The sequence below is a fragment of the Amycolatopsis coloradensis genome, assembly GCF_001953865.1.
GTDB lineage: Bacteria > Actinomycetota > Actinomycetes > Mycobacteriales > Pseudonocardiaceae > Amycolatopsis > Amycolatopsis coloradensis.
Genome location: NZ_MQUQ01000018.1, coordinates 113,892 through 171,562, shown reverse-complemented (window position 1 = coordinate 171,562; position 57,671 = coordinate 113,892). Strand labels below are relative to the sequence as shown.

The following is a 57,671-nucleotide window of genomic DNA, read 5'->3' as shown; positions in this document are numbered from 1 at the left end:
CGCCCGCCAGTCCGAGCGCGGCGCCGAACACCAGCCCGGCCAGTACCCGGGGCAGGCGCCATTCCCGGATGACCACCCCGGGGCCGCCACCGGAACCGGTGAGCGCGGCGAACACGCGGGCAGGACTCGCCCACGCCGCGCCGTGACAGAGCCCGAGCAGCGCCAGTCCGGCCATGACCACGGTCATCACCACGAGGAACCAGAGGGTGCGGCGTTCGAGCCGGGCGGAGAACCGCCCGCGCCGCAGGACGAATGCGGTGGTCGGGGTTGTCGTGTTCACAGCGGCGCCGCCCCGTATCTGCGGACGGCCCAGATCAGCACCGGGCCGCCGAGGAACGCGGTCACGATGGCGACCGGTACCTCCCCGGTCGGCAGCAGGACCCTGGATCCGACGTCCGCGGCCAGCATCAGGACCGGGCCGAGCAACGCGGCGAACGCGATCAGCCACGGGATCGACGCACCAGCCACCCGCCGCGCCAGATGCGGCACGATCAGCCCGACGAACAGGATCGGCCCGGCCAGCGCGGTGGCCGCGCCCGCCATCAGCGTGATCAGCAGCAGGGTGGTCATCCGGACCCTGGCGACGTTCGCGCCGAGGGTGTGCGCGACCGTCTCGCCGAGCGCGATGGCGTTCAGCTGACGGCTCACCGCGAACGCGCCCAGCAGGGACAGGCCGATGATGACCAGCGGCACCGTGGTCGGCGCCTGTTCGCGGCCCGCCAGCGAACCCACCGACCAGAACCGGTAGACGTCGAAGGTGTCCGGGAACAGCAGCCGCAGGCCGAGGGTCAGGCCAAGCAGCACGGCGCTCAACGCGGTCCCGGCGAGCACCAGCCGCAGCGGCGACCGGCTGCCGACCGCGTACACCAGCGCCGAAGCGCCGAACGCGCCCACCACCGCCAGGCCCAGTTCGACGGGCGCCGACGCGGCGAGGCCGAACGAGGACCCCACCGCGATGGCGAACCCGGCCCCGGCGGTCACGCCGAGCACGCCGGGTTCGGCCAAAGCGTTGCGCGACAAGGCCTGCACGAGCACGCCGCCGACGGCGAGTGCCGCGCCGACACCGACCGCGAGCACCGCCCTCGGCATCCGGATGTCCAGGACGATCGCCCGGTCACTCGGATTCCCGTCGCCGAGCAGGGCGCGCACGACCTCGCCGGGGGCGATGGCGTGCGCGCCGATGCCGACGCTCAGCACGGCGACCACGACGAGCCCGAGCAGTGCGGCGCCGAGCAGCGCGGACCGCCCGGTGGTGGTCACTTCTTGAGCAGCGGCGCGAACGCCTGGTCGACGGCGTCCAAAGTGGACGTCGCGGCCCGGTAGGTGGCGGCCTCGGTGTACCGGAACGCGTAGATCTTGCCCGCCTTCACCGCCGGGAGTTCCTTCCACAGCGGCGAATCGAGGACGTACTTGACCGGCGCCGGCACGGCACCGTCCGGGCCGACCGAGTAGCTGATCGCGTCGGCCTCGGCGAACGCCGTCGGCAGCTCTTCGATCGACGGGTACTCGCTGACGTCCTTGGAGCCGCCGCCCTTGACCTTGACCTGGCCGTAGTAGGTGGCGCCGAGGTCCTGTGCGGCGTTGGTGCCCCACGAACCGTTGAACTCGCGCTGGAAGTTGCCCTTGGCGACCTCGCCGTACGCGCCGACGTGACCCAGCTTGAGCTGCGGCAGCACGGCCTTGTACTTCTCGGCCAGTCCCTTGGCCTTGGTCTCGTACGCGGTCTTGACGGCATCGAACCCGGCGGCCGCGCCCGCGGCATCGGCCTGCTTACGGGACAGCTCACGCCACATCGACGGCACCGACGGGCCGATCGCCACGACCGGGGCGATGGCTTCGAGGCGCTTGACGTCGATGTCGGCGAGTACCGGCTTCGGCACGCCGATGACGATGAGGTCGGGATCGGCCTGCGCGATCGCCTCGTAGTTCGTCTCCGCCGCCGTCTCACCGGCGACCTTCGCCAGTTCGTCGTACTTCTTGCGCTCCTGCTCGTTGAACAGCGGGACACCGCGCTTCCAGCTGGACACCCCGACCAGCGGCGCATTCGCTTCGAGCAGCGCGGGCACGGCGTAGCCGGTGGCGATGACCCGCTTCGGCGAGACCGGGATGGTGATCTGGCCGTTGTCGGCGGCGAACACCCGCGTCTGGCCGCCGTCGGCCGCCTTGCCGTCGTCGCCGGAACCGCAGGCGGTGGCCGCGGTCGCGACCGTCAACGCGAGCGCGATCGTTCCGGCAAAACGGCGGGTTCTGGTGGTGCGCATGGGATTTCCTCGTTATTTCAGTGGGGTGGGGATCAGTGGTCGTGGTCGTCGTCGAAGTCGGCGACGCCGAGTTTCCAGTAGCCGGTGACGTCGTGGTCGGCCTTGCCGAGCCCGAGGTCGTTCTTGAGCCAGCGGCGCAGCGGTTTGATCTGCCCGGCTTCACCGGCGACCCAGGCGTAGAGCCGCTCGCCGGCCGGAACCTCGATCGTCTGTACCGCGCGGGCGAGCATGTCGGTGGTGCCCGGCGCGGCGTCGCCCCGGTGCAGCCAGTGCACTTCGACGTCTTCGGGCGCGGACAGCTCGATCTCCTCGCCCGCGTCCGCGACCTCGATGAACGCCCAGCCCGCGGCGGTGCGCGGCAGTTCCTCCAGCCAGCGCGCGATCGCGGGCAGCGCGGTGAGGTCGCCGGCGAGCAGGTACCGGTCGTAGTTGTGGGGCACGATCAGCCCGCCGGGCGGCCCCGCGACGTGCACCGCGGTTCCAGGAGTCACCTTCTCTGCCCATCCGGAACCGAGTCCACCTTCGTGCAGCGCGAAATCCAGATCGAGTTCGCCGGTGACCGGGTCATACCGGCGGACCGTGTACTCCCGCGTCGTCGGGGACGGCTTCGGCCAGCGCAGCATGTCGCCGTTCGGCTCCGGCAGCCTCGGCTCCTGGTCGAACTCCGGGAAGATCAGCTTCACGTGCTCGTCGGGCGAATGCGCCTCGAACCCGGCAGTGCCAGGTCCGCCGAGGGTCACGCGAACCAGTCCGGCGCCGATCATCTCGGTGCGCACGACTTCGGCCTGCCGGACGCGGATCGGGTAGCCCACCTTCTCCGCGTGCTCGCCCCCGCGGACCTCGGCGATGCGTTCGAGGTGTCGGTGACGGTGGTCGGCGCGGCTCACGCGGCGTTCCCGGTGAGGATCTTCGTCCAGTGGCCGAGGTTCGGCTGCTCGGCGAGATCGGCGAATTCGAGGGTGTCCGCGCCGTCCGCTCGCCACTGCTCGACCAGGCCCATGATCCGCATCGAATCGAGGCCGAGGTCGGTGAGATCGGTCTCCGGCTTCAGTTCGGCCACGTCGCAGCCGAGTAGTTCGGCGACGTCGGCGTGGATCTTTTCGACGGTGAGGCTCATCGGGGTACTCCGGCGTGGATCGGGGCCAGCGCGGCGAGCGCGGCGGCGGTGGTGGTCAGGGCGCCGCAGCGCTGGGCGACGTATTCGCAGGCCTGGTCGTGGCGTTCCCGGGAGAAGTCCGCGACCGCGTCTCCGACCAGGAACGGCCGGACGTCACGCATGAACGCCTCGACGGCGGTGGCCTGGCAGCCGATGTGGGCGTAGACGCCGGTGATCAGCAGCTGATCGCGGCCCGCTTCGGCGAGCTGCTCGGTGAACGTGCTGCGCTGGAACGCGCTGTAGCGCCACTTCGTCAGCACGGTGTCGCCGGGCTGGGGGGCGAGTTCGTCGACGACGTCGGCGGCACTCGGGTCGTCGTCGATGACCGCGCCGATGCCGTCGCCCCAGAACTCGGTGAGCAGGCCACGGTCCTCGGCGGCCTGGTGGCCGGGCTGCGCGGTGTAGAACACCGGGACCCCGGCCGCGCGAGCGGCTCCGGCGAGCGCGGCGATGTTCGCGACCATCTCCGGGACCGGGGATCCTTCGTACGGCGCGAGGAAGTACCGCTGCGCGTCGTGCACCAGCAGCGCGGCACGGGCGGAGTCGGGTTTCCAGCCGACCCGTCCGGCGGGCAACTCGGCCTCCGTCGGCAGCGAGTAGGGCCGGATCTTGGGCAGTGACACGACTTTCATCCCTCCTTCGCCAGGGCGGCCAGCGCCGCCCGCAGCTCGCGTTTGCTGGTCTTGCCGACCCCGGTCACCGGGAACTCCGGCACCACCTGGACCAGATCGGGCACCTTGAACGCCGCCACCCCGCGCTCGCGCACGAACCGGCGCAGCTCCGCCGCGCCCGGTTCGGCCCCGGCCGCGGGGACGACGTAGGCGCAGGTGCGCTCGCCCAGGTACGGGTCCGGCACCGCGACGACGGCGGCGTCGAGGACACCGGGGTGGGCCATCAGGTGGTTCTCGACCTCTTCCGCGGCCACTTTTTCGCCGCCGCGGTTGATCTGTTCCTTGGCCCTGCCGACCACTTCGAGATGCCCGGACGGATGCTGCCGGACCAGGTCACCGGTGCGGTAGAAACCGTCTTCGGTGAACGCCGTCTTGTTGTGCTCCGCGGCCCGGTAGTAGCCGCGGATCGTGTACGGCCCCCGGGTCAGCAGCGCGCCGACCTCCCCTGGCGCGACGACGTCGTCCGAAGTAGACAGTGGGTCGTCCGGGTTCACCACGCGGATCTCGTCGTCCGGCGAGATCGGCCGTCCCTGCGTGGCGAGGACGTATTCGTCCGGATCGTCGAGCCGGGTGTAGCAGACCAGGCCCTCGGCCATCCCGAACACCTGCTGCAGGCGGCAGCCCAGCGCGGGCCCGATCTTCTCGGCCAGCTCACGGGCGCATTTGGCGCCGCCGACCAGCAGGACGTCCAAAGAGGACAGATCACGGGTGGTCCTCGCGGCCGCCTGTGCCCACGCGGCGGCCAGCGGCGGCACGAGCCCGGTGATCGTCACGCCCTCGGCCTCGATCAGGCGGAACGCGGTGTCGGCGTCCGGGCGCGGCGCGAACACCGTGGCGGCGCCCGCGTGCAGTGCCCCGAGCAGGCCGGGTGAGCTGAGCGGGAAGTTGTGCGCGGCGGGCAGCGCGGCCAGGTACACGCTTTCCGGGCGCAGGCCGCAGATCCGGGCGCTTTCGCGGACGCTGTAGAGGTAGTCGTCGTGCGTGCGCGGGATCAGCTTGGGGAGTCCGGTGCTGCCGCCGGAAAGCTGGAGGAACGCGACACCGGCGGGATCCGGGTCGGGCAGCGCGCGCGGCTTGGCCGCCTCGAGCGCGGCGAACTCCTCGGTGCCGACGACGAAAACCTCCCGTACCGACGGGATTTCGGCCGCGACCGAACGTGCCATGGCCGCGTGGTCGAAGCGTTCGTGTTCGCCGACTGTCACGATCGCCGCGGCCTCGCACTGCGCGGCGAAGTGCCGCAGTTCGCTGGCCCGGTGCGCGGGCAGCGCGAACACGGGCAGCGCGCCCGCCCGCCAGAGTCCGAACACGACGGACGCGAACTCCGGTACGTTCGGCAGTTGCACGACGACCCGGTCGCCCGCCTGGATCCCGGCTCCGGCGAACCCGGCGGCGAGCCGGTGCGCCCGCTCGTCGAGTTCGGCGAAGGTCCAGCGGGCGGACTCGCCGATCACGGCGAGACGTTCGGCGTAGGCCTCGGCGAGCCTGGTCAGCAGCGCACCGAAGGTCTGACCCCGCCAGTGTCCCGAAGCCCGGTAGCGCGCGGCGGTCTCCGGCGGCCATGGCACATGGTCCGGGTTCACGCGACGCCCTCCAGGCCGAGTGCCCGCAGCATGGTGCCGAACTTCGCGCCGGTCTCGGCGAGTTCGGCTTCCGGGTCGGAACCCGCCACCACGCCCGCGCCCGCGAACAGCCGCACGGTCCGGTCGCGGACCTCGGCGCAGCGGATGGTGACGACCCATTCGCCGTCACCGTCCTGATCGGTCCAGCCGACGAGACCCGCGTAATAGCCGCGATCCTCGGGTTCGAGCGCCGCGATGGTGTCGCGGGCGAGGCCGGTCGGGACGCCGCAGACGGCGGGCGTCGGATGCAGTGCTTCGGCCAGCGCGAGCGCGGACGAACCGGCGTCGCCCGCGTCGGCGAGCCGTCCGCTGATCCGGGTCGAGAGGTGCCACATCGTGGGGGTGCCGATCACCTCGGGTTCGCCCGCGACATCGAGGTCCACACAGAACCGGCCGAGCACCTCGGCCACCTGCGCGGCGACGTGGGCGTGTTCGGCACGGTCTTTTCCGGACGCCAGCAGATCGCTGATACGGCGGGCGTTTTCGGCTTCGTCGGTGACGCGCGGACGCGACCCGGCCAGTGGGTTGGCCGTGACGATCCGGCCGCGGCGGGAGACCAGCAGCTCCGGGCTCGCGCCGATGAGCGTGCGCGGCGCGGGATCCCCCGGCGCGCTGACGTCGACGGCGAAGGCGTGGGCCGCCGGGTCGGCGTGGACGAGACGGGCCAGCAGCCGCGGCACGGCGATGGGGTCGCCACCGGTGACGTCGAGGCAGCGGGCCAGCACGATCTTGCGCAGGTCGCCGTCGCGGATCTCGGCCAGCGCCCTGGTGACGGCAGTGGTGTAGACCTCGGGCGCGGGCCGCGGCGACACCGACCAGTTCCCGCCACCGAACGGGGCCACCGGCATAACGGCGCCCGGCGCGCCCGCCCGGCGCACCACGGCGGGGACCACCAGGCTGCTCGGGGCATCCGGCCGGAATCCGATCGCCCCGGCCACCACGGGCTCGGTCACTCCCGCCACGAGGGCCGCGTCGAGAACCTCGGCCGCGGCACGGGCCCGCTCGCCCGGCGCCGCGTGCACCGGGGAGTACACACCGTCGGCGAGCAGCGATCCTCGAGCCGACGAGTAGTAGAACGATCCGGGCAGGTACGCCGCCAGCAGATCGGCCGCCTGGTGGACCGGCCTCGGTCGAGCCGGTGCGGGTGAGGACACGACAGGATTCCCTTTCGCAAATACCACTGATCAGGCAGGTCCCGGCACGGAACACGGCCCCCCGGACGCGCCGAACACGCCTTTTCGGTAAGCCTAACCTAATAATACGAAGCCGAAAAGTCTTCGTTGCCTCATCGAGATCACGCGCGGAGCGTGGCGCCGCCGTCGACATAGAGGTTCTGCATGGTGATGTGCCGCGCACGATCGGAGGCCAAAAACAGTACTGCGTCGGCGATGTCGGCAGGTTCGGCTATCCGGCCCAGTGGTATGCCGACACGGTATTGCTCCGAATTTCCCGCAATGACAAGGTCCGCGCCGTTTTCGTCCGTCCACAGTAGACGCTGCATATCGGTGTCGGTCGAACCGGGCGAGACGATGTTGCAGCGGATGCCGGAGCCCGCCAGTTCGAGGCCGAGACAGCGGGTCAGCATCGTCGCGGCGGCCTTCGACGCGGCGTACGCGGCCATCCCGGTCCTCGGGACACCCGCGGCGTTGGACCCCACCGTCACCAGCACGCCACTCCGGCGGGGCAGCATCCGGCGGGAGATCTCACGGAGCACGGTGAAGACACCGGTGGAGTTGACCGCGAAGGTCGCCGCCCAGTCCTCGTCGCTCGTCTCGCAGACGGACCCCGGCTTCAGCACCCCCGCGACGGAAGTCCCGATCCCGATCGGTCCGAGTTCGCGTTCGACCTCGTCGACCACCCGCGCCACGGCGGCGGGATCCCCGACGTCCGCGACGAACGAGGTCACCCCGTGCCGGGAAGGCACTTCCGTCAGATCCACCGCCGCCACGATCGCGCCTGCCGCGGCGAGTCCGTCCACGACGGCCGCCCCGATCCCGCGCGCGCCTCCGGTGACGAGCGCGACCTTGCCCTCGATCCCTTCCACGCCACAACCACCCCACGTCCATTTACTTAGCCTTGCCTAAGCTAGCTGGCGAATCAGGACAAAGCGAGGGACCGACACCGGTGATTCGGGACACTTCTCACGAAACACGGGACAGGACAACGGGCCGGCACGATCAGGGGCAGCGCGAGGCTGCCGCACCCCGGCCGGCGGACGGGGGTCACCCGGTGACGGTGACGTGGGGAGCCAGCGCCGCCAGGAAGTGCCGCCCACGAAGCGGGTGCGCGGGTCGCGTCCCTCTGCACGGGCGCGTTCGTGCTGGCCGCCGCCGGTCTCCTCGACGGCCGCCGCGCGACGACCCACTGGGCGCACACCGACCTGCTCGCCGCTCGTCATCCCCTGGTGGAGGTCGATCCGGACGTCCTCTACGTCGACAACGGCACCGTGCTCACTTCGGCGGGCAAGGCCGCCGCGATGGACCTGTGCCTGCATCTGGTCCGCTCCGACCACGGCTCGGCGGTCGCGAACACCGTCGCGCGCCGCCTGGTCGTCCCGCCGCACCGCGCGGGCGGGCAGGCCCAGTTCGTCACCGCGCCGGTGCCCGAACAGGACGACCATCCGCTCGGCGGCCTGCTCCCCTGGGTGACCGAACGCCTGGACCAGCCGCTGACCGTGGAGGATCTAGCGCGGCACGCCGCCATGAGTTCGCGCAACCTTGCCCGGCATTTCCGGTCCGCGACCGGGACGACCCCGTTGCGCTGGCTGCTGATCCAGCGCATCCGCCGCGCGCAGGAACTCCTGGAGCGCACCGACGACAGCGTCGACCTCATCGCGGAGGCCACCGGGATGGGTACCGCCACGACACTGCGACGGCATTTCAATCGGACGGTCGGCGTCCCGCCTGACAGCTACCGCCGTACCTTCCGCGCCCAGACGGCTGACGAAGCCGCTCAGTGACGAGAGATCACGCAGGCGACCGTCGTGCTGGAGGTGCAGGAACTGCTCGGATCCCGAATCGCTGCGCCAGCCCGGCGGGCCGTCGCGTTCACTGGCGTGTCGCGGGCGCCCTACCCCTCACGAGGCCAGCGCCTTACCGAGCCGCCGAAGCCCTTCCGCGATCTTCTCGGGCGCGTGGGCGGCGAACGAGAGCCGCAACGCCGACCGGTCCGGCTCCCCCACCTGGAACGCCGAGCCGGGCACGTAGGCGACGTCGTGGCGCAACGCCTCGGGAAGCAGCAGATCGGTGTCGATGCCATCGGGAAGGGTGACCCAGACGAACATTCCGCCGTCCGGATCGGTCCAGGTCGTTCCGGGCGGAGTGATTGCGGGCAGTTCGGCCAGCATGGCGTCGCGGCGCACGCGGTAGGTCTCGCACAGCCTCCGCACGTGCGCGTCGAGATCGGCGGTGGCCAGATATCCGGCCGCGGCCGCCTGGTCGATGGTCGAGGTGTGCAGATCGCTCGCCTGCTTGAGAATCGCGACCCGGCGCAGAAGTTCCCTCGGCGCACGGAGCCAGCCCAGCCGCATTCCCGGGGCGATCACCTTCGAGAAACTGCCGAGGTAGATCGCGCGCTCGGCGAGTTCCGGGCGGGCGGACAGCGGTTCCTCGCGTTCACCGCGATACCGCAGCTCGTGGTACGGGTCGTCCTCGACGAGCCAGAACCCGTGCCGCGCGATCACTTCCGCCAGCGCGCGGCGCCGGGCGGGGCCGACCGTGCGACCGGACGGATTCGAGAACGTCGGGACGAGGTACAGCAGCGAAGGCCGTTCCCTGGCCGCGATCTCGTCCAGCGCGGCCGGATCGATCCCTTCCGAGTCGCCGGGAACGGGCACGATGCGTGCCTCCGCGAGCTGGAAGCACTGGAGCGCGGACAGGTACACCGGTTCTTCCACCAGGACGGTGGCGCCGGGATCGAGCAACGCGGTGCTCAGCAACTGCAAACCCTGCTGGGAACCCGTCGTGATCAGCAGATCGTCCACAGTGGCCGGAAGCTTGCGACCGGCCAGCCGGGCCGCGAGCAGCTCCCGCAGGCGTGGATTTCCTTCGGTGGGCGAGTACTGCAACGCACGGCGGGCGGGCTCGTCGGCGAGCGCGCGATCGAAGGCGGCGCGGAGGCCGTCCACATCGAACAGTTCCGGCGCGGGCATTCCGCCGGCGAAGGAGATCACGCCCGGGCGGGCGGTGAGCGCGAGCAGGTCGCGCACGGGGGAACTGGTGACGCCGTCCATACGACGGGCGAGCGGAAGAGACAAGGGAGCTCCTCGGGGAGAACGTGCGGCTCAGTGTGCAGCCACCGGGGATCGTCCCGTGCGCAAGCAACCGCCGTCAGGATATCAGTCGACGCCTGCCTTTCGCGGTGAAATGTCCCGAGGAGCCCTACGACGGCGATCTGCGACCGGGCGACGTCGGCGTGTACCTCTCAACGCCCGTCGCCGCGTGGTCGCGATCGGACTAACGCTCCCCGAACACCTGCCGCCGGACGAACGGACTCCGGAACTTGCCGTCCGGATCCAGTTCGGCGGCCAGCGCCCGGAAATCGGCCAGCCTCGGGTAGTCCCCCGTCCGCTGGAAGAGCTTCCCCCAGTGTGACCGGACGCCGAAAGGCGCCAAGCGCTCTTCCATGACGGGAAGCAGCGCGCGGACCGCTTCCCCGTCCGGCTGCCACGTGAAGTGCAGTGCCAGCCGGTCGCCACCGTGGAACGGGCTGAGCCACAGCTCGTCCCCCGCCACCGTGCGGATCTCGGAGGTGAGCAGGACGGGTGCCAGCCGGTGCGCGATGCCGCGCAGCGCCTCCATCGCGGCGACGGCGTGCCGGACGGGCACGAAGTACTCGGTCTGCAGTTCGTTCCCGATGCTGGGCGTGAAGTCCAGGCGGAAATGCGGGATCCGTTCGTGCCACGGCCCCGGCACCCCGAGTTGCCGTGTGCAGTTGTCCGCCGGGATCCCCGCCGCGTGCGCCGGATGCCTCGGCCCGTCGGCCGCCGTCGCGCCGAAGAAGTCCGCGCCCGGCCGTCCCGGTCCCTTGACCCAGACCTGGTCGATCTCGTCGCGAGCCCAGTTCGTGAACATGCTGACGCTGTACCCCGCGTCCTGGATCTCTTCGAAGTGCTCGTACGCCGACTCCCAGGGCAGGCCGTCGAAGACGTCCTGGCGGAGTTCGAAGGACGGCACCAGGTCCAGCGTCAGCCGGGTCACCACGCCCAGCGCGCCGAGGCCGACGACCACGCCGTCATGGTGCGAATACGTCTTCAGTTCGCCGTCGGCGGTGACCAGGTCCAGGCCGGACACGGCCGACGCGAGACTCTGGTTGCGCCACCCGGAGCCGTGGGTCGCCGTCGCGACGGTGCCCGCCACCGTGCAATGCGGCAGCGAAGCGAGGTTGACCAGCGCGAACCCGGCCGCGTGCGCCTGAACGGCGACGTCGCCATAACGGGTGGCCGCAGGCACCGAGATCGTCGCGGATTCCGCGTCGAGTACGGCCTCGGTGTCGAGCGCGGTCAGGTCGAGCTGGACACCATCCGGACAGTCCGCGATGTCGTTGAAGCAGTGCCTGCTGCCGAGCGCCTTGACCGCGATCGCTCCGGCGACGGCCTCCTGGACCTGTTCGACCGTGCGCGGGCGCAGGATCCGTTCCGCGGTGAAGGTCTGATTTCCCGCCCAGTTCGTCTCACGCACCCTGTCCAGCCTACGCAGGCAAGATCGCCGAGGTGGGCCTTGATTCCACTCAGTGAGAGAATGACCGGATGGCCGGGAACCTCTCCACGCCGGGCGCCAGCGTCACTTCGCGGGCGTTCGCGCTGCTCGGCGCGTTCGACGTCGATCACCGTGAGCTGTCACTGACCGAACTCGCGAACCGCGCCGTCCTGCCGTTGCCCACCGCGCACCGGCTCGCCCGCGAACTCGTGGGTCTGGGCGCGCTGGAGCGACGCGAGGATCGCTACGCCGTCGGCAGGCTGCTTTGGGACCTCGGTCTCCTCGCCCCCGTCCAGTTCGAACTGCGCCAGGTGGCCGCGCCTTTCCTGCAAGATCTCTACGGCGCGACCGGTGCCACCGTGCACCTCGGCGAGCGAGACGGCGGCCAGGTGCTCTACCTCGACCGGCTTTCCGGGAACGCGTCCGTGCCGGTGGTCAGCCGGATCGGCGGACGGCTGCCGCTGCACGCCACCGGGGTCGGGAAGGTCCTGCTGGCCTGGGCTCCGGAGGACGTCCAGCGGCAGGTGCTCGCCTCGCTGACCCGCGTCACCCCATACACCGTCACGCAGCCCGGACGGCTGCGTGAGCAGTTACGGCGCGTCCGCCGCGAGGGTTACGCGCAGACCGTCGAGGAGATGAGCCAGGGCGCCTGTTCGGTCGCCGTCCCGATCCGGCCGTCCGACGGCGGCGAGGTCGTCGCGGCACTCGGCCTGGTCGTCCCGGATCTGAGTCGTGGCAAGGCCCGGCTGGTCTCCGCGCTCCAGGTGGCGGCCGCCGGAATCGGCCGGAGCCTGCGAGTTTCACTGAGTGGAAGCGAACGCTAGGAGTTCGCCTGCCGCGCGACCAGACTCCGGTCATGCGAACCCCAATCGCCATCGTCGGTGCCGGCCCGGCCGGACTGCTCCTGTCACATCTGCTCGATCTGGCGGGCATCGAATCGGTGATCGTGGAGACCCGCTCGCGCGAGTACGTGGAGGCGCGGATCCGGGCGGGCATCCTCGAACAGTCCACAGTGGACCTCCTGCGTGCGGCCGGGCTCGCCGACCGGCTCGACCGCGAGGGCGACGAGCATCGCGGCATCTACTTGCAATGGCCGGAGGAGCGGCACCATCTCGACTTCGTCGACCTGGTCGGGCGGAGCGTGACCGTGTACGGCCAGACCGAGGTGACCAAGGATCTCGGCAAGGCGCGAGCGGCGGCAGGACAGCAGATCCACTACGAGGTCAGCGACACCGCCGTACACGACATCGAGACCGACAAGCCCTACGTCACCTTCGCAGCCCTTGACGGCACGCCTCAGCGACTGGACGCCGACGTCGTTGTCGGCTGCGACGGTTCCTTCGGGCCCTGCCGCACCGCGATTCCCGACGCCGCGAAGCAGACCTGGGAGCGCACCTACCCGTACTCGTGGCTCGGTGTCCTCGCCGACGTCGCCCCGTCGACCGACGAGCTCATCTACGCCTGGCATCCCGACGGGTTCGCCATGCATTCGATGCGTTCGGCCACTGTCAGCAGGCTGTATCTCCAGGTGCCCAACGGCACCGACATCGGCATGTGGTCCGACGAGCGGATCTGGGAAGCGCTCGCGGCCCGCCTCGGCCACGGCCAGGACGGCTGGACGCTCACCCCCGGGCCGATCACCGACAAGAGCGTGCTGCCCATGCGCAGTTTCGTGCAACAACCGATGCGGCACGGCCGACTGTTCCTCGCCGGCGACGCCGCCCATATCGTGCCGCCGACCGGCGCCAAAGGCCTCAACCTCGCCGTCGCCGACGTCGCACTCCTCGCCCCCGCGTTGGCCGCTTTGGTGCGGGACAAGAACTCCGCGCTCGCCGACGCCTACTCCGACGCCGCACTGCGCCGGGTTTGGCGGTGTACGCATTTCTCGTGGTGGATGACGACGATGCTGCACCAATCGGGTGATCCGTTCGACCGGCAGTTGCAGCTGTCGCAGTTGCGCTGGTTGGCGCGGAGCGAGGCGGGCCGGGCGGGGCTGGCGGAGAACTACGCGGGGCTGCCCATCGGGTTCTGACTCGTCTGGTCCGGTTTTCGAGGGCCGCTGGCTAGCCTCGGACGATGGATGAATCCTCGATACTGGATCTGGCGGGCCTGGCCACTCCGATGGCCATCCGCGTCGCCGCGACCCTCGGCCTGGTCGAGCGAACGGGAACGGCCGAGCACCTCGCTTCCGAAACCGGGACCGCGGTCGGCCCTCTGGCATGCCTGCTCGACCATCTGGTCTCGGTGGGCGTCTTCACCGTCGACGCGGAAACCGGTCACTACCGTCCCACAAGCCTCGGCGCCCAGATCCGCGAAGTCGGGCCCCTGCTCGACATCAACGCCGCCGGAGGGCGCGCCGAACTCGCTTTCGTGGAGCTGCTCGGCACGATCACCACCGGAAGGCCCGCCTATGCCGAACGATACGGGCGCGACTTCTGGTCCGACGTCGAAGCCGATCCGGAGCTGCGGCGCTCGTTCGACCACCTGATGACCTGGCGCATCGAACGAGAGGCCCCGCAAGTGGCCGAACGGTTCGACTGGAGCCGTTTCCAGGACATCGTCGACGTCGGCGGCGGCGATGGAACCATCCTCGAGGCAATCCTACGAGCGAATTCCCAGGCCCGCGGCCGCGTCCTGGACCTCGCCCCCGCGACGGCCGCCGCCACCGCCAGATTCGCCGACGCGGGCCTCGGTGACCGCGCCGGCACCGTCACCGGCAGCTTCTTCGACCCACTGCCCGCGGGCTCCGACGCCTACCTCCTGTCCGACATCCTGCACGATTGGGATGACGACCACGCCCGCGAAATCCTGACCGCCTGCCGCCGGGCCGCCGCACCGAACGGCATCGTCGTGGTGATCGAACTGGTGCGGGAACGCGGTGCCGACACGGCGACGGACCTGTTCATGCTGATGTGCTACGGCGGCCGCGAACGGACGATCGGCGAACTGGCGGCCTTGGGCGCCGAATGCGGCCTGGTCGTGGGTGGTTCGCGGCAGGTTTCGGATGAACGGACGGCGGTGGAGTTCCGGGTCGCCCCGGGGGCGGGCTAGTGGGGGGTTGGGCTGGGTGTCGCCGGTTCGCGGCAACGTCACATCGCGAGTACCGGGCAGCCGGGTGGCTGTGGTGCCGTTCCGCGGCGACGATCGGGAGTGAGCCTGTGATCGGCGGGCGGCAAGCTTTGACCTGATGGCCAGGCGGAGGCTTCGCCATTTCGCGGCAACACCTCAGGCGACCCAGCGACCGACGAACGGCCTAGCTTCGGACAGGCCACTCGCCGCGGTGGTTGCCAATTCGCGGCAACGACCTCAGCAGCCGAAAATCATCGGACACCAATCCGGGGGGACGCGCGAGCGAATCCTCAGCTGCCGGAGCGAGCCCTGCATACACGTTGCCGTTATGCGGCGACGATCAGGGCGAACAGCGATCGCCAAGACAATGGCCGGCCGTATGGCGGAAGTTGCTCAACGAGGCGGTTTCGCCGGTTCGCGGCAACACCACATCACGAGCGCGGACAGCCAGGTGCCCGTGTCGCCTTCCGCGGCGACCAGCGAACGGCCACGGTTCGGACAGGCCATCAGCCGCAGTGGCCGCCATTTCACGGCAACATCACGCCACCAAACGCGGAACAGCCACGTGCCCGGTGTTGCCGTTCCGCGGCAACGACCGGAAAGTCGGGGACAACCGTCCGAAAGGCCCATGAGATCTCATCAGCCAGAGCGAACCCTGCACAACGTTGCCATCCTGCGGCAAGATCCGGCGCGAACAGCGAACAGCGAGCGACGGGCGACGGGCGACGGGCGACGGGCGACGGACAGCGAACACCATGCGGCAAGCGCCAACCAGATCGCCAGCCCGCCGTCGCCGCCAAGCGGCATTCGCGCCACCCGGCCCCCGCACACTCGTCGCCGTTTCGCGGCAGTGAATCAGAACGGCGGTCCTTCCGGCCGTGGGTCATGCAACGGCGGTGGCACGCTGGTGTGGACCTGCCCGGTAGGAGTGGTGATCTTCAAGCCGCCATCGGGTTCGAGGTGATAGATCCAGCCGGGTTCGTCTTTCAACCGGTGGTCGCGAGTGCAGTAGGTGACCAGGTCGGCCACGTTCGTCTCGCCCTGGAACTGCCACGGAATCAAATGGTCGAGTTCGCAGGCATGGGCGGCCCGGGCGCAGCCGGGTCTTCGGCACTCACTGTCCCGCACGCGGACGAATTCGGCTGTCGCCGCGTCGGGGCGGTACCGGGTTCTGCCCAGGTCTTGGATCTGGCCGCTGAGCGGGTCGGTGATGATGCGCCGGAGCACGGTGTTCGGTCCGGCGGCGATCTGGCTTGCCAGCGAGGCGGGGATGTGGCCGTGCCCGGCCATCTTCACGGGGTCGTGGTTCAAACCCAGGTACGTGCCGAGGTCCATGTACAAAAACACCTCGGTGCGCTCGGAGACGCCGCCTTGTCCACTCAGGAGCAGGTCCAGGGCGATGTCGGCCCGGAGTTGATCCATCGTCCTTATGTCACCCTGCTTCCGCAGTGCCCGGGCCTCCCGATTGATCCGCTGGTAGGCGGCGGTGACCTTCTCCACCGGGCCGTCCACCACCTCGATCGAAGCGACACCGGCCTCACCTTGCGCCATGGACAATCGACGACCTTCCCTGCGCTCGGTCGCTTTCCTGTCGGCACCGGCTAGATCAGCCCTCATCGCCGCGTAGGTGGCGGCTTTGCGGACCTGCTCGCTGTTCTTCTCCGGCAACCTCGACTCCAGCGCAGCGTCGGCGACGAGTGAGTCCTCATTGGACAACCAGGCGGTCGCCTCGGCCACCTTGGTGGCGGAGCATCCGTTCAGCTTGCCCTTGTCCATCAACGACAACGTCCGCGGCAACCGCGACGTCAACGCAACGCCGGTCGCCACGAGAGAGCCGGCGAAACCGTCCACAAGGTACAGGCCCATCGCCACCTCCTGCACCACGCTCCGCGTCCCGCCGCGCACCTCGCTCAGCCGCGACAAAGCACGAAACCGCACTGCCTCGAGACGCGCGAGAGCGACACTGATCTCCTTCGCGACAAGCATGGAGTCCTTGTCGTCCAAGGAACCCACCAGAACATTGATCTCCTCCAAAAGATTCGGATCGGTCATTTCTTCGAGAACGGCCGAGAGTTCGGCACCGGAAGTAGCCACGACAAGAACCTACAACCGGCCACCGACAAAACGTCAGCGTGCGAGACTCAGCCGTCGTTTCTGATACGGGGTCCTGTACACCGGTGTGTTGACGATCCCGTATCCGCGATAGCCGCCGTGCTCGTCCCGTTCATACAGCATTGAGTTCTCTCGCGACAGAGCCGCGAACGGCAAGTCGAACCGCCCAGGGCACTGTCCAACGTCAGCCGGAGATCCAGATCGTCGGCGGCCCGGCTGCGCATCAATCCGAACGGCGTCGCGAACTCCGAGACCGCGTCGGGCCGCAGGCCCAGCGCCGAACGAGAGAACAGCGTCGCCTCATCGAAGTGATCGAAGGGTTGTGTCAAGGCGACGTGGTCGATGCCGGTGATACCCGGCCCGGCAGGCGCTGTCCCGGTAGGAACGAAGCCACTCGTCGTTGCCACAGAGGAAGATCGCGGATCCGTCCGGCGCGGCGACGGCCGAGAAGTTCGCCTCGCCGGGGCCGTGCTCGCGGGGCAGCACGGGCGCGAGCAACGTCTCCGCCCGGCGCGCTGATCGTGTCGTCCGCGGTGTCGTTCACCAGACCCCTGTTGCCACAGGTGAACCGGCTTCGAGCGATGTGTTCCGGTGTGCACGAACACGAGAGCTCCGCGAAGGCGTGTCCATCCAGCCGAGGCGCACCAGGGCGGCCCTCGATAGCCCGCCGCCGGCACGTGACCGGTGAACGCGGCCAGGTCGAACGCACCCTGGCCGGGGAAGAGCCGGTGGCGCCTGCTCCAGTGCAGCACGTCCATGTCCAGCGAGGGCGCGTCGGCCAGTTGCAGGAAGAAGATCTTCTCCCCCGGAATCGTCCGGATCGCTGCGTCGCGACAGAAACCCGCGGCGGCCGTCACCTCGCCGATCGGCATCCTCAGCACGTCGAGGTCGAGCCGCCGGTAAAGAGAGGTAGCTGGTCGACCGAGGATCCGGGAGATCAGAACCCCGGCCAGCCCCGCCGCAGGAAGACGAACGCGGCGTCCAGCGCGGCGGCGGGATCGGGCTCGACACCGGCCAGGTCCGGGATCTCCAAGACGTAGCGGGCCAGCAGCCGCACGGAGAAATCGTCCTGACCGGACTGCTCGGCGATGACCTCCGTGAGAGCGTCCTCGCAACCGGTCCAGAGTGCTCTGGCGTAGGCGCGCAGTGCCGGGGTGGCGACCACGAGGTCCGCGACACGGCGTGACAGCGGATCGGGATCCGGGTCGAACGGACCGCGGGTCGCGAGGAAGTCCCGCAACGCCTGCAAGATCGAGACGTCCTCGGCGCGGTCGCGCACCGCGGCGGCCAGCGCCTCTTCGCGGGCGCGCCCGTGGCCGAGGATCAGTGCCTCCTTGCCACCGGGGAAATGCGCGAACAGCGTGGACACCGCCGTGTCCGCGGCGTCCGCGATCTCCGCGACGGTGACGTTGTCGAAACCCCGTTCCAGGAACAGGGTTCGCGCCGCCTCCGACAGGGCCTGGCGGGTCGCCGCCTTCTTGCGCTCACGCCTGCCCGGCTCGGTCCTTGTCATGCGGCCCACAATACATCGGATGCCCTCCGAAATCGAAACGCATGTATATTCGAAGTGACTTCGACTTTGAGCGGGAGCCCGTCATGACCCCTTGGAACGTCCACCATCTTCCGCGCGCCGACGGCAAGACCTTCCTGGTCACCGGTGGCAACGCGGGTATCGGCTACTTCGCCGCCGAACAGCTCGCGGGCACCGGCGCCACCGTGCTCCTCGGCAGCCGGGACGCCGCCAAGGCCGACGCCGCGATGGCGTCGATCCGGACCCGGGTCCCGGACGCGAGCCTCGGGCATCTGCGGCTGGACCTTTCCGACCTCCCGTCCCTCAAGTCCTCTGTGGACACTCTGAAGATCGGGCGGCTCGACGCCGTCGTCTGCAACGCGGGTGTGCTCCTGGACGACCAGCCGAGGCGCGAGACCGCCGATGGCCACGAACTGACGTTCGCCACCAACCATCTCGGGCATTTCGTCCTGGTGCACCACCTGATGCCGCTGCTCGAAGCGGCGGACGCCGGTCGCGTCGTCACCACGGGCAGCTTCGTGGGCAAGTCCGCGGAACTCGACCTGGACGACCTCCAGAGCAAGCGGGACTACCAGCCCAAACGCACCTACGCGCGCTCGAAGCTGGCGCAGATGCTGTTCGCCTTCGAACTCGACCGGCGGCTGCGCGCGGCAGGGAGCACGGTGCTGAGCGTCGTCGACCATCCCGGCGGCGCGCTCGACTCGTTGACGCCGCCGAGGCCGGTGCACCCGGCGCCGAATGGCCGACAGTTCCCCGCCGGACTTCTGTTGCACGGCAAGGAAGCCGGGGCCTGGCCCGCCGTCCGCGCGGTCCTCGACCCGGCCGTGCGCGGCGGTGAGATGTTCGGCCCGCGGGTGTTCGGCCTGCGTGGGGAACCCCGGCGGGAACCGGTGCGCGGAAAGCTCGCCGACACCGCGCTCGCCGCCCGGTTGTGGGCGGCGAGCGCCGGTCTCACCGGCGTCGAGGTCACACGGTGACGTCGGCGGCGTCCGGTTTGGACCGGCGGCCGGGTCGCAGGCCCAGCAGCAGGTCGATCACCAGGAACACCAGCAGGCTGATGCCGAACAGCGGCACGAACCAGCCGATCGCGGCGGCGAGGACCACGAGACCCGCCACCAGGGCGGGCGGCGCCTTCCGCCACTGCCCGCGCGGGATGGGCCGTCCGAAAGTCAGGCCGGTGGCCATGGTCGGCCTGCGCCGCCACCACATCCGGTAGCCGAGCACGACCAGCGTGACCAGGCCGCCGCCGAGCAGGAGCAGCACGATCTGGTTGGGCCAGCCGAAGAGCACGCCCATATGCGCGTCGATCCCCCATCGGGCCAGCATCGCGATCAGCGGATAGTCGGCGAACCGCACCTCGCCCAGGATCTGGCCGGTGGTCCCGTCGACGGCGACGGCGTCGACCTGTGTCGGCCAGCCGCGTTCGACTTCCGCCACCTGCCAAGGAGATCCGGGTTTGGCGGGCAGCCCGATCTCGACCGAAGCCGCGTCGATCCCGGCGGCGCGGGCCGAGGCGAGCATCGCGTCCACACTTTCGGGCCGGACGGGGGCAGTCGCGGCGGGCGCTTCCCCGTGCCCGGAATGACCGGCGTGCTCATCGGTGCCCGTCACCTTCAACACCGGGGTCGCCCAGCCGAGAGATTCACGCAACGCGGAGACGTTCTCCCCCGCGTACGTCGACCACGTCAGCCCTGTCGCGGACAGGAACAGCGCGCCGAGCAGCACCCACAGGCCGACAGATCCGTGTCTGCGAACGGATTTCCCACGGGAGGACTCCGTTTTCGCGGCCTTTTCGGCCCGGCGGGCGCGGCGGCGGCTCACCCACAGCACGAGGCCGCCCAGCGCGACCACCCACAGCCAGGACGCGGCGAGTTCGCCGTAGAGCCGGCCCGGTTCACCGAGCAGCAGGTTGCGGTGCAACTGGTCGAGCGTGGTCCGAAGCGGCAAAGCGCCACTCGAGCCGTACGCGACGAGGTCCCCGCGCACCTGCGCGGTGGCGGGGTCGACGAAGACCGCGCGTCGTTCGGACTCGCCGAGTCCTTCCTCGGCGAACAGCACCCGGGTCGTGTCACCCGGTTCCGGGGCGGGCCGGATCGCGACCAGGTCGCCGCCGGGGTTGGCCGCTTGCGCCGCCTTGACCTGGTCGGCGAGCGAGACCTGGCTCAGCCCGACGGGGGCCCGCAACTGGTCGGAGTAGACCCAGGACTCCAGTTGCGGAGTCGCCGCGTACAGAACGCCGGTGAGCGCCGCGATGAGGACGAAGGGACCGACGAGGACGCCGGCGTAGAAGTGGAGCCGGAGGAACAAGCCGCGCCAGGCGGACGTGCGCGGTGGACTGGTGGTCGGTTCGGTCTGTGTTGCCATGGGGGAACTCCTGAGGCGTCGGTGGGGAGGCGTGCGCCTGCGCCGCACGCCGGAAGTCGTCACGGCGTGCGTGCTGAGCCCTGCCGCGACACGGGTCCCGGCAGGGTTTCGGGGATCAGGCGAACGACACCGGCGGACCGCGCCGGGAGAGCACGTCGCGCAGGAGCGCCTCGGTCGCGGGGTGCTTCACCGCGAGCGGGACGTGGACCCGCAGCGGCGCCGTCGCGGGCCGCGGTGTCAGACGGCGCGGGAGCACCGAAGCGATCAGCGTCACGAGGGCGAACAGCACGCGCTCGGCGCCGGCCAGCACCGCGACCACGACGAGGGTCGCGGCGGCGTGCCCGGCGGTCATGAGCAGGCCGTTGCCCGCGGTTTCGGGGTGATGGGAGTGCGATTCCCAGGCCAGGAAGGTGAGGGAAGCGTGCATCGCCAACTGCCCGCCGCCGACGAGGCAGAGGATGGCGAGCGGACCTTGTCGACGCCCCGCCAGCGCGTACGCCACCCAGCTGAGCAGAGCGACGAGCAGCACGACCACGCCGAGGTCGGGGACGCGTCCGCCGGCGCCCAGGTGGGCACCGGTCGCCAGAAGGCCGGTCAGCACCCCCACGGCCCCGCCGCGGAGGCGCCGGGCCGGGCCTCGGGCCGGGGTCAGCATGCGCACGGGTGGCAGAGTAGAGCGCGACCAGGCCCGTTGTCGCGCATCGCTGACGCCCTGGGCATACCGGGTACTACGGACCGGGATCGGCCGTGGATCACGGCGTTATCCTTTCGTTATCCTTCCTGCTCGCACCGAGATAGCGAACGGAGAGGTATCCGTCCTGGTCACGGCCGATTTCGGCGTCCACTTCGAACACTTCCCGCAGTGAGGACGTCCTTGGCCGGGCCGTCCGCCACGATCGCCCCTCCCCGCAGCAAGACCAGACGATCGCAGTATCGCGCGGCCATCGTCAGGTCGTGCAGGACGGTCACGACGGTCCGCCCGGTTCCGGCGAGCGGCCAGAGGCCATCGCGCCCGGTGCGACGGTGTCCGGCGTCCCCTGATCAGATGTGCCGGTGACGCGATTGCCGATTTCAAGTGAGGTGAGGTGCGACACCCCGTGACCGACGACCTCGCGCAGCCCCGGACTTCGGTGTTCCGCAGCCTGTCGTTCGGACGGCTGTGGACCGGGAACACGGCCTCCGGGCTGGCGACCTGGGCACTGCCGTTCATCCTCGGACTTGCCGTGCTCGAACGGTCGCTTTCGGCCGTGGACCTGGGCATCGTGCTCGCCGCGCGCACCGGGGGTTTTCTCGTGGCCGTCCCGGTGGCGGGAGTCCTCGCCGATCGGCACTCGCGTCGTCAGGTCGTGCTCTGGGCGGGTCTCATCGCCGGTCTCGCCACTCCCCTGATCGCGGCCGGGACGGGCCGGTCCGTCCTGCTGATGGCCGCCGCGGCCGCCGTCGTCGGCATCGGCCAGGGCGCGTGCCGCCCGGCGTTCCAGGCGCTGACCGCCGAAGTGATCGCCGAGGACCAGCGCCAGCGGGCCAATGCCGCGATGACGCTGGCCGTCCGGGTCACGACACTGGTCGCACCCGGCCTCACCGCGCTGCTTTCCCAGTTCGCCTCCACGTCGGTGCTCGTCATCGGCACCGGTGTGCTCTGGCTGGGCGCGGCGCTGATCCCGCCGGGAGGCACTTTCGCGCCGTCACCGGTCGCGAAGGCCCGCTTCTTCGGCGAGTTCGCCGACGGGCTTCGCGAAGCTCGCCGTCATCCGTGGTTCCTGGCCGGGCTCGGGGCGCTGACCGCGGTGATCGCGACCGGCTACTCCGCCACCGGCGTCGTGCTGCCCTTGGTCAGCCGCGACCGCTACGACACCGAAGCCGTCCTTGCCGGTGGGCTGACCGCGTACACGCTCGGCGCGCTCGCGGGCGCCGTCGTCATCGCGCGCTGGCGCTCGAAGCGGCAAGGCTGGGCGGCGCTGCTCGGACTCGGCTGCTACGGCTTCGCGCCGCTGAGCCTGCTTTTTCCGGTGCACCCGGCTTTCGTCATCGCCGCCTACGCCGTCGCCGGGCTGGGTATCGAACTGTTCAACGTCCCGTGGTTCACCGCGACCCAGCGGGAGGTCGAACCGGGCAAGCTCGCGCGAGTGTCCTCTTTGGACTTCCTGTTCTCCTACGGTCTGGCACCCGCCGGGCTCGCGTTCATCGCGCCCGCGATCGGCCAGTTCGGCGCGGTGCCGGTGCTGGCGGTATGCACTGTCGTCTGCTTCGCCGCTCCTGCCGCAGCCGCGCTCGTTCCCTCTTCGCGCGACTTCCACGCGACCGCACCGAGCAAGAAGGTCTGAAATTCGCGGCCGGTCCGGAGTCTCCGCCGGGAAACTCGGCCTCCCGGTCCTGGACGAACTCATCGAACAGCTCACCACGACCCGCCAGCCGATCGAGGCGATGGGCCGCGCCGGGGTGGAACTGCTGGTCAAACGCATAAACGGCGGTGAGGTGGCGGCGGAGGAACTGCTGTTCGCCCCCGAACTCGTCGTCCGGGGCTCCACCGCGCCCACCTGTGCCCGTCGTGCCGATGCCCACTCCGGTACGGCGGGCCTTTTCCTCACTCTGTGAGAAGTTGCGACGTACCCTTTGCCCTACCCCTCAAAAGTACGGTATTGACGACTGGGGCACTACGGCGGACCGAATCGGGCACGTCGGACATCCCCGTTCTCACGGCCACCGAAACCTTTGCGCGGCAACGGAATTACCCGCAGGATCACCATAACCGGCCGCCATATCACCCCACGCTCAAGTCGGATGATATGACCCAAATGGTATGTACCAGTCACGTGACGCGCCTCGTACGGTCGGGAACGAGTCCCCCTCCCCCGCCAGTTTCGAGGAAAGCGTTGACATGAACAAAAAGATCCTCGCCGCCACAGCCGCGGCCATCACCGGGGCGGGCTTGGTCACGGCCATCGCCCTCACCCCGAGTGCGAGTGCCGGTCAACCGGTCACGGCCGCCGACCAGGCACAGTCCGAAATGCTGGCCGCGATGTCCCGCGACCTGAAGATCAGCCCCGAACAGGCCAAACTCCGGCTCGCGAGCGAACAGCGCGCCGCCATCGCCGACAACACGCTGAAGGCGCAGCTCGGCACGTCTTACGCCGGATCGTGGCTGGACGCCACCGGGAGCGCGCTCACCGTGGCGGTCACCGACGCCGCCCACGCCGACCTGGTGCGCGCCGCGGGCGCCACCCCGAAGATGGTCGCCCGCAGCGTCATCCAGCTCGACGCGGCGAAGCTGAAGCTGGACGCCAAGTCCACCAAGGCGCCGAAGACCGTGCCCGGCTGGTACACCGACGTCATCACCAACTCGGTCGTCGTGCTGGCCAACGCCGGTGGCGAGGCCGCCGCGAAGTCGTGGGCGGCCGAATCCGGTGTCCAGGCCGAGCTGATCCGCATCGAGGGCAGCACCGAGAAGCCTCGTCCGCTGATCGACATCATCGGCGGCAACGCCTACACCTTCGGCTCGGGCCGGTGCTCCATCGGCTTCGCGGTCGAAGGCGGTTTCGTGACCGCGGGCCACTGCGGCACCACCGGTACCCGCACCTCGAACCCGAGTGGATCCGTCGCCGGCTCCAGCTTCCCCGGCAACGACTACGCATGGGTCCGCGCCGACGCCGGCAACACCCCGCGTGCGCTGGTCAACCGCTACCCGGGCACCGTGCCGGTTGCCGGTTCGACCGAAGCCGCGGTCAACTCCTCGGTCTGCCGTTCCGGTTCCACCACGGGCTGGCGCTGCGGAACCATCCTGCAGAAGAACACCTCGGTCACCTACCCCGAGGGCACCATCACCGGCCTGACCCGCACGAACGCCTGCGCCGAGCCCGGTGACTCGGGCGGCTCGTGGCTGACCGGCGACCAGGCGCAGGGCGTCACCTCCGGTGGCTCCGGCAACTGCACCTCCGGCGGCACGATCTACTTCCAGCCGGTGACGGAGATCCTGAGCGTCTACAACCTGCGACTGACGGTCACCGGGAACCCGCCGTCCAGCACCACCACGACGCCGACCACGCCCACCACCCCGACCAGCCCGACGACGTCGAACCCGCCGGGCGGCACCTGGGCGCCGTACACCTACTACGGCTCCGGCGCGACCGCCACCTACGGCGGTAGCACCTACCGCGTGATCCAGCCGCACACCTCCATGCCCGGCTGGGAACCGCCGAACGTGCCCGCGCTTTGGGAACTCGCCTGACCTGGACCGCCCCCGGCGAGCGCACCTCGCCGGGGGCGGCTCCTTCCCTCGACAACGGCGCGCTGACGGCGGATCTCGAATCCCTCGTCCCCCGCGCCCGCCGCGGTGACCCCGCCGCGACCCGGGAGCTGATGGGTCTCGTCGAGCCGGTCGTCGCGAACTACTGCCGCAGCCGGATGAGCGGGACCGACGTACGGGTGATCACCGCCGAGGACGTCGCGCAGGAGACCTGCCTCGCCGTGCTCACCGCGCTTCCCACCGCCCGGGTCACCGGCGGCTCCTTCCTCGCCGACGTCCTCGGGATCGCCGCCCGAAAGGTCGCCGCCGCCTTCCAGGGGCGAGCACGGGACAGGTCGGAACCCACCTCCGAACCGCCCGATCGCGCGACGCCCGAGCCCAACGAACCCGAACGACAGGCCCTCGCCGCGGACGGCCACGACCGGCTGAACCGGTTGATGAGCACCCTGCCCGGCATCCAGCAGGAGATCCTCCGGTTGCGCATCACCGTCGGCATGTCGGCGCCCGAGACCGGTGCGGTCCTGCGGGTGAGCCCCGGCCTGGTCCGGGTCGCCCAGCATCGCGCCCTGCACAAACTCCGTACGATCGTCAGCGAGGACGACCTGTGATCAGCCCTCTGATCGGTCCCGGAAACGGGCAGACCTGGCCGGTGGAATTCGACGTCCGGCATCTGCGTCTCCTCGACGCGATCGCGTCGGCGGGCAGCCTCGCGAAGGCCGCGGCCGCGCTCGGACTCTCCCAGCCCGCGCTGAGCGCGCAACTTCACCGGGTCGAGCGGACCTTGGACCGGACGGTGTTCGAACGGGACCGGCACGGCGTGCGGCCCACCGCGCTTGGCGAGGTGCTGCTGAGCCACGCACGGCGGGTGGTGGCCGCGGCCGACGACCTCGACCAGGCGATCCGCCGGTTCGATCGCGAACCGGCCGACGGCCTGCTGCGGATCGGCGCCCTCCCGACGGTTTTCGCCGAGACGTTGAGCGGAGTGGTCGCCGAGGCCGCCCCCGGCCGTCCGGTCGAGCTGGTCCCGGTGACCGGCAGGACTGCGTTGTTCTCCGCGCTTCTCGACGGCACGGTGGAACTGGCGCTGTACGTCGACCATCCGGGCCAGGAGATCGTCCCGCCGGACGGGGTCAACGTGCTTCCCGTGGGAACGGAGCCGGTCTTCGTGGTCGTGTCGCCAGGACATCCCGCCGCCGGGCGCGGCGAAGTGTCCTTGACGGAGCTCGCCGACTCGACCTGGCTGACTTCGGCGGGCGAGGGCGACGAGTTCCACGACCATCTGACCGACGCATGGGCCCGCGCCGGACTCGGCACGATCACCGTACGAGAGCTGGACCCGGCCGTCCTGTGGCAAACCGTGCAGCAGGATCTCAGCGCGGTGGCGTTCACCCGGTCCCTCGGCCCCGGTTCCCCGCTGCCCGGCACCGTGGTGGCACTGCGGGGTGTGCCACTGAGGACGCGGCATCTCCTGCTGTGGCGCGACGGTTCGCCGCTCGACGTTCCGGCCGTCCGAAGTGGACTGTTGCGGGCGATCACCGAACTGGCCGCGATCCGGCATCGGCTTCCCGAATGGGCGGCGGCCAACCCCGGCTGGCTCGGTACCTGACCGGCGGCGGTCAGGCTTCAGGTCGGTCGAGACGGGCACGCTGCGGGGACTGATGCACCCAATGTGGCATCGGGTGCAGTGACCGCGGGGCCGTTACCCGTGTCAGCGGCAATACCGGGCAGCCAGTCACGCGAGATCGCCGCCTGATCACGGGTAAGACGTGCAGGATCACGCGACACTAGGCCCGCAGGTGGGCCCGATCCGGCGCGACGGCGTGCTCGAGCGGCTGTCCCAGGACGAGCCGCCGCAGTTCCCGCGCGACGAGTTCGCCCATCCGGGCGCGTTCGGCGCCCAGCGCGCCCGCGAGATGCGGGGTGAGCACCACGTTCGGCAGCGTGTAGAGCGGCGAGTCCGGCGCGGGCGGTTCGGGCCAGGTGACGTCGAGGATCGCCGTGAGGTCGGGGCGCTCGCCGAGCACGGGGATGACCGACGGCTCATCGACCACGGCGCCGCGGGCGGTGTTGACCAGGGTCGCGCCGATGCCCATCCGGCCGACGAGGTCCCCGTTCACCAGCCCCTCGGTCTCCGGGAGCAGCGGCGCGTGCAGGCTGACCACGGCACAGGTGGCGAACAGTTCGTCCAGCCCCACCAGCCGGACGCCGAGTTCGGCGGCGGCCGCGGGATCGACGACGGGGTCGCTCGCGAGCACTTCCACGTCGAAACCACGCAAATGCGACGCGACGAGAGCACCGATCTCGCCGAGACCGAGCAGTCCGACCCTGGAGCGGTACGCCCCGGCGACCCTCGGGTCGGGCGGGTAGGCCCGCCGCTCCCGGATCTCACGGGAGATCCGGTGCACCTGCTTGAGTCCTAAGAGGACCTGGGCCAGGGTGAACTCGGCGACGGGGACGGCGTTCGCGGACGCGGCCGACACGATCGGGATCCCGCGCGCCCAGAACTCCGGTGTGGTCAGCGGACGCACGGATCCGGCGGCGACGAGCACGGCGCGCAGGTCCGGCGCGTGTCCCAGCAATACGGAGTCCAGAACCGGCGATCCCCAGCCCGAGAGCAGTATTTCGACGCCGTCCATCGCCTCCGGGCGCTCCGCCAGCCGCTCGCGGGTGAGCGGCTCGCGCAGGTCCGCCAGCGCGGCGATCTCCTTCAGCACCGCCTCGGGGTACACGTCGTCGCGGCGTCGCTCCTCCATCACGAGAAGCGCTGTCGGGCGGTGTTGCAGCTCGGTCATCCCTACCTCCGCGGCGACCATACATCGGATGCCTGACCCGGTCCACGAGCGGCGAGTCCTACGGATAGGGAGCACCCGTCGATTGAAATTCGTAATCATCGGACCATTGACCGGACACCGTGAAAGCGCTTACCGTCCCTGCGGAGTAGACAGCGTGGTCCACAGTGAACAGGAGAAGCGATGCGGAAATCGCGGTGGATCGGCGTGGGACTCACTGTCTCAGCGCTGGTCATTTCGGGCTGCTCGGCAGGCCCCGCCGGCACGAACGTCGCGCAGGACACCAAGGCGCCACTGGAACTGTGGACCCGGACGACTCCCGGCGGCGCCGGTGAGCAGGCCACCAAACGGCTCGCGGAAGCCTTCGAGAAGGCCACCGGGTTCAAGGTGCAGGTGACCGCGATCTTCGACGACTTCGAGACGAAGCTGGCCCAGCGCGCCGCCCAGCGCGACCTGCCGGACATCGTGATGAACGACGTCACGCAGGTCGGCACACTCAAGAGCCAGGGCCTCGTCCGTGAGGTCGAACCGGGCAAGATCAAGCACGCCTCGGAACTCACCGAGCAGGCGCTGAAGTCCAACCAGACCCCGGACGGCAAGCTCTACGGCCTGCCCTACAGCGCACAGGCCTCCGCGCTGCTGATCCGCAAGGACTGGCGCGAAAAGCTCGGCAAGACCGTGCCACAGAGCTGGCCCGAACTCGTCGACCTCGCCAAGGCGTTCACCACCGGCGACCCCGACGGCAACGGCAAGAACGACACCGCCGGGCTGACCGCGACGCTGTCGACCAAGCGGGGCTACGCCTCCTGGTACTTCTCCAACTTCCTGTGGGCCGGCGGCGGCGACTTCATCACCGAGGCCGGCGGCGGCAAGTACAAGCCGTCGATGAGCACGCCCGAATCCCTGGCCGCGGTGCAGTGGTTCCGCGACCTCGGCTGCAAGGACAACGTGATCCAGCCCGGTTCGGTCACCATGCCGACCCCGGCGACCAACGAGACCTTCGAAGCGGGCAAGGCCGGGATGTACGTCGTCGGCCCGTATCTGCTGCCGCGCTTCGACAAGTCGCTCGGCAAGGACAAGTACGAGGTCGTCCCGATGCCGAAGGGCGCCAAGAACTCGGACGTCCTGGCCGAGGGACTCTCGATCTACATGATGGCCGGTTCACCGAACCAGGCCGGACAGGACGCCTTCGGTGACTTCGCGATCTCGGCCGACGGCCAGAAGATCGGCATGGAGGGCGAATCAGCCTTCATCGTGCAGCTCCCGGTGAACAAGAACGTCGACATCACCCAGGTCCGCCCGGACCCGCGCTGGAAGACCTACGCCGAGATCTACGCCAAGTCCGGCCACTACGCGCCGTCCATCCCGAACTGGACGCCGGTCCGCCAGGACACCGCCGACACGGTCAGCGCGCTCGTCGCCGACTGCAAGCTCGACACCAAGACGGAACTGTCCAAACTCGACACCAAACTCACCGCGACCTTGCAGCAACAGGGGATCAGCGCGTCATGACCGTAGATCACGCCAAGCCGGCAGCCGTCGGCGCGGACCGTCCCGCCGCCAAGCGGGCGCCCGCGCCGAAGGCCCGCAGGCGCAGCGACCGCGACGGGAAGTGGTGGACGCCGTGGCTGTTCCTGGCCCCCGCCCTGATCCTGTTCGTGTACTTCAAGTTCATCCCGATGATCACCGCGGTCACGATGTCCTTTCAGGACGTCCAGCCGTACCTGGGCAACCAGTGGGTCGGCGGGCAGAACTACAGCACCGTCCTCGGTGACGAGGCGTTCCACTCCGCCATCTGGCACACCATCGTGATCGCGGTCGGCCAGACGGCCGGGTCGATGATCATCGGCCTCGCGCTCGCCCTGCTGATGGAGGGACAGAGCAAACGGCTGAAGTTCCTGCGGTCGGCGGCGTTCCTGCCGGTGGTCGTGCCGATCGCGGTGGTCGCCGAACTCTGGCGGATCATGTACCACCCGACCGAGGACGGGATGCTGAACTCCATCCTCGGCATGGTCGGGCTGGGGCCCTCCGGCTTCATCAACGATCCCGACTCGTCGATGATTTCGGTCATCATCACCGGCATCTGGCGCGGCGCGCCGTACGACATGATGATCTTCCTGGCGGGACTGGCCGGAATCGACCGCGGGCTGTATGAAGCGGCCACTGTGGACGGTGCCTCCCGCTGGCGCAAGATCCTCCACGTGACGCTGCCCGGCCTGCGTTCGGTGTTCTCGATCCTGTTCGTGCTCGCGGCCATCCGCGGCCTGCGGGTGTTCACCGAGGTGTTCCTGCTGACCAACGGCGGGCCGAACGGCTCGACGGAAGTCGCGATGACCCTGATCTACAAACTCGGATTGGAACAGAACCGGCTGGGCGTCGGCGCGGCGGGAGCGGTCCTGCTGTTCCTCGCGACGCTCGTGCTGACCCTGTTCGTCCAGGTGCTCCGACGGAGGCGAGACGCATGACCGCGGCCAACGATTCGGCACTCGGCCTCGACGCCGTCAAGTCGCCGGGTGGACGGATCCTGAAGTACGCCGTGTACGCCCTGCTGTTGGTGGTGTTCGCAGGCCCGCTGCTGGCGCTGCTGGTCAGCGCGTTCAGCGACGTGTCCGACCCGACGGCGCTGAGCGTCATCCCGTCGAGCCCCACCCTGGACAACTTCGGCATCGCGTTCGACCACGGCGTCGGGATGTACCTGCTCAACTCGTTCCTCGTGGTCGGCTTCGGCCTGCTGTTGCAGGTCGTCATCTCGGTGCTGGCCGGATACGCGCTGGCACGCAAGAAGTTCCGCTTCATGACCTTCGTGCTGGTCGCGATCCTGGCGACGCTGATGCTGCCGGAGGAGATCCTCGCGATCCCGCTGTCACTGATCCTGTCCGACCTTCCCGTGGTGCACCTCAACCTGATCGGCAGCCTGGCCGGGATGATCGTGCCGCTCGGCGCCTGGGCGTTCTCGATCCTGGTGATGACCGAGTTCATGAAGGACGTCCCCCGCGAACTCGAAGAGGCCGCCCGCATCGACGGTGCCGGCGACCTGCGGATCTTCGCGCAGATCATTCTCCCGATGTGCAAGCCCGCGCTCGGCGTGATCGGTGTCTTCGGCTTCACGATGATCTGGGACCAGTACCTGCTGCCGATGCTGGTGTCGTCCGACGCCTCGACCTACACGCTGCCGCTGGCCCTGCGCACTCTGCGCATCGACGCGGACGTGACGCCCGGCGTGATCATGGCGGCGTCGCTGCTGGCGCTGCTGCCCTCGGTCGCCGCGTTCCTGTTCTTCCAGCGTTCGTTCGTCCGCGGCCTGGCCTCGGGCGCACTCAAGGGCTGACCCACCGTCTCAAGGAGCGATCCTGAAGTGAGTTCCACCGCCTGGTTCACCCACGACCGGTTCGGGATGTTCGTCCACTGGGGACTGTATTCGCTGGCCGCCCGGCACGAATGGGTGCAGAACCGCGAAAAGCTGACCGACGAGCAGTACCGCGTCTACTTCGACCACTTCGAACCGGACAAGTACGACCCGCGTTCCTGGGCGCGGGCCGCCAAGGACGCGGGCATGACCTACGTCGTGCTCACCACCAAGCACCACGACGGGTTCTGCCTCTGGGACAGCGATCTCACCGACTTCAAGGTGACGAACACGCCCTACGGCAAGGATCTGCTCGGCCCGTTCGTCGACGCCTGCCGCGAGGAAGGCCTGAAGGTCGGCTTCTACCACTCGCTGATCGACTGGCACCATCCCGCGTTCCCCGTCGACGGTACCCATCCCCGCCGGGACGACGCGGAGTACATCGCCGCGCACCAGTACGCCGACATCGCCGAGTACCAACTGTATCTGCACGGCCAGGTCCGCGAACTGCTCACCCGCTTCGGCACGATCGACTACCTGTTCTTCGACTTCTCGTACAAGGGCCGCGAAGAATGGTGGGGCGGCAAGGGACCGGACGACTGGGACTCCCCCGGCCTGCTCGCCCTGGTCCGCGAACTGCAACCCGGCATCCTGGTCAACGACCGCACCGGCATCCCCGGCGACTTCATCACCCCGGAGCAGTACCAGCCTTCCGGGCCGATGACCCGCGACGGCGTCCCGGTGGTGTGGGAGGCCTGCCAGACCCTCAACGGCAGCTGGGGTTACGACCGGGACAACCTCGACTACAAGAGCCCCGAACTCCTCATCCGGATGCTCGTCGACGGCGTGTCCAAGGACGGCAACCTGCTGCTGAACGTCGGCCCGAACGGCCGGGGCGAGATCGACCCGCGGGCACACGCGGTCCTCACCGAACTCGGCCGCTGGATGGACCGGCACGAACGCTCCATCCGCGGCTGCGGTCCCGCCGAGTTCACCGCCCCCGCGGACGGCCGCTACACCCAGCGCGGCGACCGGCTGTACCTGCACCTGTTCAGCTGGCCGATGAACCACGTCCACCTGCCGGGGATGGCCGGGCGGGTCCGCTACGCCCAGTTGCTCGACGACGCCTCGGAAATCCGGCAGGTGCACACGGATCCCGGGCAGACCGCGCAGAACACCCAGATGGGCGGGCAGCCGGAAGGCACGCTCACCCTCAAGCTCCCCATCCGGAAACCGGACACCCCGGTCCCGGTGATCGAACTGTTCCTGAACACCGAGAGCCCCGCCGCCGCCACCCTCCCCACCGATTGAGCACGGAGGCATCATGGATCGCAGAAGGTTCCTCAGCGGCGCCACGCTCGGCGCCGCACTGATCACCGTCCCCTGGGTCACCGCCGGTACGGCGTCGGCCAAGCCGAAGGGGCTGTGCGCCCTGAACGTCAGTTCGCTGACCGAACTGCAGAACGCGATCAACGCGGCGGGCCCCGGCACGGTCATCACCGTGAACAACGGCACGTACACCGTGCCCACGGGCAAGCCGATCAGCATCAAGGGCAGGCGCGGCACCAAGGACAACCCGATCACCATCGTCGCGCAGTCCCGCGGCGGCGTGACGCTCAACGGCGAGCAGAGCTTCGTCTTCGACGACTCCACCGGCGTCACGCTCAGCGGGTTCAAGTTCCGCCAGAGCACCACGATCGAGATCCCGCCGAACTGCTCGCGGATCCGGCTGACCCGCAATGATCTCCAGTTCGCCGACATCCCCGACCTGCACTGGGTGATGGTCCGCGCCGACAACAGCAAGATCGACCGCAACCACTTCCACCACAAGACGACGCTCGGCGTCATGCTCTGCATCGAGGGTGCGGACGAAGACAAGATGGCGGTGGGCGTCGAGGTCTTCCGGAACTACTTCTCCGACCACACCTTCCCCGGTGACAACGGCGGCGAGCCGATCCGGCTCGGTGTCAGCCCGCGTGCGCTCAGCACCGCCGGGGCGAAGATCGAGTTCAACCTGTTCGAGCGGGCGAACGGCGACCCGGAGGCGATCTCGGTGAAGTCGTCGGGCAACTTCATCCGCAACAACACCATCCGGAACAGCCTCGGCGGCATCGTGCTGCGCCACGGGAACAAGACCGTCGTCGAATCCAACTTCATCCTCGGCGGCAAGGAAGGCATCCGGATCTACGGCAACGACCACAAGATCCTCAACAACTACGTCGCCGGAGTGTCCGGCAGCGCGCTGGTCGTCGGCAGCGGCTCCGTTCGGGACCACTTCCCGGGTGAGTCCAAGGAATCACGGCGCGGCAACGACGCGGCGGACCGCGTGCTCATCGCGCACAACACGCTGCTGAACAACGGCGGCACGCTCTCCGGCGAGACCAAACGGACGATCGAACCGCGCGACTGCACGATCTCGGACAACCTCTTCGTCGGCGGCAACGGCGATCTGGTCGCGATGAGCACCACGGGCGACTTCACCTGGTCCGGCAACATCCTGTGGGGTTCGGGCGGGGACGGCAACATCCCGGCGGGCACCTTCCGCCGGGTCGACCCGAAGCTCGTGCAGGGCAGCGACGGCGTCTCGCGGCTCGCCGCGGGCAGCCCCGCGATCGACACGGCGACCCTTGCCACGGCCCCGGTCACTTTGGACATCGACGGCCAGGCCCGCGGCAGCAAGCGTGACGTCGGCGCCGACGAGTACTCGACGGCGGCCATCGCCAACCGGCCGCTCACCACCGCGGACGTCGGCCCCGCCGCTCCGTAGCAAAACCCGGGCTCACGCCGGCGGCCGTCCTCGCCGGCGTGAGCCCGTACCACCCGAGGAGGAACCATGCCGCAGCGCGCCGCGGGTTCGGCCACCCTGGCCGACGTCGCCCGTGAGGCGGGAGTGTCGCTCGCGACGGCGTCGAGGGCGCTCAACGGCGGCACCCGACAGGTGAGCGGTGACCTGCGGAAATCGGTGCTGGAGGCTGCGGAACGGTTGCAGTACACGGCGAACGTGCCCGCGCAGGCGATGGCCCGCGGCCGCGGCAACGTCGTCGGCCTGCTGGTGCACGACATCGTCGACCCGTACTTCTCCTCGATCGCGTCCGGGGTCATGCGGGTGGCCGCCCGGCACGGGCTGGCAGTCACCATCGCGAGCACGGAAAACCATCCCGAGAAGGAACTCGAGTACGTCACGACGTTGCGCGGGCAGCGGGCCAGAGCGGTCATCCTCGCCGGGTCCCGTAACGAGGGCGATGCCCTGCAACGGACTCTGACCAAGGAACTCAAGGCGTTCGAGGCCGCGGACGGCCAGGTGGTGGTGATCGGGCAGCGGAAGCTGCCGTTCGACACGGTCATGCTGGAGAACCGCGCGGGAGCGGCGGACCTGGCCGGACAGCTCCTCCAGCTCGGCCACCGCGACTTCCTCGTCCTCGCCGGGCCGCCCGGCCTGATGACCTCGCGGGATCGTGTCCTTGGTTTCCGTGACGGCCTCGCCCGGCAAGGCATCCCGCTGCCCGAGAACCACGTGCTGCGCGCGGAGTTCACCCGCGACGGGGGCTACGCGGCGATGGTGCGGGCGATCGAGAACGGTTTCCGCGGCTGCGTGTTCGCCGTCAACGACGTGATGGCCGTCGGTGCGATGGCCGCCTGCCGCGACCGCGGTCTGCTGGTTCCCGCGCAGATCGCGATCGCGGGGTTCGACGACATCATCACCTTGCGCGACATCAGGCCTTCACTGTCCACCGTGCGCGTCCCGATCGAGCGGATGGGCGAACGGGCGCTCGACTTCATCCTCGACACCCGGGCCGACGACCCTCGCGTCCTGGCGATCACCGGCGAGGTCGTGCTGCGGGAAAGTACTCAACCCTTGGAGGGAAAATGATCCGGCCGGGCCTGTGTTCGGTGACGCTGCGACGACTGGACGCCGACGAAGTCGCTCACCGCGCCGCGGCCGCGGGGCTGCGGGTGATCGAGTGGGGCGCCGACGTCCATGTGCGTCCCGGCGACGACTGGGCGGCCGACCGCGTGCTCGAAGCCATGGCACGCCACGATCTGACCTGTGCTTCCTACGGTTCCTACTTCCGCGCCACCCCGATGGAGACCGGGAAGTTCGGCGACATCGCCGCCACCGCGGTCCGGCTCGGTGCCGCCAGGATCCGGGTGTGGGCGGGCAAAGCGGGCTCCGCGGACGTCGACCCCGAAGAGCGGGAGCAGATCGTCGCCGGGCTCCGCGAGGCCGCCGACGTCGCGGGCGGACACGGTCTGGAAGTCGCGCTGGAGTTCCACGGCGGCACGCTGACCGACACCGCCGAGTCGACCGTCCGGCTGCTCGAAGAAGTCGGCCGTGACAACCTCGGCACTTACTGGCAGCCGCCGCAGGACCTGCCGGACGAGCAGGCGCTGGCGGGGCTGGAACTGGTCCTCGACAGGGTCCGCGCGGTACACGTCTTCTCTTGGTGGCCCAGTAACGAACGGCATCCGCTGACCGCCAGGGCGGACTTGTGGACACGGGCTTTCGCGCTGCTCACGAAGACGGGGCGGCCGCTCGACGCGCTGCTGGAGTTCGTCCCGGACAACGATCCCGAGCTCGTCCCCGGTGAGGCCGACGCACTGCGCAAGCTGATCGAGGCGGGGGCGTGAGGTTCACCGAAACCGACCGGCTGCTGTTCGCCGGCGACTCCATCACCGACTCCAGCCGCGACCGCGACGATCCGGCGGCGCTGGGCAAGGGCTACGTCCGGCAGATCGCCGACCGTTTGAGCGGCGGCCCGGAAGTGCTCAACAAGGGGCTCAACGGCAACCGGATCTACGACCTGGAAGCCCGCTGGACCACCGACGTTCTCGCGTTCCGCCCCACGGTGCTGACGGTGAAGATCGGCATCAACGACACCTGGCGGACGTTCGACCGCGACCTGCCGAGTCCGATCGGCAAGTTCCGCGCGGCCTACACCCGGCTGCTGGCCAGTGCGCGGCAGAACCTCCCGGCCGAGCTGTACGTCATCACGCCGTTCCTGCTGCCGGTCGAACCGGGGCAACACGACTGGGTGGCCGATCTGGCCCCTCGGATCGAAGTCGCGCTGGAGGTGGCCACCGAATTCGGCGCTCGCCTGGTCCGCGCGGATCTGTTCATGCCGCGCGCCGCCGAAGAGCACGGCGCCGCGGCACTGGCGCCGGACGGCGTCCACCCCAGCCCGCTCGGCCACCGGCTCCTCGCCGAAGCGTGGCTCGCGGCGGCCGGTGTGCCGGTCGAAGAGGCTCCGCCGCGCTAGCCGATGAAGTCGTCCCCGTGAACCGGACCGCCATCGGATCCGTGTTCCGGCGAAAGGGGCGGCGTGACCGGCTGGAAGGTCAGCTGGGCGATGCCGCCAGGGACGCGGATCGCCAATCGCGGCGCCTGTCGCAGGTGGCCTTCAGGACAGCCAGGCGCCCTCCCGCTCACACCTGCCCGACCGCAAGTAGAGGACTACTTGCGGTCGGGTAGCGCGGGACGTGGACCCAATGTGGCATTGGGTCCGCTCGCCACCCCCTGCCGCGAACCCCGCTGCCCGCGTGCCTCAGCGGTCGGTGGATTCCCGCGGGTTCAACCGCACGGGTACTTCGATCCGGCTCTGCCCACCGTCGGGCGTGCCGCCCTCGATGAGGTCCATCAACGCCGTGGCCGCGCGGCCACCCACCTCGCGTGGGTGCACGAACATCCCGGTGATCCGCGGGGAAGTGAGCCGAAGCGAACCGCTGTCCACCGCGCTGGAGATCCCGAGTTCCCCGGGTACCGCGAGCCGCCGGCGACGGGCCTCCTGGAGGACACCGAGCGCGAGGTTCTCCGAGGTCGTGAAGACGGCGTCCGGGCACACCCGCCGGTCGAGCAGCCTGCCCAGGGCCTCCGCCGTGCCTTCGGTGGTCGGCGGTTCGTCGACCTCGACCACCACCGGCTCCAGTCCCCGGTCTTCCGCCCAGCCGGTGTACCCCGCGACGAGATCCGCCGCGTAGGAGCGGCTGGTGTCGGTGGTGATCATCGCGGGCCGCTGGTAACCGTGGTCCGCCAAGTGATCCAGCATCAGCCGGGCTGCGGCGACGAGGTCGTTGTCCACGACGACCGGCACCGGGCACGAGGACGCCAGCGGGCGTCCGACGGTCACCAGCGGCCGGTCGCGGCACCAGCCGGTCGCGAAGAACGGCTCATCACCACGAGGGTCGACGAGGACGGCGCCATCGACCGCGAACGCGTTGAGCCGGTCGAGGTCCGCGTCCGGCGGCGTCAGCAACAGGCCGTACGACCGTTTCGACGCGGCTTCGGCCGCCCCGTTCAGGACCTCGAGGAAATAGTCGGAGTTCGGCACCAACGCGCAGGCGTTGCTCGCGTCGACCGAGTTCGCGAGCTGGATCGCCAGGGTCCGGCTGCGCCGGGTGACCAGCTGCTGGGCGTGCACACTCGCCTGATAACCGAGTTCGGCCGCCGCCCGTGCGACGCGCCGCCGGGTGTCCTCGGAGATCCTGCCCTGCCCGCTGAGCACATGGGACACGGTGGTGATCGAGACCCCCGCCGCGGCGGCGACGTCACGGATGGTCGGCGACAATCAGACCTCCACGGACGGTCCCCAAACGCGGTTCGGCCGGTCGGTGTCCAGCCGATAGTCGGTGACGTGGGCGTCACCCAGCCTACGTCCGAGGTCCGCCGCGGCCTCCAGCGGCCGAGCGGGATCGCGCTCCACCTCGCCCCGGCTGTTGCCGACGCCGACCACGATCCCGGCGAGGTCCTGGCGCAGATACCGGGTGAGTTCCTGGAACTGGGCTTCGAGCCCGAGCGTCGCGCCGCGGTAGCTCTCCTCGCAGGAGATCACCACCGCGGCGCGCTTGTGCATCAGACCCGGCACGACCTGTCCGGTGTGCGGCGAACTTCCCGACGTGTAACAGAAAAGCCGGTCGAAGAACGACTTGAGCAGTCCGGTCATGCCGTACCAGTGCAGCGGGGTCGCGTACACGATCGCGTCGGCCGGGAGCACGTGATCGAACAGCAGTCGCTCGTAGCCGTCCTCGATCCCACAGGACCGGTCGCTCAGCCGGCAACCACGGCAGTCCCCCAGCGGCGACTCCACGAAATCGGGGAGCCGGACGAAGTCGATCGTGTGGCCTGCTTCCTCCGCCCCCTTCGCCAGCGACTGGGCCATCGCCCAGGAATTCCCTTCACGACGCGGGCTCGAATCGAGCACCAAGACCTTCACGTGGTCCTCCCCGGAGAGACTGCAAAAGCGTTTTTGCAGTCTCTCCGGCGACGGTTCACCTGTCAAGCGACCTTGGCGGCCGCCGCGAGGATGACCTCGGCGACGACGTCCGGCCGCGAGACCGAGACCGCGTGCGAGGCCTCGACCCGGGTGACCTCCGAACCGGCCCGCTCGGACATGAACGCCTGCGCGGCGGCGGGGATCGGCGCACTGCACGGCGGGAACCTCGATCACACTCGGACCGAAGGCCGCCACGACCCGCGGCCGTCCCCCGCCGTCGGCTGAGTTTCAGCGCAGGTTTCATGTCCTGTCCGGTTCTGTCGTCACGGGCAGGACATTGCGCCTTCTTGACGGTCGTAACAAGTGCTATGCAGGACCACGCGAAAGCGACCGCGGCGCCGTATGAACTTCAGCGGTACCTGTTGCGGGAGCTGTGAAGCGGCCGAGCGCGTGGAACAGGGCGGTGGCGAGCACGAGACCTTCACGGGCGATCGGCGCGAGCAGATGCTCGTCGGGCGCGTGCTGCAGGCAGCCAGGGTAGGAATGCGGCAGCCACAGGGTCGCGATACCGAGGATGTCGGTGAACACGTGGTTGGGCAGGCCGCCGCCGAAACTCGGCAGGATCGCCACCGGCCGGTCGGAAACCTCGTCGAGGACACCCTTCGCCCAGCCCACCCACGGGTTCCCGACCGGGGTGCGGCTGGCTTGAAAACTCGCTTCGGCGTTGACCTCGACCATCGAAAACCCCTGCGACGCAAGGTGCTTCCTGATCGTGTCCGCCACATCCGAGACGTCGGTCCCGGCGACGTGGCGAAGTTGCAGTACCGCGTGGGCACCGCCAGGGATGGCGTTGACGGGCCGGTCGATGTCTCCGGCTCCCAGCGAAAGAACTTCGAGGGTGTTCCAGCCGTAGAGCCGCTCAGCGGCGGAAAGCCCGGTGTCGCCCCAACTTTCCTCCAGTGCCGGATCTCCCGGGTTGCCGGCGACCCGGATCTCCGCGAGCGCGTCGCGGACGCTGTCAGGGATTTCCGGCGGCAGCAGCCCGGGCGCCTGGATCCGGCCGTGCCCGTCGACAAGGCAGGCGATCGCCCCGGTGAGAGTGGTGGCGGGGTTGCGCAGCACCCCGCCCCAGTTCCCCGAGTGATAGGCGTCGGGGCGGAGGTCGACGTCGAGCGAGATCCGGACGCTGCCGCGCGCGCCGAGGAACACCGTCGGCGTCGCCGCGTCCAGGCGCGGGCCGTCCGAGGCGATCAGGACGTCGGCGCCGAGCGCTTGCGACCGCGCCGCGACGAATTCGCCGAGACCGGGCGAGCCGATCTCCTCGCCTGTCTCGAACAGGAACTTGAGGTTGAATCCCAGCGTCCCCGTTTCGGCGAGGAGCAGCCTGAGCGCGGTCAGGTTGATCAGGTGCTGCCCCTTGTTATCCGCCGAACCACGGCCGTACCAGCGCTCGCCGTCGGCGGTCAGCGTCCACGGGTCCCGGCCCTCGCTCCACCGCCCTTCGTGGCCGCCGACGACGTCGGCATGGCCGTAACACAGGACGGTCGGCAGCTCCGGCGACTCGATCCGGGTGCCGATCAGGAAAGGGCCACCGGCCGGGTCGGGGTTGGGATACCGCCGCACCGTGCAGCCGAGCCCCGTCAGCGCCGGAGTCAGCACCTCGTCCAGGTATGCCTCGATGGCAACGCGCCCCTCCGGATGGTCGCTCACGGTCGGGTAGCGGACCAAGTCGGCCAGTTCGGCGAAGAAGACGCCCGAGTCCACGTGTTCTTGAGCCTTCGCGACCAGTTCCGCCGGTATGGGCACGTTCTCTCCAGATTTGTTCGCCGAGTGTCGAGGACGAGCCTAAGCCGGTTCGCCTACACTGACCATTGCCGTTTGCGGCGCCCTGCGTTCTGATTGAAGCAAAGGAAGCCCCTGTGCGCCTGCTGCCGATCGCGCTGACGTACTTCCTCGAAGTCGCCCGCACCGGTTCGGTGTCCGAAGCCGCTGCCGAACTGACCGTCGCGCCGTCGGCGATCAGCCGTCAGATCGCGAAGCTCGAGGCCGGGATCGGGGTCCCGCTGTTCGTCCGGCATCCGCGGGGGATGGAGCCGACCGACGCCGGGAACCGGCTGCTCGACCACGTCCGCCGCGGCGAAGCCGAATCGGCCGTCCTCGTCGATGAACTTCGCACCGGGCGGGGACTTCACGCCCGTTCGGTCACCGTCGCCTGCTCGGAGGGGTTCGCCCGCCGTGTCGTACCCCAGGCGATCGCCGCCTTCCGCCGCGAACACGACGTCACCTTCCACCTCGACGTGGTGAACCGCGAGGAAGCCACCCGGCGCGTGCTCGACGGCGCGGCCGACGTCGCCGTCACTTTCACGACCGGGCCACAGCACGGCGTGCGGGTCGAAAGCGCCGTCGTCGTCCCGGTATACGCGATCGTCCCGCTCGGCCATCCGCTGACCGGCCGCGACTCCGTCGGGCTCGCCGAGCTGTGCGAACACCCCCTCGCCCTGCCCTCGCAAGGCCAAAGCCTGCGCGACCTGTTCGACATCGCCACCCGGATCGAGAACCTCACGTCGCATCCGGTGCTGGTGTGCGACGAATTGAGTCCCAAGTACGAGTTCGTCCGCCGCGGCGGCGGGCTGGCCCTCGTCGGCGGACTGGGCGACATCCGGCGGGACGCGGCGACCGAAGGGGTCGCGTACGTGCTTCTCGACAACGCTGTGTTCCGCAAGCGCGAAGCACAGGTGCAGACCATGGCGGGGCGGACCTTGTCGTTGGCGGCCATGCGGTTCACCACGCTGCTGACCACGTTCGTCCGCCCACCGGTCAGCGGATCAGCACGCCCGGATTGAGGATCCCCGCCGGATCGAGGGCGGACTTGGCGGCGGCGATCGCCTCGGACACCGCGGCCTTGATCTCGTCCCACTGTGCGACCGTGCTCCCCAGCGCCCGGCGGCGTAGATGCCGTAATAGGGCGCGGGACCGTCGGGATAGACGTGGGTGAAACGGCAGGTCACGACACCGGCGCCGCCGCACACCTCGTCGATCGCCGCGCGGGCCGCCGAGGTGATCGCGTGGTGCAGTTCGTCGAAGGCTTCCCAGGTGCACGCGGTCTCGAAGGTTTCGACAATGAGCGACCGGCGGGCGAGAGCGTCGCGCTGGTACGGCATCCGCAGGAACGAAGATCGCCACGCCGACGCCGAATCGCCGTCCTGGCGCGCGGAATCCTTGCTGCGCCGGGCTTTCACCATCCCGCCGTGACCGATGGCCAGTTCCAGCGCACGGCCGAGCCAGGTGTCCACCGGATGGTCGGCGGATTCGAAACCGACCAGGAGAAGGCCGCCGCCCACACTCGCGCCCGCGTTGATGAAGGCTTCGGCCGGGTCGAGGAGGCGGCAGTTCGACGGATGGAGCCCGGACTGCGCGATCGCGCGGGTGGCGGCGATCGCGTCTTCCTGCCGCTCGAACGTGATCGACGCGGTGACCTGCCAGACCGGCCTGTCCTGCAAGCGCATCCAGGCTTCGGTGATCACGCCGAGCGTACCCTCGGAGCCGAGGAACATCCGGTCCGGCGAGGGACCGGCGCCCGAACCCGGCAGCCGTCGCGATTCGCCGACCCCGGCCGGGGTGACGACGCGCAGCGACTCGGTGAGGTCGTCGATATGGGTGGCGAGCGTGGCGAAATGCCCGCCCGCGTGCGCGGCGAGCCAGCCGCCGAGAGTCGAATGGGCGAACGACTGCGGGAAATGCCGCAGGGTCAGCCCCAGCGGGCGAAGGCGGTCCTCCAGCGCGGGCCCGAAGATCCCGGCCTGGATCCGGGCCGCGCGGCTGACCGTGTCCACTTCGAGCTGACTCCCCAGTAAGTTACCTATCGGTCAGTTGTTGTGTCAAAGGGCCTTCATGTCATCGAAATTCCAAACCGAAGCCTCCAGCGGATTTCGGCATCGACCACTTCGAGGCCTTCGACGCTTTACAACGTTGTATCAACGATGTAAAAAAGTGCTGACGGCTTGCCATGGCCCGGATCACAGCGGTCACTCGGCCACGGGAGCCGTGGTTTCACGCCTGCACAAGTCCAGCGGGAGGCACACCTCCGCCGAGGCGGTCGCCCCCAGAAGGGTGTCGAGCAGATGTTGTCAACGTTGTCACCTCATCACCCCCGAAGTTCCAGACGTTTCCGGAAATCACTGGCCACCGCGGTCGCGGTCGTCTCCGCCCTGGCCTTGACGTCGGGGGCCGCGACGGCCGCGGAGAGCGGCTGGAAAATGGGCAAGCCGCGCCTGACCACCCCGTGGACCAACCAGGTGTCGCCGTCCAACGCGTTGCCCGAGTATCCCCGGCCGCAACTGGTGCGCGAGAACTGGCAGAACCTCAACGGGGTCTGGGAGTTCGCCGGCGCCGCGCCGGGCGAGGTCCCGCCGTTCGGCGAGAAGCTCGCGGAAAGGATCCTGGTCCCCTACCCCGCCGAGTCGGCACTGTCCGGAATCCAGCGGCACGAGGACTACATGTGGTACCGGCGCACCTTCACCGTGCCCAAGAACTGGGGCGTGGGCAGGGACAACACCCTCAGGATCAACTTCGGCGCCGTCGACTACAAGGCGAAGGTCTACGTCAACGGCAAGGAGGTCGCCGCACACCAAGGCGGCTACGGCGCGTTTTCCGCGGACGTGACCTCGGCGCTGAAACCCCAGGGGGAACAGGAGATCATCGTCGGCGTCGAGGACCGCGCCGACGCCACCTGGCAGCCCGTCGGCAAGCAGCGCCTCGTCCCCGATCGCGGGATCTTCTACGAAGGCGCCTCCGGCATCTGGCAGACGGTGTGGATGGAGCCGGTCGCGGCCAACCACGTCGGCACCCTCGGCATGGTCCCCGATCTGAAGTCCTCCACGCTCAAGCTCACCGTCGACACCGGCGGCGCTTCCGGGCTGACCGTCGAGGCCGTGGTCCGCGACGGCGGGAAGGTGGTGAGCCGCAGCAAGGCGTCCGCTGCCGGGACGATCTCCCTGCCGGTGCCCAAGGCGAAGCTCTGGTCGCCCGATTCGCCGTTCCTCTACGACCTCGACGTCGTACTGAAGGACGGACGGCGCACCGTCGACAAGGTGTCGTCCTACTTCGGCATGCGTGAGTTCGGCACGGCGAAGGGCGCCGACGGCAAACTCCGGTTCACTCTCAACGGAAAGATCCTGTTCCTGCAGTCCACTTTGGACCAGGGCTACTGGCCGGACGGCATCTACACCGCGCCGACCGACAAGGCGCTGCGCTTCGACCTCGAACAGCACAAGGTCCTCGGTTTCAACACCGTCCGCAAGCACATCAAGACCGAACCCGACCGCTGGTATCACCACGCGGACAGGCTCGGCCTGCTCGTCTGGCAGGACATGCCGTCGATGCGCACCGGGGGCCGTCCGCCCGTGGACGCTCAGCGGCAGTTCAAAGACGAGCTGAAGGAACTGGTGGAGCAGAAGAAGAACTGGACCTCGATCGTCGGCTACGTGCCGTTCAACGAGGGCTGGGCGGAGTGGTCGCGAGAGGAGACCGGGAAGATCGCCGAAAGCGTCAAGGCCCAGGACCCGACGCGGCTGGTCAACGCGCACAGCGGGGTCAACTGCTGTGACTCCCTCGGCGACTCCGGCAAGGGTGACGTCCTCGACTGGCACGCCTACCCCGGCCCCGCGAAGCCGATGCCCGACAGCAAGCGGATCTCGATCGACGGCGAACACGGCGGCTACGGTCTCGAAGTCAAGGACCACATGTGGTTCGGCGAAGGCCACGCCTACGAGATGGTGAAGGACCAGGCGACGCTGAACAGCCGCTACGTCCAGAACCAGCGCGACGTGCTCGCGTCGGCGCAGAGCTGTGCCATCAGCGGCTCGATCTACACGCAGATCACCGACGTCGAGCACGAGGTCAACGGGTTCTTCACCTACGACAGGCAGGTGAAGAAGATGGACTTCGCGCAGGTGCGGGCGGTCAACCAGGCGATCATCCGCAACGCCGACGGCAGCGGTTCCGGCGCCCCCGATCCGGGCCCCGGCACTCCGGGCCTCACCGGCGTGCACGCCTACAAGTTCAACGAGGGCACCGGTTCCAGTGCGGCGGACTCGGTCGGCACCGCGCACGCCGCGCTGACCAACGCCCAGTGGGCAGGCGGTGTCGAGGGCGGCGCACTGGCCTTCGCCGGGAACGGACAGGCTGACACCGGCGCGAACCTCGTCGACACGGCGGGCAGTTACTCGGTCTCGGCGTGGGCGAAGCTGGACGAAGCCAGTGGCGCGTTCCAGACCGTCGTCAGCCAGGACACCGGCCGCGACAGCGCCTTCTTCCTGCAGTACTCCGGGCAGGACCAGCGGTGGGCCATGAGCTTCGTCGGTCTCCGCGCCCTGTCGCCGGAGAAGCCGGAAGTCGGCAAGTGGTACCACCTGACCGGGGTCCGCGACGCGAAGGCGGGCACGTTGTCGCTCTTCGTCGACGGCAAGAAGGTCGCCTCGCAGAACGCCTGCTCCGCCCCGGCGAGCACCGGCCACACGGTGATGGGCCGCGGCCAGTACGGCGGCCAGCAGGTCGACTTCCTGCGCGGCGCGGTGGACGACGTCCGGTTCTACGACCGGTCGCTGTCCGACGCCGAGGTCGCGACACTCGCGAAGCGCGATTGAGCACACGCGGCGCCGGGGTCGCTCCCGGCGCCGCGTGCTCCGCACGACCGAAGTTCCCCGAAGAGCGCGAACCGAGAAGACTGGGCGCCCAGGTCAGTGATCGTGCACGTGGAGGGTCGAGTTGAAGGTCATCGCCATCGAGGAGCATTTCACCCACCCGGCCTTGTACAACGAGGAAGGCGAGGGTGAACTGGGCGACCACCCGATCATGGCGGGCATCCGGAAGAAGCTCCGCGACCTCGGCCGCGGCCGGATCGCGGAGATGGACGCGGCCGGGATCGACGTCCAGGTCCTGTCGCACGCCGTTCCCGGCGCGGAAGCGCTGAAGCCGGAGGAAGCGCATCGGGCGAGCCAGGCGAACGACGCGCTGGCCGACGCGATCTCCCATCATCCCGACCGGTTCGCCGGTTTCGCCGCCCTCCCGATGCGGGCGCCGGACGCGGCCGCCGACGAACTCCGCCGCGCGGTGACCGAACTCGGGCTGAAGGGGGCGATGCTCAACGGCCTCACCACCGGCCGCTTCCTCGACGACGCCGCGTTCCAGCCGGTGCTCGCCGCCGCCGAGTCACTCCGCGTGCCGCTCTACCTGCACCCGGCGCTTCCGCCGAAACCCGTGCTGGACGCCTACTTCTCCGGACTTTCCGATCTGCAGGCCGACAACCTCGCCACTGCGGCCTGGGGCTGGCATTCCGAGACCGCGGTGCACCTGCTGCGGCTCATCGTCTCCGGGGTCCTCGACGAGTACCCGGACCTGCAGATCATCATCGGTCACATGGGCGAGATGATCCCGTTCGCGCTGTCGCGGATCGACGTCGTGCTGACGCCGATCAACGAGCACCTGCGCCAGCCGGTCGCGGACTACTTCAAGACCAACGTGCACATCACCACCAGCGGCTACGCGACCTTCCCGCCGTTGCAGTGCGCGCTGGCCGTGCTCGGGGCCGACCGGATCATCTTCTCGGTCGACCATCCCTACACCCCGAACGAGCCCATGGTGAACCTGCTCAAGACCGCGCCCATCGACGAAGCCGACCGCGAGAAGATCGCGCACGGCAACGTCGAAAAGCTACTTCGCCGCTGACTCGAGCCATTCCTGGACGATCTCGCCGAGCACGGGCAGCGGCACCTGCCCCTGCTTCAGCACGAGGTCGTGGAAGTCGCGGACGTCGAAGGCTTCGCCAAGGCGTCTCTCGGCGAGGGCGCGCAGCCGCTGGATCTCCAGCCTGCCCGTCATGTACGAGAGCGCCTGGCCCGGCCATTCGATGTACCGGTCAGTCTCCGACTGCACCTCGATGTCGCTGAGCACGCAATGCTCGGTGAGGTAGTCCACGCACTGCTGCCGCGTCCAGCCCAGCGCGTGCAGTCCGGTGTCCACGACCAGCCGAGCCGCGCGCAGTGAGTCTTCGGCGACCATGCCCAGCCGCATCAAGTCATCGGAGTACAGACCCATCTCGTCGGCGAGCCGCTCGGTGTAGAGCGCCCAGCCCTCGTCGAACGCCGACAACGGGACCAGTTTGCGCAGCGACGGCACGTCGTCGAGGGCGTGCGACAGGCAAGCCTGGAAATGGTGCCCTGGAACGGCTTCGTGGAAGGCGACGGACTCGGCGATGAACCGGAACCGCTCTTCCACCCGGAAAGTGTTGGTGTAGTAGACGCCCGGACGGCTGCCGTCGGCCGACGGCGTCATGTAGTAAGCCTGTGCGGCGGAGGGCGCGTCCGAATCCGGCACGGCACGCACGACGCATTCGGCGGACGGCACCTCGCGGAACCAGCCGGGCGCGGCGGCGGTGGCCCGCGCGACCGCTTCCGCGGCGGTCGTGACCATCTCGTCCGCGTCACGCCAGCACAGCGCGGGATCGGTGCGCAGCAGGCGCCGGACCTCGGCGGGATCGTCCACTCCGAACACGGCGGCGCCGAGACGGCCATATTCCTGGTCCAGTGCGCGGCCGATTTCGAGACCGGTCTCGTGCAGTTCCTCCGGCGAGATCCCGGTGGTGGTGTGCGTCCGGGCCAGCCGCGCGTAGGTCTCCTTTCCCCCTTCCAGCCAGCAAAGACCCGGCCGTTCGTCGGGGCGTCCCTGCCCGGCGATGTCGCGGGCGAGCATCTCGCGATAGGCGACGAGCGCCGGCCGGACCTGCTCGGTGAACAGCCGTTCCCGCCGTGCGCCGCGATCGCCGGTCAGCGGCGGGGCCAGCAGGGCGTTGGGTTCGACGGCCAGGAACCGGTCGACGTGGGCGATGGCGTTGCCGACCGCGCGTTCCACCGGCGTCCGCCCCGCCTCGATCCCGGCGCGATAGCGGTCACCCAGGCCCGCGAGGAACGCGGGGATCGCCGCCATCCTGGCCAGGTAGTCCTCCTCGGCCCGCTCCCCCGACGGCGCCAGCTGCGGCAGCCAAGTGAGTATCCCGGCCGCCTCGGCCGCCATGGGATCGCCGAAGACGAACTCGATCTTCCGCGAGTCCAGTCTCGCCAAAAGGCCTTCCGCGTGATGGGTGATCACGCCGAGCGTCACCCGGTCCGGATCGGCCGACCGTGCCGCGTGCCCGGCGACCCGGACGGCCACCGCCCGCAGCCGCGCGTCCCCGGCCTCGGAGACGTCGCGCAATTCGTGGTCGTGCCCCGGGATGTTGTCGAAGGTCGCCATCAACGGCGTCTCGGCCGCGAGGGCGTCGAGGATTTCGTCGGCGAGTTCCGCGGCGGTCGGCTGGTCGCTCATATCCGACAACTACCAGACCTGGGTCATGACCGGTGACGAATGCCGGAATTCGCGCGGTGGGACTCCCGAGCAATCCGCCCCTCTCCGTACCGGCACCACTTGGGGAAGGTGAACGTGCGCCACGGGACCGACCCACACGCGTGTCGACCCATCCGATCACGCGAACCCGACACTCGGTCCAGATGATCGTGACCGATAAGGACGTGGGGCCGAGCCGAACAAAGGTGACCTTCACCCCTTCCCCAAGTACATGAAGGACTCCTTCCTGTACCTAGGCTCAAGGAAGGGGGCCTTCATGTACTTGAGTGACCAGGCCGCCGGTGACGTCGGGGCTCGTGAGGTGTACGCCACACCCTCGATCTCGACATAGTCGGACTTCCTACTTTAGGGTGACCACAGGTCTGCGGCGCAGGGAAGCCGGTGAAAATCCGGAGCGGTCCGCCACTGTGACCGGGGAGCGGCGCTCCACGAGTACGGCCACTGGCGAAAGCCGGGAAGGCCGGAGCCGTCGTAGATCCGGGAGCCAGGATACCGGCCGCGGACGTGTCGTGTTCGTCCACTGCTGCAGGAGACCTCGTGAACGACGTCAAGTTCCTCATCCACAGTGGAATCGGCCGGATCACGCTGAACCGGCCGCGGGCGCTCAACTCGCTGAACCACGACATGGTGCTCGCCATCACCGAGCACCTCGAAACGTGGCGTTCCGACGCGGGGGTCCGCGCCGTGCTGATCGACGGCGCCGGTGATCGCGGACTCTGCGCGGGCGGTGACATCCGTGCCATCTACGAAGACGCGCGCGGCGGCGGCACCGCGTCGCTGCGGTTCTGGGCCGACGAGTACCGGCTGAACGCGCTGATCTCGCGCTACCCCAAGCCGTACCTGGCGCTCATGGACGGTCTCGTGATGGGTGGCGGGGTCGGCGTCTCGGCGCACGGCAGCCACCGGATCGTCACCGAACGCACCCGGCTCGGCATGCCCGAGGCCGGCATCGGCTTCGTCCCCGACGTCGGCGGCACGTACCTGCTGTCCCGCGCCCCCGGCGAACTCGGCACACACATGGCGCTCACCGCGGGCTCCATCACCGGACCCGATGCGATCCACTGTGGACTCGCCGATCATTTCGTGCCCGGCGAACGGATCCCGGACCTGCTCGACGCGCTCGCGTCGCACACCCCGGACACCGCACTGGACCTGTTCGCGGAGGCCGCACCGGCCAGCGGTCTGGCGGCCGACGCGGACTGGATCGACCACTGCTACGCGGCGGACACGGTCGAGGAGATCCTGACCCGGCTCCACTCCGGGGGCGACGCGGCGGCGACCACCGCCAAGGAGATCGAGGCGAAGTCGCCCACCTCGCTCAAGGTGACCCTGCGGGCGCTCCGCTCGGCGGCGGCGATGCCCGAACTGGAAACCGTGCTGGCGCAGGAGTTCCGCGTCTCGACTCGCGCACTGTCCTCCGCCGAGTTCGTCGAGGGGATCCGGGCGCAGATCATCGACAAGGACCGCTCGCCCCAGTGGGCGCCGGCGACGCTGTCCGAAGTGGACGAATCATTGGTCGATTCCTACTTCGCCGACCTCGGCGACGCCGAATGGAACGGAGTGACCCGATGACGATCGCCTTCACTCCTGACCGGTGAGCACCCGGTAGAGCGGTCGTAGCAGGGCGGTGACCGAGGTTCCGTCCACGGTGGCCTTGAGCGGCGGGACTTCGTCCAGCAGACCCAGCGGATCCCCGGCCGGTGGTCGTCGCGTTTTCGTGACGTCCCCGGCCGGGCCCCAGCCGAAGAAGTCGTCCATGACCTCGTCGAGGGCGGGTGTTCCGGCATCGGCCGACGGCGCCATGACGCGGGCGCCCGCTTGGCGTCCGATGTCTTCGAGCAACGTCGTGCGATCGCGTCCGCGAAGTGCGAAGATCGAGAACGGTTCAGTCTCGGCCTCTTTTTCGAGTGCGATCAGCCCGGCGACGAGGTGATCGCACGGGACACGGGTGCCCGGACACGTGCAGTCCAGCGACAGTTCCCACGCCGCCTCGGGGAACAGCGGCACCTGCTCCGCGGCGAAGAAGCGTTCGACGTCCTCCGGGACCCGCCCGTCGAGCAGGGCCGCCGTCGTGGCTTCTTCCGCGACGATGGCGGCGGTGACCGCCGTCCACACCTGCTTGCCGAACGTCGGCAGGCCGATGCGGACCTCGTAGAACCGCTGCCGCGTCACCCGGACCTCGGCGACGGCCGCGCCGGGCCCGATCGTGAGGCTGTCGACCCGGCAGGGCGGTACGAGTCCATTGTGGACGCCGAGTTCGTCGAGTGCCCGGCGGAATCGGTCAGTCATCGCCTGCCTCCCGTCCCAGTGCGAAGACCTCGCGCAGCGAATCGGTGGACAGCTCCGTGAGCCAGTCTTCCCCGTCGGTGACGACGAGCCCGACCAGCGCTTCCTTCTTGGTGATGACGGCGTCGATGCGTTCCTCGATGGTGCCGGGGCAGACGAACTTCCGCACCTGGACACTCCGCCGCTGGCCGATGCGGAACGCCCGGTCGGTGGCCTGTTCCTCGACCGCCGGATTCCACCACCGGTCCAGATGCAGGACGTGGGTGGCCGCGGTGAGCGTCAGTCCCGCTCCGCCGGTCTTCAAGGACGCGAGCAGGATCGGCGGGCCGTCGCCCGACTGGAAGTGTTCGACGATCGAGTCGCGGCGCCGCTGGGACAACCCGCCGTGCAGGAAGGCGATCTTCGCGTTCAGCCGATGCGAAAGGTGCGGCACGAGCAGGTGCCCGAACTCGGCGAACTGGGTGAAGCACAGCGCGCGATCGCCCGTTTCCAGGATCTCCGCGAGGAGTTCTTCGAGCCGGTTGACCTTGCCGGAGCGGACCCCGATCGGCGAACCGTCGTGCAGCAGATGCGCGGGATGGTTGCAGATCTGTTTGAGCTTGGTGATCGCGGCGAGGATGTTGCCGCGCCGTTTGACCCCGGCGCTGTCGGCGATCTTGGTCATCATCTCGTCCACGGTCGCGCGGTACAGCGTCACCTGCTCGCGAGTGAGCCGGTATTCCTGGAGTATCTCGATCTTCTCGGGCAGGTCGGCCAGCACGGTCGGGTCGGTTTTGAGGCGGCGCAACAGGAACGGCCGGGTCAGCCGGCGTAGTTCGGTGGCCGCGGTCAGGTCGCCCCGGCGCTCGATGGGCACCTCGAACCGCTCGCGGAACTCCTGTCTGCCACCGAGGACGCCGGGGTTGAGCAGATCCGACAGCGACCACAAATCGGCGAGCCGGTTCTCCACCGGCGTTCCGGTCAGCGCGACCCGATGACCGGCGGGGATCCGGCGCAGAGCCCGCGCCGGGCCGGTGTTCTGGTTCTTGACCGCCTGCGCCTCGTCGAGCACGAGCCGATGCCACCGGGTGCCCGCGAGTTCGTCGGCGTCCCTGGCGGCGGTCGAGTAGGTGGTGACGACGAGATCCGCGCCTTCGATACGCGCGGACAGCCGGGCCCCGTGCTCCCGGTCAGCGCCGTGATGGAGATGGACACGCAGTTCCGGCGCGAACTTCGCCGTTTCGCGCTGCCACGTCCCGAGCAACGACATCGGGCAGACGAGCAGTGTCGGCCCGGCGTCGCTGCTCGTTCGCTCGGTCGCTTCGAGCGCGAGCAGCTGGACGGTCTTGCCGAGTCCCATGTCGTCGGCGAGGCAGGCGCCGAGGTCGATCGATGTCATGAACGAAAGCCAGGCGACACCCCGGCTCTGGTACGGCCGCAGGGTCGCCAGGAAGGTCGGCGGCGGCTCGAGGAGTTCGAGGGTCTTCTGGATCCGCCCGGCGAGGAAGTCGTCGATCCAGCCGTCGGTGGTGACTTCGGTGACCGGCAACGGCGCTTCGAAGCCTCCGTGGAGCAAGGCCAGCAGGTCCGCCGGGGTGGGCAGCGGCGGTTTCTCCCGGTCCGGGTCGCGGCGCAGGTAGTCGAGACCGGCGCGCAGCAGTTCGGGGTCGACGCTCACCCAGCGGCCGCGCAGCCGCACCAGCGACGACTTCGCGGCGGCGAGCCCGGCCAGCTCCTCGTCGGTCAGCGCGTCCTCCCCGACCGCGAGGGCCCAGCGATAGGAGGCGAGCTGGTGGCGGCCGAGGCGATGCACGGCGGCCTGGTCGACGGGCGCGCCGCGGACGGACAGCTTCAGCGCGAGCTTCCGCCTGCCGCCCCAGCTCGCCGGGAGCTGGACGTCGAAACCGGCCGCGACCAGCTGTTCCGCCCCGCCGTCGAGGAACTCCACGGTTTCGGTGACGGTGAGGTCGTAGAGACCCGGCTTCTCGGCCTGGACCGCCGGAGCCAGCAACGGCAGCACTCCCGCGGCTCGCTCCAGTTCGGCGGCGAACAGGCCTTCGGGATCGGTGAACTTCGCGCCCGCCTTGCCGGACCAGACGTCCTCCGCCGGGAGAAGGAGGCTCGGATCGGCCGCAGAGCGCAGAAAGAACCGCAGCTGCCACTTGGTTCCGTCGCCGGTCTGGTCGTCGGGGTCGTCGACCGGGCCGTACAGGGTGGGGACCTCGTCGAGCCGGAGGCAGACGGTGCCCTCGGTGAGGTCGGTGTCGCCGACGGCATCCCAAGCCGAGATGCCCTCGGCGACGATCCCCATCCGCCCCGGCGCCTGGCCGATCCGGTCGTCAGCGGTCTTCAGCGCGTGGAGCCACGATCCGAACGGGCCCTCGCGTCCGTCGCTTTCCAAGGCGTGACCGGCGGCGGCCAGTCGCTCGCGGACCGCGGTGTCGACGAGCGTGTGGAGCGCGTCGGTGACCAGCGTTGCCGGGTCCGGCCTGGTGTGTTCGGCCCGGCCGACCGGCGGGGTGGCGGCGATCAGCGCCTGAAGCGCGACCGCGTCGCCGCCGCGGGCCACCGGCCGCCAGCGCGCCCGCGCCACGAGCTCGTTCCGCACGAGGGTGGGCAGCACCCGGCCGCGGCGGACCAGGTCGTCCGCCAGCCGGACGATCGCGCGGAGATGGCGGACGGAAGTGCCGTAGCTGACCGTGTCGGCGAGGTCCCCCAGCTCGGTGGGGTCGATCAGGAGCGCCGGTACCGACCACGGCTCCAGCGACAGTTCCTGCTGAGGGCGGCCGCGAGTCCCCAGTTCGGGCGAGGCGACCGGGCCGCCGCGCCGGGATGGCAGCAGCAGCGTGGCCGACGCGGGTTTGCCGGGGTGCAGCGCGGTCAGATCCGCCACCGACGCCGCGAACGGATGCGGCCGGGCCGACATCGACGGCCGCATCGACGTCGTCGTGGGGCGGTCGCCGTGTTCGCCCCAGAGCACGATCCCGCGGCCCCGGGACCACAGGCCGTGCACGACTAACGGCGGCATGCTCCTCCTTCGATGTCTGTGTACCCAGCATGCCCGTGCCCGGTCAGCGTCCGGTCAGCGCGTCACCGGATAGGCTTGCCCGGTGGAGGCGTCCCGTGTTCTGAACGCGATCGATCCGCGCGAGGCGCTGACCGTCCTCGGCCCTTCAAAGGGTAAGAACCGGGGCGGACAGGCCACGGAAACCGGGACGGCCTGGTCGGAGACGATGCTCCGCGCGCGGGCCGGCGTCCTCGCCAAGTCCAAGGTCGACGACGGTGGGCTGCGGCCCGCGTGGCGCCGCTACAACGGGAACTTCTACCGGAATGTCGGCGGCGCGCTGGGCGAGGCCGCCGCGAACGGGCGGGCGCTGATCCTCAGCGGCGGCTACGGAATCCTGCGCGCCGACGAGCCGATCGCCTACTACGACCGGAAACTCCGGCTCGGCGACTGGCCGTCCGGCGTACTCGAACACGCCATCCTTGACGAAACCCGCCGCGTCGGTGCCACGAAAGTGGTGACGTTCGTGTCCGCGAGCGCCGATTACGCGAAGCTCGTCCGGCGAATCCCCTGGGACGGAGCGGAGATCGACGCCGTATTGGTGACGATCGACTTCCACGGCGGCGGCGCGCAGGTCGAGGTGCCGAAGCGGCTGGCCCAGGCGTTCAGCGCGTGGTGGAACCGCTCGCCGTCGGATTATCCAGCGGGCATGGTCGCGGAGGTATTGGCCTAAGAAACGTAAAGGCGGGCCAGCGCCGCTTCTCTATACAATACAGCACTGTACTGTATATTAAAGTGGTGACTTCAGCGGATCGCGCTCCCGGCCGTCCCCGTAGCAGAGAAGCCGACGCCGCGATCCTCGACGCGGCGCTGGACCTGCTGATCGAATCCGGCGCCGGAGCGACCAGCATCGAGCAGGTGGCGCGACGCGCCGGAGTGACCAGGGCGACCGTGTACCGGCGCTTCCCGGACAAGACCCGCCTTCTGATCGCCGCCCTCGAAGCCGCCTACGGCAATCCCCCGCGAACACCGGAAATCGCCGACCTCGAGCAACTGCTGTCCGGCTGGTCGACCGCCGTCGCCGATCCGCGGCAACGGCGGCTCCTCCGGCGCCTCTACGGCGCGATCGAGGATCAGCCAGAACTCGCTCGCGCCTATCAGGACCTTTTCGGACGGCATCGCGATCAGGCACGCCGAGACGTGTTCGCCCACGCTCGCGAAAGCGGGCACCTGCCGTCGGACTCCGACCCGGACGTCCTGCTGGATCTGCTCACCGGTGCGATCTGGCAGCACCTGGCCACCCGCCCGGACACCTGCACCCCCGCGGAGACGAAGGACTACCTCCGAGCCGTGCTCCACCAAGCCGGCTATCGACCATAGCCAAAAAAGGGAAAGGCGCCGTGACCACCGCAACTCCCGAAGCTCGGCGACGAACCCGTGCTTTCGCCCGGGTGATCGGCCCTTATGTCGCCACGTTCACGATCGTCTACGCGATCCGCCTGCCCGACCTGCCAGGGCTCGTCGGCGACCTGTTCGCCCAGCCTGGGCTGATCCTGCTGCTCGGCGCGATGATGCTCGCGGCGGGACTCGTCATCATCGGAGGACATCGCAGCTGGCGCGGGCCGCTCGCGGTCACCGTGTCCCTGTTCGGCTGGTTCGTCGCCATCCGTGGTTTCCTGCTGATCGCTGTCCCCGGGGCCGTCGAGTCGGGAGTCGACGCGACCATGCTCTCACCCACCGCACTGACCGTCGCCCGCGTCTTTTTCGGCGTCCTGGCCGTGATCGGACTGCTGCTGACCTATGCCGGCTGGTTCAGGCCCGTTCGCTAGCACTCACGGCCACTGCGCTTCGGACAGCACCCGCGCGGCCTTGAGGAACGCCTTGCGGTCCGCGGCGGACAACTGGGCGAGCAGTCGTTCCTCCTGCTCCTGGATCCGCACCTGGGTGGAGCGCCGCGCGGCGCGGCCGTCGTCGGTGATCCCCAGCAGGCGGACCCGGCGGTCATTCGGATCCGGCTCGCGGGTGATCAAGCCGTCTTCCTGGAGCTTGTCGAGTGTGCCGATGATCCGCGTCTTGTCCGCGCCGATCGCCTTCGCGAGCGCGGCCTGCGTACGGACGGGTCCGTCGTCGAGCGCGCTGAGCACCACGTAACCCCACATGGTCAACCCGTGCTCGGCCAGCACCGGCGACTCGGCCGTCATCAGCCGCCGCATCAGCCCGCCGAGCATCGCCGCGAGATCCGGCCTCCGCTGCTCCGCCATGCGCAGACCATACCGAGCGCTCTCGCGAAACCTGTTGACGAACTCGTACGCATATGTAGATGATATGCGCATGCCTATCGATAACCTACGCTTCCTCGACGCCATCGTGGTCCGGGCCAGCCTGGACCTCGTCTCCCAGATCACCCCCAGCGACCTGGAGAAACCGACCCCCTGCGCGGCCTGGACCCTGCACGGCCTCCTCGCCCACATGGCCACCCAGCACTACGGCTTCGCCGCCTCGGCCGACGGAGAGAGCCACCTCGACCACTGGCGCCTGATCCCCTTGGGCGAAGACCCCGTCGCCACCTACCGCGACTCGGTCAAGCGAGTCCTGAACGCCTTCGTGCCCCACGACCTCGACGCCCGCAAGTTCGCGCTCCCCGAGTTCTCCACCGAGATCACCTTCACCGCGGAACAGGCCCTGGGTTTCCATTTCGTGGACTACCTGGTGCACTCCTGGGACGTCGCCAAGACTCTGGGACTGCCGCTCGAGTTCCAGCAGGAGGTGCTCGACGCCGGACTACGTTTCGCCGAGTCGATCCCGGACGGACAGAACCGGAAGGCACCGGGTGCCGCATTCGGCCCGGCCGTCAACGAGAAGGGACCGTCCGATTTGGACACGATCGTCGCACTGCTCGGCCGTTCCCCCTCCTGGCCGGACGCTAAGCCCCTGGCCTGACCGGTACGGCCTCGAGAATCCGGGTGGTGACCAGATCCGGTTTCTCCAGGGACAGTCCGTGGGTGGCCTTGGGCACGACCTCGACACCGATGTGCGGACTCAGTGATTCGAGCCGGGCCGCGACCTCACAAGCCTTGTGGATGACACTGCGTTCGGCGACGACGATCCGGGTGGGTACGTCGATGGCGTACAGCTCGTCGTCGCTGAACAGGTGCATCTCGGGAAAATGCTGTTTGTACTTGAGAGCACTGAAAAGCAGCGGCCGCACGGTGTGCCGCACCGCCGGATCCCCGGACGACACCAGCCGGAGGAGCCACCGGGGCAGGAACCAGCGGAAGATCTCACGGAGGCTCCACCAGAGGAAGCTCCTGCCGATCACCCCGAATCCCGCGGCCTCGAAGGTGACGACCCCGGCGAGATCGCCGGGAGAGGCATCGTCGAGGCGATGGCGACCGGTGACGAACGCACCATCGTGCGCGCCTACCTGACCGGCGTCCTGCCGGACGGCGAACGCCGCCGCATGCTGGCCGCGGTCCAGATCGCGTACTTCGCCGTCGACGTCACCCGCGGGAGCCAGGATCCCGACCAGGAACCGCTGCTGCCCCACCTGATCCGCGCACTCGCCGAACTGCTCCGGAAGGCCCAGGCGAAGGGCGACATCCCGGCCCGCCTCGACCCGAGCCTGGAGGCCGACGCGCTCGCGACGATGTCCGCCGGCCTCGTCACCGCGATCATGGTCGACGCCTACACCACGGAACGCGCGGTGGAGATCGTCGACTACCGGCTCGACAGGCTGTTCACCGCCTGACGATCAACGCCTCGATGCCGTCCAGGATGCGGCCGAGGCCGAACTCGACGTCGTCGTCCTCGATGCCTTCTTCGCCGTATGCCTCACCGGAGATCACCGCGGCGACACGCGGATAACCACGCCCCCGAAGACGTGGTCGCAAGAACTCGCTCAGCGCCTCGACCCGTTCGGGAGCGTTCGCGTTCACGTCGCGCAGGAGGGCCGCGGTGCTGCGCACCCAGCCGTCGACCAGCACGACGCAGCCCATCACGTCACGGGTACCGAGCCCCGTGTCCGCCATTCCTTCCAGGAAGTTCTCCAGCCAGCCCAGCAGGTTCGGCGTACTCGGCGCGCCGCGCACCGGCAGGTCGATCAGCCACGGATGGCGGCGGCCGCGTTCGAGCAGCGCGCGAGCCCAGGCGGTGACCGCGGCACGCCAGTCACCGGACGACAGTTTCGGCGGCGGACCCCAGGCTGCTTCGGCGACGAGGACGAGCAGTTCTTCCTTGGAACTCAGATAGCGGTAGAGCGCGTTCGCGGTGATGCCGAGGCGTTTGGCGATCGACGGCATGGACAGGGCCGCGTACCCCTCCGCGTCGGCCTGCGCGATGGCCGCGTCGACGATCTGCTCGAGGCTGTAGCCCGGTTTCGGCCCACGCCGGGGCGCCGGGGCATGCCCCCAGGCCAGCGCGGTGCCCGGTGGCAGCAACTCGATGTCGGCGTCGTCCATCCGGGCATTGTTGCACCCGAAACCGGTAAAGGCATACACTGTTCATGCCATACACAGTTACGATCGGATTGGCGGGATCGACCATGACCGAACCGACCAGGCGGAACGTGCTCCGCGGAGCGGCCGCGCTGACCATCGGCGGCGTCGCCGCGACCTACGGAAGCACCCAGGCCGCCTTCGCCGCGCAAAGTCCGGCGAAGGCGAAGTACCCGTTCATCGAAGGCGCGTTCGCGCCGGTGAAGGAAGAGGTGACCGCGTTCGGGCTGCCGGTCACAGGCCGTATTCCGAAGGATCTTTGCGGCCGGTACCTGCGCACCGGGCCGAATGTCCTCGGGCTCGAGGATCCGCGCGCGCACCACTGGATGCTGGGTGAGGGGATGGTGCACGGTGTCCGGCTGCGTGACGGGAAGGCCGAGTGGTACCGCAACCGGTGGGTGCGCTCGTCCGGTGTCGCGGCGAAACTGGGCGAACGGTATCCGTG

Annotated in this window: 52 protein-coding genes, 2 pseudogenes and 1 riboswitch (2 of these 55 cut by a window edge); of the genes and pseudogenes, 28 read left to right on the top strand and 26 right to left on the bottom strand. The window is 69.4% G+C overall.

All coding sequences use genetic code 11. From position 1 onward, the window contains the following. The 9 genes from BS329_RS31410 to dhbA form a co-directional block, all read right to left on the bottom strand. On the bottom strand, nt 1–280 hold the 5' end (the start) of the coding sequence (locus tag BS329_RS31410; protein ID WP_084750425.1) for a FecCD family ABC transporter permease. 761 nt of this gene lie to the left of the window's left edge; the window shows 280 of its 1,041 coding nt (coding positions 1–280); the start codon lies at nt 278–280; its stop codon lies off the left edge, out of view. Then, a complete protein-coding gene (locus BS329_RS31405; RefSeq protein ID WP_076165267.1) occupies nt 277–1,260 on the bottom strand; it encodes a FecCD family ABC transporter permease in 984 nt (327 codons plus the stop codon). The genes BS329_RS31410 and BS329_RS31405 overlap by 4 nt, the downstream gene beginning before the upstream one ends. Then, the gene (locus BS329_RS31400) at nt 1,257–2,261 is read right to left on the bottom strand and encodes an ABC transporter substrate-binding protein (protein WP_076165265.1); all 1,005 of its coding nucleotides are present in this window, start codon (nt 2,259–2,261) and stop codon (nt 1,257–1,259) included. Before BS329_RS31400 ends, BS329_RS31405 begins: the two co-directional genes overlap by 4 nt. Before the next feature lie 32 nt (nt 2,262–2,293). Next, nucleotides 2,294–3,148 (bottom strand): siderophore-interacting protein, encoded by an 855-nt coding sequence (locus BS329_RS31395; protein WP_076165263.1) that lies wholly within the window; start codon nt 3,146–3,148, stop codon nt 2,294–2,296. After that, nucleotides 3,145–3,378, bottom strand: coding sequence for a phosphopantetheine-binding protein (locus tag BS329_RS31390; RefSeq protein ID WP_076165261.1), 234 nt, complete (start codon nt 3,376–3,378; stop codon nt 3,145–3,147). The genes BS329_RS31395 and BS329_RS31390 overlap by 4 nt, the downstream gene beginning before the upstream one ends. After that, nucleotides 3,375–4,049, bottom strand: a complete 675-nt coding sequence (locus BS329_RS31385) for an isochorismatase family protein (protein WP_076165258.1) — start codon at nt 4,047–4,049, stop codon at nt 3,375–3,377. Before BS329_RS31385 ends, BS329_RS31390 begins: the two co-directional genes overlap by 4 nt. Next, nucleotides 4,046–5,668 (bottom strand): (2,3-dihydroxybenzoyl)adenylate synthase, encoded by a 1,623-nt coding sequence (locus BS329_RS31380; RefSeq protein WP_076165256.1) that lies wholly within the window; start codon nt 5,666–5,668, stop codon nt 4,046–4,048. Before BS329_RS31380 ends, BS329_RS31385 begins: the two co-directional genes overlap by 4 nt. Beyond that, nucleotides 5,665–6,861: an isochorismate synthase gene (locus BS329_RS31375; protein WP_076165254.1), complete on the bottom strand. Its 1,197-nt coding sequence runs from the start codon at nt 6,859–6,861 to the stop codon at nt 5,665–5,667. Before BS329_RS31375 ends, BS329_RS31380 begins: the two co-directional genes overlap by 4 nt. 140 nt (nt 6,862–7,001) lie before the next feature. Beyond that, entirely contained in the window at nt 7,002–7,751 is a 750-nt protein-coding gene (gene dhbA / locus BS329_RS31370; protein ID WP_076165252.1) for a 2,3-dihydro-2,3-dihydroxybenzoate dehydrogenase, read from the bottom strand. A 222-nt stretch (nt 7,752–7,973) separates the two neighbouring features. Between dhbA and BS329_RS31365 the strand changes: the two are divergent. After that, nucleotides 7,974–8,666 (top strand): annotated as a pseudogene (locus tag BS329_RS31365) (helix-turn-helix domain-containing protein); the annotation flags it as partial. 117 nt (nt 8,667–8,783) lie between these two features. Here BS329_RS31365 and BS329_RS31360 read toward each other — a convergent pair. Beyond that, nucleotides 8,784–9,962 carry an aminotransferase-like domain-containing protein gene (locus tag BS329_RS31360; protein ID WP_482746713.1) on the bottom strand — a complete coding sequence of 393 codons (1,179 nt, stop codon included), beginning with the start codon at nt 9,960–9,962 and terminating at the stop codon, nt 8,784–8,786. 199 nt (nt 9,963–10,161) lie between these two features. Further along, entirely contained in the window at nt 10,162–11,385 is a 1,224-nt protein-coding gene (locus BS329_RS31355; RefSeq protein WP_076165248.1) for an FAD-binding protein, read from the bottom strand. A gap of 68 nt (nt 11,386–11,453) precedes the next feature. On the opposite strand from BS329_RS31355, the gene BS329_RS31350 reads away from it, so the two are divergent. Genes BS329_RS31350 through BS329_RS31340 form a run of 3 tightly spaced genes read left to right on the top strand, consistent with a single transcriptional unit; the run spans nt 11,454 to nt 14,454 of the window. Next, on the top strand, nt 11,454–12,227 hold the full coding sequence (locus BS329_RS31350) for an IclR family transcriptional regulator (protein ID WP_076165247.1): 774 nt from the start codon (nt 11,454–11,456) through the stop codon (nt 12,225–12,227). Between the two features lie 32 nt (nt 12,228–12,259). Next, entirely contained in the window at nt 12,260–13,435 is a 1,176-nt protein-coding gene (locus BS329_RS31345) for a 4-hydroxybenzoate 3-monooxygenase (protein ID WP_076165246.1), read from the top strand. Nucleotides 13,436–13,479: 44 nt separating this feature from the next. Continuing rightward, on the top strand, nt 13,480–14,454 hold the full coding sequence (locus tag BS329_RS31340; RefSeq protein ID WP_076165244.1) for a methyltransferase: 975 nt from the start codon (nt 13,480–13,482) through the stop codon (nt 14,452–14,454). 873 nt (nt 14,455–15,327) lie between these two features. Here BS329_RS31340 and BS329_RS31335 read toward each other — a convergent pair. Further along, nucleotides 15,328–16,524 carry an HNH endonuclease signature motif containing protein gene (locus tag BS329_RS31335; protein WP_076165242.1) on the bottom strand — a complete coding sequence of 399 codons (1,197 nt, stop codon included), beginning with the start codon at nt 16,522–16,524 and terminating at the stop codon, nt 15,328–15,330. A 997-nt stretch (nt 16,525–17,521) separates the two neighbouring features. Next, nucleotides 17,522–18,097 (bottom strand): TetR/AcrR family transcriptional regulator, encoded by a 576-nt coding sequence (locus BS329_RS31330; RefSeq protein ID WP_076165241.1) that lies wholly within the window; start codon nt 18,095–18,097, stop codon nt 17,522–17,524. An 83-nt stretch (nt 18,098–18,180) separates the two neighbouring features. Here BS329_RS31330 and BS329_RS31325 point away from each other — a divergent pair, with 83 nt between their 5' ends. Next, nucleotides 18,181–19,092 (top strand): SDR family NAD(P)-dependent oxidoreductase, encoded by a 912-nt coding sequence (locus BS329_RS31325; RefSeq protein WP_208619306.1) that lies wholly within the window; start codon nt 18,181–18,183, stop codon nt 19,090–19,092. On the opposite strand, the gene BS329_RS31320 is transcribed toward BS329_RS31325, so the two are convergent. Next, entirely contained in the window at nt 19,082–20,479 is a 1,398-nt protein-coding gene (locus tag BS329_RS31320) for a PepSY-associated TM helix domain-containing protein (protein WP_076165238.1), read from the bottom strand. The genes BS329_RS31325 and BS329_RS31320 overlap by 11 nt on opposite strands. Before the next feature lie 115 nt (nt 20,480–20,594). Continuing rightward, nucleotides 20,595–21,134 (bottom strand): hypothetical protein, encoded by a 540-nt coding sequence (locus BS329_RS31315; RefSeq protein WP_244197377.1) that lies wholly within the window; start codon nt 21,132–21,134, stop codon nt 20,595–20,597. Nucleotides 21,135–21,609: 475 nt separating this feature from the next. Here BS329_RS31315 and BS329_RS31310 point away from each other — a divergent pair, with 475 nt between their 5' ends. The 5 genes and pseudogenes from BS329_RS31310 (at nt 21,610) to BS329_RS31290 (ending at nt 26,328) form a co-directional block, all read left to right on the top strand. Further along, nucleotides 21,610–22,803, top strand: a complete 1,194-nt coding sequence (locus BS329_RS31310) for an MFS transporter (protein WP_076165408.1) — start codon at nt 21,610–21,612, stop codon at nt 22,801–22,803. Nucleotides 22,804–22,873: 70 nt separating this feature from the next. Continuing rightward, nucleotides 22,874–23,074, top strand: a pseudogene (locus tag BS329_RS31305) (substrate-binding domain-containing protein); the annotation flags it as partial. A 283-nt stretch (nt 23,075–23,357) separates the two neighbouring features. Continuing rightward, the gene (locus BS329_RS31300; RefSeq protein WP_076165235.1) at nt 23,358–24,704 is read left to right on the top strand and encodes an alpha-lytic protease prodomain-containing protein; all 1,347 of its coding nucleotides are present in this window, start codon (nt 23,358–23,360) and stop codon (nt 24,702–24,704) included. Further along, complete coding sequence (locus tag BS329_RS31295) at nt 24,689–25,330, top strand: sigma-70 family RNA polymerase sigma factor (protein ID WP_244197368.1); 642 nt, start codon at nt 24,689–24,691, stop codon at nt 25,328–25,330. Before BS329_RS31300 ends, BS329_RS31295 begins: the two co-directional genes overlap by 16 nt. Next, nucleotides 25,327–26,328, top strand: a complete 1,002-nt coding sequence (locus tag BS329_RS31290) for a LysR family transcriptional regulator (protein WP_076165234.1) — start codon at nt 25,327–25,329, stop codon at nt 26,326–26,328. Before BS329_RS31295 ends, BS329_RS31290 begins: the two co-directional genes overlap by 4 nt. Nucleotides 26,329–26,506: 178 nt before the next feature. Here BS329_RS31290 and BS329_RS31285 read toward each other — a convergent pair whose 3' ends face one another. Next, nucleotides 26,507–27,514: a hydroxyacid dehydrogenase gene (locus BS329_RS31285; protein WP_076165232.1), complete on the bottom strand. Its 1,008-nt coding sequence runs from the start codon at nt 27,512–27,514 to the stop codon at nt 26,507–26,509. 180 nt (nt 27,515–27,694) lie between these two features. Between BS329_RS31285 and BS329_RS31280 the strand changes: the two genes are divergently transcribed. From BS329_RS31280 to BS329_RS31245, 8 genes are all read left to right on the top strand, one after another. Further along, nucleotides 27,695–29,023, top strand: coding sequence for a sugar ABC transporter substrate-binding protein (locus tag BS329_RS31280; protein WP_076165230.1), 1,329 nt, complete (start codon nt 27,695–27,697; stop codon nt 29,021–29,023). Further along, a complete protein-coding gene (locus BS329_RS31275) occupies nt 29,020–29,976 on the top strand; it encodes a carbohydrate ABC transporter permease (RefSeq protein WP_076165229.1) in 957 nt (318 codons plus the stop codon). The genes BS329_RS31280 and BS329_RS31275 overlap by 4 nt, the downstream gene beginning before the upstream one ends. Then, nucleotides 29,973–30,839 carry a carbohydrate ABC transporter permease gene (locus BS329_RS31270; protein WP_076165227.1) on the top strand — a complete coding sequence of 289 codons (867 nt, stop codon included), beginning with the start codon at nt 29,973–29,975 and terminating at the stop codon, nt 30,837–30,839. Before BS329_RS31275 ends, BS329_RS31270 begins: the two co-directional genes overlap by 4 nt. Before the next feature lie 27 nt (nt 30,840–30,866). After that, nucleotides 30,867–32,168, top strand: coding sequence for an alpha-L-fucosidase (locus BS329_RS31265; protein ID WP_076165226.1), 1,302 nt, complete (start codon nt 30,867–30,869; stop codon nt 32,166–32,168). A gap of 13 nt (nt 32,169–32,181) precedes the next feature. Then, complete coding sequence (locus BS329_RS31260; protein WP_076165224.1) at nt 32,182–33,624, top strand: polysaccharide lyase 6 family protein; 1,443 nt, start codon at nt 32,182–32,184, stop codon at nt 33,622–33,624. Nucleotides 33,625–33,690: 66 nt separating this feature from the next. Next, complete coding sequence (locus BS329_RS31255) at nt 33,691–34,728, top strand: LacI family DNA-binding transcriptional regulator (RefSeq protein WP_076165222.1); 1,038 nt, start codon at nt 33,691–33,693, stop codon at nt 34,726–34,728. Then, entirely contained in the window at nt 34,725–35,486 is a 762-nt protein-coding gene (locus BS329_RS31250) for a sugar phosphate isomerase/epimerase family protein (protein WP_208619305.1), read from the top strand. Before BS329_RS31255 ends, BS329_RS31250 begins: the two co-directional genes overlap by 4 nt. Beyond that, nucleotides 35,483–36,115, top strand: a complete 633-nt coding sequence (locus BS329_RS31245; RefSeq protein ID WP_076165220.1) for an SGNH/GDSL hydrolase family protein — start codon at nt 35,483–35,485, stop codon at nt 36,113–36,115. Before BS329_RS31250 ends, BS329_RS31245 begins: the two co-directional genes overlap by 4 nt. A gap of 285 nt (nt 36,116–36,400) precedes the next feature. Here BS329_RS31245 and BS329_RS31240 read toward each other — a convergent pair whose 3' ends face one another. The 3 genes from BS329_RS31240 to BS329_RS31225 all read right to left on the bottom strand — a co-directional run bounded on the left by BS329_RS31240 (nt 36,401) and on the right by BS329_RS31225 (nt 39,871). Then, the gene (locus BS329_RS31240) at nt 36,401–37,420 is read right to left on the bottom strand and encodes a LacI family DNA-binding transcriptional regulator (RefSeq protein ID WP_076165218.1); all 1,020 of its coding nucleotides are present in this window, start codon (nt 37,418–37,420) and stop codon (nt 36,401–36,403) included. Then, entirely contained in the window at nt 37,421–38,065 is a 645-nt protein-coding gene (locus BS329_RS31235; RefSeq protein WP_076165216.1) for a flavodoxin family protein, read from the bottom strand. A 366-nt stretch (nt 38,066–38,431) separates the two neighbouring features. Further along, complete coding sequence (locus BS329_RS31225) at nt 38,432–39,871, bottom strand: M20 family metallopeptidase (protein WP_076165215.1); 1,440 nt, start codon at nt 39,869–39,871, stop codon at nt 38,432–38,434. 113 nt (nt 39,872–39,984) lie between these two features. Between BS329_RS31225 and BS329_RS31220 the strand changes: the two genes are divergently transcribed. Then, nucleotides 39,985–40,908 carry a LysR family transcriptional regulator gene (locus tag BS329_RS31220; RefSeq protein ID WP_076165213.1) on the top strand — a complete coding sequence of 308 codons (924 nt, stop codon included), beginning with the start codon at nt 39,985–39,987 and terminating at the stop codon, nt 40,906–40,908. Here BS329_RS31220 and BS329_RS31215 read toward each other — a convergent pair. Then, entirely contained in the window at nt 40,891–41,898 is a 1,008-nt protein-coding gene (locus tag BS329_RS31215) for an FAD-binding oxidoreductase (protein ID WP_244197367.1), read from the bottom strand. The genes BS329_RS31220 and BS329_RS31215 overlap by 18 nt on opposite strands. A 288-nt stretch (nt 41,899–42,186) precedes the next feature. Here BS329_RS31215 and BS329_RS31210 point away from each other — a divergent pair, with 288 nt between their 5' ends. Together BS329_RS31210 and BS329_RS31205 are read left to right on the top strand one after the other, a co-directional pair. Continuing rightward, nucleotides 42,187–44,709 (top strand): LamG-like jellyroll fold domain-containing protein, encoded by a 2,523-nt coding sequence (locus tag BS329_RS31210; RefSeq protein WP_360907645.1) that lies wholly within the window; start codon nt 42,187–42,189, stop codon nt 44,707–44,709. 121 nt (nt 44,710–44,830) lie between these two features. Continuing rightward, complete coding sequence (locus BS329_RS31205; RefSeq protein ID WP_076165211.1) at nt 44,831–45,790, top strand: amidohydrolase family protein; 960 nt, start codon at nt 44,831–44,833, stop codon at nt 45,788–45,790. Here BS329_RS31205 and BS329_RS31200 read toward each other — a convergent pair. Then, nucleotides 45,776–47,425: a DUF885 domain-containing protein gene (locus BS329_RS31200; protein ID WP_076165209.1), complete on the bottom strand. Its 1,650-nt coding sequence runs from the start codon at nt 47,423–47,425 to the stop codon at nt 45,776–45,778. The genes BS329_RS31205 and BS329_RS31200 overlap by 15 nt on opposite strands. Nucleotides 47,426–47,795: 370 nt before the next feature. Beyond that, nucleotides 47,796–47,979: riboswitch (cobalamin riboswitch) on the top strand. 22 nt (nt 47,980–48,001) lie between these two features. Here BS329_RS31200 and BS329_RS31195 point away from each other — a divergent pair. Then, the gene (locus BS329_RS31195; RefSeq protein ID WP_076165207.1) at nt 48,002–49,036 is read left to right on the top strand and encodes an enoyl-CoA hydratase/isomerase family protein; all 1,035 of its coding nucleotides are present in this window, start codon (nt 48,002–48,004) and stop codon (nt 49,034–49,036) included. Nucleotides 49,037–49,045: 9 nt separating this feature from the next. Here BS329_RS31195 and BS329_RS31190 read toward each other — a convergent pair whose 3' ends face one another. Further along, entirely contained in the window at nt 49,046–49,753 is a 708-nt protein-coding gene (locus BS329_RS31190; RefSeq protein ID WP_076165205.1) for an SWIM zinc finger family protein, read from the bottom strand. Next, entirely contained in the window at nt 49,746–52,757 is a 3,012-nt protein-coding gene (locus BS329_RS31185; RefSeq protein WP_076165203.1) for a DEAD/DEAH box helicase, read from the bottom strand. Before BS329_RS31185 ends, BS329_RS31190 begins: the two co-directional genes overlap by 8 nt. 82 nt (nt 52,758–52,839) lie before the next feature. Here BS329_RS31185 and BS329_RS31180 point away from each other — a divergent pair, with 82 nt between their 5' ends. From BS329_RS31180 to BS329_RS31170, 3 genes are all read left to right on the top strand, one after another. Next, on the top strand, nt 52,840–53,466 hold the full coding sequence (locus BS329_RS31180; protein ID WP_076165201.1) for a YaaA family protein: 627 nt from the start codon (nt 52,840–52,842) through the stop codon (nt 53,464–53,466). Between the two features lie 65 nt (nt 53,467–53,531). Continuing rightward, a complete protein-coding gene (locus BS329_RS31175) occupies nt 53,532–54,113 on the top strand; it encodes a TetR/AcrR family transcriptional regulator (protein WP_158075843.1) in 582 nt (193 codons plus the stop codon). A 20-nt stretch (nt 54,114–54,133) separates the two neighbouring features. Then, nucleotides 54,134–54,562 carry a hypothetical protein gene (locus BS329_RS31170; protein WP_076165199.1) on the top strand — a complete coding sequence of 143 codons (429 nt, stop codon included), beginning with the start codon at nt 54,134–54,136 and terminating at the stop codon, nt 54,560–54,562. Nucleotides 54,563–54,565: 3 nt separating this feature from the next. Here the strand turns inward: BS329_RS31170 and BS329_RS31165 are convergent, their stop codons facing one another. Next, nucleotides 54,566–54,994 carry a MarR family winged helix-turn-helix transcriptional regulator gene (locus tag BS329_RS31165; RefSeq protein WP_076165197.1) on the bottom strand — a complete coding sequence of 143 codons (429 nt, stop codon included), beginning with the start codon at nt 54,992–54,994 and terminating at the stop codon, nt 54,566–54,568. 70 nt (nt 54,995–55,064) lie between these two features. Here BS329_RS31165 and BS329_RS31160 point away from each other — a divergent pair, with 70 nt between their 5' ends. Continuing rightward, nucleotides 55,065–55,673: a TIGR03086 family metal-binding protein gene (locus BS329_RS31160; protein WP_076165400.1), complete on the top strand. Its 609-nt coding sequence runs from the start codon at nt 55,065–55,067 to the stop codon at nt 55,671–55,673. On the opposite strand, the gene BS329_RS31155 is transcribed toward BS329_RS31160, so the two are convergent. After that, nucleotides 55,657–56,052 (bottom strand): alpha/beta fold hydrolase, encoded by a 396-nt coding sequence (locus BS329_RS31155; RefSeq protein WP_244197365.1) that lies wholly within the window; start codon nt 56,050–56,052, stop codon nt 55,657–55,659. The two genes, BS329_RS31160 and BS329_RS31155, sit on opposite strands and share 17 nt — an antisense overlap. A gap of 66 nt (nt 56,053–56,118) precedes the next feature. On the opposite strand from BS329_RS31155, the gene BS329_RS31150 reads away from it, so the two are divergent. Further along, the gene (locus tag BS329_RS31150) at nt 56,119–56,481 is read left to right on the top strand and encodes a TetR family transcriptional regulator C-terminal domain-containing protein (RefSeq protein WP_244197364.1); all 363 of its coding nucleotides are present in this window, start codon (nt 56,119–56,121) and stop codon (nt 56,479–56,481) included. Here BS329_RS31150 and BS329_RS31145 read toward each other — a convergent pair. Next, nucleotides 56,471–57,190, bottom strand: coding sequence for a TetR/AcrR family transcriptional regulator (locus tag BS329_RS31145; protein WP_076165195.1), 720 nt, complete (start codon nt 57,188–57,190; stop codon nt 56,471–56,473). The genes BS329_RS31150 and BS329_RS31145 overlap by 11 nt on opposite strands. A gap of 83 nt (nt 57,191–57,273) precedes the next feature. On the opposite strand from BS329_RS31145, the gene BS329_RS31140 reads away from it, so the two are divergent. Continuing rightward, a protein-coding gene (locus BS329_RS31140) for a carotenoid oxygenase family protein (RefSeq protein WP_076165193.1) crosses the window boundary here: on the top strand, nt 57,274–57,671 show its 5' portion. It continues 1,069 nt past the right edge of the window; only the first 398 of its 1,467 coding nucleotides appear in the window; it begins with the start codon at nt 57,274–57,276; its stop codon lies off the right edge, out of view.

Excerpts from the sequence above, each read along its gene's own strand:
- BS329_RS31330 (WP_076165241.1), bottom strand. The coding sequence starts at position 18,097 with ATGACAAGGACCGAGCCGGGCAGGCGTGAGCGCAAGAAGGCGGCGACC.
- BS329_RS31200 (WP_076165209.1), bottom strand. The coding sequence starts at position 47,425 with ATGAGCGACCAGCCGACCGCCGCGGAACTCGCCGACGAAATCCTCGAC.
- BS329_RS31390 (WP_076165261.1), bottom strand. The coding sequence starts at position 3,378 with ATGAGCCTCACCGTCGAAAAGATCCACGCCGACGTCGCCGAACTACTC.
- BS329_RS31285 (WP_076165232.1), bottom strand. The coding sequence starts at position 27,514 with ATGACCGAGCTGCAACACCGCCCGACAGCGCTTCTCGTGATGGAGGAG.
- BS329_RS31210 (WP_360907645.1), top strand. The coding sequence starts at position 42,187 with ATGTTGTCAACGTTGTCACCTCATCACCCCCGAAGTTCCAGACGTTTC.
- BS329_RS31325 (WP_208619306.1), top strand. The coding sequence starts at position 18,181 with ATGACCCCTTGGAACGTCCACCATCTTCCGCGCGCCGACGGCAAGACC.
- BS329_RS31350 (WP_076165247.1), top strand. The coding sequence starts at position 11,454 with ATGGCCGGGAACCTCTCCACGCCGGGCGCCAGCGTCACTTCGCGGGCG.
- BS329_RS31300 (WP_076165235.1), top strand. The coding sequence starts at position 23,358 with ATGAACAAAAAGATCCTCGCCGCCACAGCCGCGGCCATCACCGGGGCG.
- BS329_RS31385 (WP_076165258.1), bottom strand. The coding sequence starts at position 4,049 with ATGAAAGTCGTGTCACTGCCCAAGATCCGGCCCTACTCGCTGCCGACG.
- BS329_RS31260 (WP_076165224.1), top strand. The coding sequence starts at position 32,182 with ATGGATCGCAGAAGGTTCCTCAGCGGCGCCACGCTCGGCGCCGCACTG.
- BS329_RS31150 (WP_244197364.1), top strand. The coding sequence starts at position 56,119 with ATGGCGACCGGTGACGAACGCACCATCGTGCGCGCCTACCTGACCGGC.
- BS329_RS31280 (WP_076165230.1), top strand. The coding sequence starts at position 27,695 with ATGCGGAAATCGCGGTGGATCGGCGTGGGACTCACTGTCTCAGCGCTG.
- BS329_RS31185 (WP_076165203.1), bottom strand. The coding sequence starts at position 52,757 with ATGCCGCCGTTAGTCGTGCACGGCCTGTGGTCCCGGGGCCGCGGGATC.
- BS329_RS31400 (WP_076165265.1), bottom strand. The coding sequence starts at position 2,261 with ATGCGCACCACCAGAACCCGCCGTTTTGCCGGAACGATCGCGCTCGCG.
- BS329_RS31320 (WP_076165238.1), bottom strand. The coding sequence starts at position 20,479 with ATGGCAACACAGACCGAACCGACCACCAGTCCACCGCGCACGTCCGCC.
- BS329_RS31315 (WP_244197377.1), bottom strand. The coding sequence starts at position 21,134 with ATGCTGACCCCGGCCCGAGGCCCGGCCCGGCGCCTCCGCGGCGGGGCC.
- BS329_RS31145 (WP_076165195.1), bottom strand. The coding sequence starts at position 57,190 with ATGGACGACGCCGACATCGAGTTGCTGCCACCGGGCACCGCGCTGGCC.
- BS329_RS31250 (WP_208619305.1), top strand. The coding sequence starts at position 34,725 with ATGATCCGGCCGGGCCTGTGTTCGGTGACGCTGCGACGACTGGACGCC.
- BS329_RS31270 (WP_076165227.1), top strand. The coding sequence starts at position 29,973 with ATGACCGCGGCCAACGATTCGGCACTCGGCCTCGACGCCGTCAAGTCG.
- BS329_RS31275 (WP_076165229.1), top strand. The coding sequence starts at position 29,020 with ATGACCGTAGATCACGCCAAGCCGGCAGCCGTCGGCGCGGACCGTCCC.
- BS329_RS31335 (WP_076165242.1), bottom strand. The coding sequence starts at position 16,524 with ATGACCGATCCGAATCTTTTGGAGGAGATCAATGTTCTGGTGGGTTCC.
- BS329_RS31160 (WP_076165400.1), top strand. The coding sequence starts at position 55,065 with ATGCCTATCGATAACCTACGCTTCCTCGACGCCATCGTGGTCCGGGCC.
- BS329_RS31345 (WP_076165246.1), top strand. The coding sequence starts at position 12,260 with ATGCGAACCCCAATCGCCATCGTCGGTGCCGGCCCGGCCGGACTGCTC.
- BS329_RS31340 (WP_076165244.1), top strand. The coding sequence starts at position 13,480 with ATGGATGAATCCTCGATACTGGATCTGGCGGGCCTGGCCACTCCGATG.
- BS329_RS31190 (WP_076165205.1), bottom strand. The coding sequence starts at position 49,753 with ATGACTGACCGATTCCGCCGGGCACTCGACGAACTCGGCGTCCACAAT.
- BS329_RS31255 (WP_076165222.1), top strand. The coding sequence starts at position 33,691 with ATGCCGCAGCGCGCCGCGGGTTCGGCCACCCTGGCCGACGTCGCCCGT.
- BS329_RS31165 (WP_076165197.1), bottom strand. The coding sequence starts at position 54,994 with ATGGCGGAGCAGCGGAGGCCGGATCTCGCGGCGATGCTCGGCGGGCTG.